The following is a 57,671-nucleotide window of genomic DNA, read 5'->3' as shown; positions in this document are numbered from 1 at the left end:
CGATTGTCATAATATCTACATTGTTTGCACGAAGATCGTCCATCGTTTCTATAATTTCTTCTTTTGTTTCTCCTAGACCAATCATAATGCTTGATTTTGTTGGAATAGTAGCATTCATTACTTTTGCTCGTCTCAAAAACTCAAGGGAACGTTCGTAAGTTGCCCGTGAACGAATTCTAGGTGATAAACGTTTCACTGTCTCAATATTGTGATTTAAAATGGCTGGCCTGGCATCCATTAATGTTTTTAAGTTGTCATATTCACCTTTCATATCGGATGGGAGGACTTCAATGCTACAGAATGGATTGCGGCGTCTCACTGCCCGTACCGTTTCAGCAAATACCCCGGCTCCTCCATCTTTTAAATCATCACGAGCAACCGCTGTAATCACGACATGCTTTAAGCCCATCTGCTCCACTGATCCAGCCACACGTTCTGGCTCTTCCCAATCAAGCTCTGTCGGCAGCCCTGTTTGAACCGCACAGAATCGGCAGGCACGCGTGCATACACTTCCTAAAATCATAAAGGTTGCAGTTTTACGTTCAGCCCAGCATTCATGAATGTTTGGGCATTTCGCTTCTTCACAGACCGTATGTAGCTTTTTTTCACGCATCATTTTTTTTAGGCCAGTATATTGTTCATTCGTATTTAATTTTATTTTTAGCCATTCCGGTTTGCGAACATAATCAATAGACATATCTTCCACTCCTATGAACAGTCATGAAGTTTTTGGTTTATATTAAACCACCGAGAATGACATCGTGAGAAAATTTATTTTCTCTTTATCTTCATTCTCAGTGGTTCATGTTTACCCATTCGTTTAAGACATTACGGTTTCTCTTTTTACTGCTTCTTCTTTTGTATAACGCAAGATTGGTGTTCTAGCTGCCTGTACTTCATCCAATCGGCCAATAACCGTAGTATGTGGTGCGTCTAATACGACACCTGGATTTTCTTCCACTTCTTTTGCAATTTGAATCATGACATCCGCAAAAGCATCTAGTGTTTCTTTTGTCTCTGTTTCTGTCGGTTCAATCATCAAACATTCCTCCACATTTAGCGGGAAGTAGATGGTAGGTGGATGGTAGCCAAAATCAAGCAGACGTTTGGCCATATCAAGTGTTCTTACACCAAGTTTTTTCTGTCTTGATCCAGATAACACAAATTCATGCTTACAAATTTGTGAATACGGTGCCTCAAAATACGGCTCGAGTTTTTTGCGCAGATAATTCGCATGTAGTACTGCACTTTCCGACACTTGACGTAACCCCTCAGGTCCCATTGTGCGAATATAGGTGTACGCACGTAATAGAATACCGAAGTTTCCATAATATCCTTTAACTCGACCGATCGATAGCGGTTGGTTAGAATCTAGCACATATACCTCATTCACTTTCTCAACTCGCGGTACTGGTAAAAACGGAATCAGTTTCTCTTTTACACCGACTGGACCTGCACCTGGGCCACCGCCCCCATGTGGTGTAGTAAATGTTTTATGAAGATTTAAGTGCACGATGTCAAAGCCCATTTGACCCGGAGTAGATTTCCCTAAGATGGCATTCGCATTAGCTCCATCATAGTATAATAAGCCGCCTGCTTCGTGAACAACCTTAGCGATTTCTACGATTTCTTTTTCAAACAGGCCGAGAGTATTTGGATTTGTTAGCATCAGTGCTGCTGTATTATCATTTACATGCTTCTTTAATTCTTCTAAGTCGACTAACCCATGCTCATTGGATGGAATCGTTATGGTTTCAAAACCGGCAACCGATGCACTTGCAGGGTTTGTTCCGTGTGCGGAGTCTGGAACAAGGACTTTCGTTCTCACCTCTCCTTTTTGCTTATGGTAGGCTTTGACCATCATTAACCCTGTCCATTCACCTTGAGCTCCTGCTGAAGGCTGTAAAGTCACTGCATCCATTCCTGTGATGACAGCTAACTCTTCCTGTAATTCATATAAGACCTCTAGTGCGCCTTGTACTGTTTCAGTTGGCTGGTATGGATGAATGCGGCTAAACCCTTCCAAACGTGCTACATCTTCATTAATTTTCGGATTGTACTTCATTGTACAAGAACCAAGTGGATAGAAGCCATTATCGATCCCATGGTTTTTATTCGAAAGCGCTGTGTAATGGCGAACAAGCTGCAACTCTGATACTTCCGGGAGTTCGGCTGGTAGGTCACGAATCAAATGCTTGGGAAGTTTATCATTTAGATCAACAGAATCAACGTCACTTTCCGGAAGGCTTGATCCAACACGTCCTTGACGACTGATTTCAAAAATTAGGTCATTATATTCAACCATTTACAACTTCCTCCAATACCTCGATAAATTGGTCAATCTCTTCTTTTGTTCTCTGCTCTGTTACTGCTAGTAGCATTTGATTTTCTAAACCGTAATCCGTTCCTAAATCAAACCCACCGATGATACCTGCCTCAAGAAGTTTGGCATTGACTTCCTTTACCGGACGAGGAAGCTTGACAACAAATTCATTAAAGAATGGCGCTTTATTCATAATGGTAAAGCCTTTTTTATTTAGAGATTTTGCCATGTAATCGGCTTTTTCAAAGTTTAATTGGGCCATTTGACGAATTCCTTGCTTTCCAAGTGCACTCATACAAACTGCAGAAGCAAGTGCATTTAATGCTTGGTTTGAACAAATATTGGATGATGCTTTATCACGGCGAATATGTTGTTCGCGTGCTTGCAGGGTTAATACAAATCCGCGTTGTCCTTTTTCATCTTTCGTTTGCCCGACAATTCGTCCTGGGATTTTTCGCATGAATTTCTTACTTACCGTAAAATAACCGCAGTGTGGGCCGCCGAAGGACATCGGGATTCCTAATGGCTGCATATCCCCAATCACAATGTCTGCTCCAAGTTTACCAGGAGCCTGCAAGAGTGCCAGTGCCAATGGATTGGCGCTTACAATGAAAAGCGCTCCTTTTGTATCCGCAATATTCTTAATTTCTGCTAGATCCTCAATGGAACCGAAAAAGTTTGGGTATTGAACAATAACAGCAGCAGTGTTTTTATCAATTTGTCCTTGCAGCTTCACTAAGCTTGTCTCATCATCAGTAAGATTGACGTCTTCAACTATATAACCTTGGCCAGCTGCTACCGTATTTAAGATGGCACGTGATTCAGGATGAACTGCCTTTGACACAAGTACTTTGGAACGTCGTGTTGATGCAACAGCAAGTGATGCAGCTTCCGCAAGAGATGTAAAGCCATCGTACATCGAAGAATTGGCCACATCCATTCCTGTCAGCTCACAAACCATGGTTTGGAATTCAAAAATCGCCTGTAATTCACCTTGGCTGATTTCCGGTTGGTATGGTGTATAGGCTGTGTAAAATTCGGACCGTGAAATCATATGATTAACCACACTTGGAATATAGTGATCATAGGTTCCTGCACCAAGAAAGGTTGGGTAATGATTAGCATTTTTATTTTTGGAAGCAAGTTGATTCATTTTTTTCAAAAGGAGCGGCTCAGGCACTGCCTCTGGAATAGGCAGCTCACCCTTTAGTTGAATTTCAGCTGGAATATCTTCAAATAACTCATCTATCGAAGAAATATTTAAAAAAGCAAGCATTTCCTCTTGATCTTGTTTCGTATCAGGGAGGTATCGATAAGTGGAAGTCATTTTATTCCTCTCCTTCATTAATAAATGCTTGGTACGCATCTTCATTTAAAAGTGATTCCAATTCTTCAGGATTGGACATTTCCACTTCTACTAACCAACCTGCTTCAAATGGATGTTCGTTAATCGTCTCAGGAGCATCTCCTAACTCTTCGTTTACAGTAACAACCTTACCTGATACAGGAGCGTATAGGTCAGAAACTGCTTTTACTGATTCGATGGTACCCATTGATTCATTCGCTGTTACTTCATCATCCACTTCTAAGGTTTCTACAAAGACAATATCTCCTAATTGCTTTTGTGCAAAATCAGAGATTCCAATACGTACTCGATTTCCGTCTAATGGTAATACCCACTCATGTTCTTTGCTATATAGTAAAGTTGCTGTTGCTTTTGTCATGGTTTCTCTTCCTTCCGATTGTAAATTCAAGTTTGATCATTCAGTTCTTAATTTCATGTAAGTTTACGTAACAGTCGGCCTGCCTATCATCTTTGTGCAAGTTAACCAGAGAACTCTATCACTCTATTAACCCTTTTTATAGAACGGTGTTTTTACAACAACTGCATCAATCTGTTTATTACGGATTACCACTTTTAATAGTGTCCCCACTTCTGCATGGTCTGCGGATATTAGTGCAAGGCCTATGCTTTTCTTTAAAGATGGTGATTGGGTTCCTGAAGTAACAACACCAATTGCCTCTCCACCTTCTGAAACTACTTGATAACCGTGGCGTGGAATCCCCCGGCCTGTTACCTCAATTCCTACTAATTTTCGTTTTAATCCGGCTTCTTTTTGTGCTGAAAGTACGGATTTACCGATAAAATCACTTTCTTTTTTCGTTTTTACGGCAAAGCCGATTCCAGCTTCAAGGGGACTAATATCACTTAATAGCTCTTGACCATATAGTGCAAGACGTGCTTCTAAACGAAGCGTGTCACGTGCACCGAGGCCACATGGTTTTAAGCCATCCTCACTTCCTACTTCTAAAAGCTTTACCCAAAGTGCTTCGACTTGTGCAGCATCTAAATAAAGCTCAAAACCATCTTCTCCTGTATAACCTGTACGAGATACGAGCACATCTGTAATCCCGTCCAGATTGACATGTTGAGCAAATTTAAATGGACCAATTTCTGATAGATCTGTTTCCGTTAACTTTTGTAAAATACCTTCTGCCTTTGGACCTTGGATGGCAAGCTGTGCAGTGTCATTCGAAATATTTTGGAGCGTCACATCACCTTTTACATGCTGCTTCATCCATTCATAATCTTTCTCAATGTTTGCGGCATTAATGACGAGTAAATATTTTTCATCTGCTAATTTGTACACTAATAAATCATCGACTGTTCCGCCGTCTGGATAGCACATTGCTGTATATTGTGCTTGATCGATACTAAGCTTTGTTACATCGTTAGTGACAAGGTAGTTAATGTAACTCTCTGCATCTTGGCCCTCAACAAGCACTTCACCCATATGTGAGACATCAAAAAGACCTGCTTTTGTTCGAACCGCCTCATGCTCATCTAAAATGCTGGAAAACTGTACTGGCAATGCCCAGCCTCCAAAATCAATGACCTTCGCACCTGATTTTCCATAAATATCAAAAAGTGGTGTTTGCTTTAATACTGTTGCTGTCCCCATTGATAGACCCCCTACTTATGATTTCCGACAAAATAGTCGTTCCTTCACCTGTTTACCTGTTTCTGTCGTTGCTAGACCTCCAAGCGCAGTTTCTCGAAGTGTCCGAGGCATATCTTTTCCGACCCTATACATCGCTTCAATCACTTCATCACACGGAATGCGGCTTTCAATCCCAGCAAGAGACATATCAGCCGCTGAAAATGCGATGGAGGTTCCAATCACATTTCGCTTTATGCAAGGCACTTCAACAAGACCTGCTACTGGATCACAAACTAAACCCAAGAGTGACTTCATGGCAATGGCGGTCGCATTCACTGCTTGCTGTGGCGTGCCCCCTTTTAACTCAACGATTGTTCCTGCGGCCATGGCTGTTGCGGATCCTACCTCTGCCTGGCAGCCTCCAGCCGCCCCTGAAATGAACGAACGGTTTGCAATGACAAACCCAAGCATACTTGCCGTAAACAACCCCATGACTAAATCTTTATAGGGTGTGCCATCATTTTTATGAAGCGAAAACAATACACCAGGCAAAATACCGGCTGCCCCAGCAGTTGGAGTGGCTACAATAACCCCCATCCGTGCATTGCTTTCAGAAGTTGCCAATGAAAAGCTCATTGCATTGCTTACATAACTACCTGACAGAGATTTACCTTGATGTACGTAATCATACATTTTCACGGCATCCCCGCCAGAAATTCCACTCGGTGCGGTTGAGGCATCTTTTATACCGCTATCAACGGCTTCTTTCATTTTGATCAATCGCTCTTCCATCATGCTAATAATGGTTTCTTGGTCTCTTCCTGATTTTTCTGTTTCCATCATCAACATGATTTCACCAATGGTTTTTTGTTCTCTTTCACAAGCTTCAATCAGCTCTTTCATGGACTGTATCTTCATTAAATTGCCTCCATAAGTACTTTCCCTCTTGGTTGATAAGAACTAGCAAGGACTGTAAAGTCATCGCCTGCACTTAAACGAATATCTACCATCTTCTCGTTAATCATAAAGATTTTTGATAAGCCTCCACCAAGTGATGCACCGCCAACCTTTACAACACGATCTTCGTGTTTCACTGTCACGATTGTTGTATTTGGGTGGTCATAGTAGTCACAGATATCTTCAAATTCGAAATTGTACTGCATGCCAACTTCTTTTGCCCACTCCAATGAATGTTTAATGCGTGTATCATCGGTATCCATCCCAAGCAATCCGCCAAGAAGTGCTTTATCTGTTCCATGTCCTTGATAAGTTTCAGCAAAGGAATCATAAAATACAATCTTGACCTCTTGTGGACATTCTCCTAACAGTTCATAAATAAATTTCCCGATAGATACGACACCTGCTGTATGAGAACTCGACGGTCCCACCATAATCGGGCCAATAATGTCAAAACAACTCTGAAATTCCATCCTCATACCCCTTTCTTATACTGTGATTGCCTGTTGAAATAACGGATAGACTCCACAAATTGCTTTGGTTGTTTCTTTTGCTTTCTCAAGTACGGCTTTGTCCCCTTTGCTCTTCAAAACATCAGCGATAACTTGCCCGATTTTCACCATATCATCCTGTTTCATACCTCGTGTCGTTAAAGCCGCTGTTCCCATGCGAATACCGCTCGTAACAAACGGCTTTTCTGGATCAAATGGAATGGTATTTTTATTTACAGTAATGCCTGCTTCTTCTAATAATTTTTCTGCTTCTTTTCCAGTTAAATTCCACGGACGTAAATCTAAAAGGACGATATGATTATCCGTTCCACCAGAAACAAGGGCTGCACCTTCATTTTTTAATGTTTTGCCTAGTGTGTCGGCATTTAGAATGATTTGTTTTGCATATTCCTTAAAGCTTGGCTGCAATGCTTCATTGAATGCAACCGCCTTAGCTGCAATAATATGCATTAACGGGCCGCCTTGAATCCCTGGGAACACCGATTTATTAATGACTTTTATCATCTCTTCATCATTTGTTAAAATAATGCCGCCGCGCGGTCCTCGCAACGTTTTATGCGTAGTGCTCGTTACTACATCTGCGTATGGAACCGGCGATGGATGAAGACCTGCTGCAACAAGTCCCGCAATATGCGCCATATCTACCATGAATTTTGCGCCAACTTGATCAGCAATTTGTCTAAACCGTGCAAAATCAATCGTTCTAGTGTAAGCACTTGTACCTGCAATGATCAATTTCGGTTTTTCTTTTTTCGCGATCGCTTCCAGTTCATCATAATCAATCAATTGAGTATCTTCTCTCACACCATAGGACACTACCTCAAACCATTTTCCTGAAACACTAACAGGACTTCCGTGCGTTAAGTGCCCGCCATGAGAGAGGTTCATCCCCATCACTTTATCACCAGGTTGAAGCAGTGCGAAAAATACAGCAAAATTTGCTTGTGCACCTGAGTGAGGCTGAACATTGGCATATTTAGCACCAAACAGCTGAGTTAGGCGGTCAATCGCTATTTGTTCTGCCACATCGACAAATTCACATCCGCCATAGTAACGCTTCCCTGGATAGCCTTCTGCATATTTGTTCGTCATCACACTTCCCATTGCTTCTAAAACATCTTGGCTTACGAAGTTTTCAGAAGCGATCAACTCCAATGTTTGATGCTGACGATGCTGCTCTTTCCTAATTGCTTCAAAAATAGTTGAATCATTTTGTTGTAAACTCAAACCGTTTCCCCCTTGATTCGTTGTATTAGCTACCTCTATCAGTGTTTAACCTCGGATTTTATCTGTTTATTCCCAAGATAAAATCTGAAGCGAAACCATACTTTTTTGCACGCAAAAAAGGACAGAAAAGGGTAGCACATGGCTTTCTTCTACCCTTCTCTGTCCTTTTACCTGAGAGTTTAAGTTCGATTAAGAACCTTCCCCTTTGGTGGCGTAAACTGTATACGCGCTCTCCAGAGTTGCGTCCAATTGTGGTTCCATCTACCTGAGAGATTTGTTCCAAGGGTCTTTTTGGAACTTGCTCCTTCGGTGGCGTGTAAACTTGCACTCTCCCACAATCATCTTCCGCTTATTTATTTTTATTATTTTCAGAATAATAGTTAATGGAATCTAAGTCAAGCTTTTTTGAAAGCGGAAACATTATTTATTAATAAAAGTCATTTTTTTGGGTTGCCACTTAATTTTCTGCTACTTGTTGTTGATTCTCCTGATCCGCATAATCCGCCTTCTTTGTCAACATCTTATAAATCGCAATCAGCATGATAAACCAAACAGGTGTTACGAACAAGGCAACACGAGTGTCTTCCGCAAGTGCAAGTACGACAAGGACGAACGCTAGGAAGACAAGGATTAAGTAATTGGAAAATGGATAAAGCGGCAATTTAAATTTGTTCACTTTTGCAAGATCTGGTCTGGTTTTGCGGTATTTCAAATGACTGACGACAGTAATACCCCAAATAAAGATGAAACATACTGTAGAAATACTTGTAATCAGCGTAAATACTCCTTCTGGCATTACATAGTTCAACACAACGGCAATTAAAATAACAACAGTGGAAAAGAACAATGCATTGGAAGGTACCTGACGAGAAGTAAGTTTTGCAAATGGTACAGGTGCATTTTTATCTCTGGCAAGTGAGTATACCATCCGGCTTGTACTGAAAATGGCGCTGTTACATGCCGAAGCTGCAGATGTTAGAACGACAAAATTGACGATACCAGCAGCTGCAGCGATACCAACCGCCACGAATACTTGAACGAATGGGCTTTTCTCTGGATTGATGGCGTTCCACGGATAAATACTCATTATGACAATAAGGGCGCCAATGTAGAAAATTAATACCCGAATAGGGATATTATTGATTGCTTTTGGGATAACTTTTTCCGGGTCTTCTGTTTCACCTGCAGTTAGTCCTACAAGTTCAATGCCAACAAACGCAAACACCACCATCTGGAATGAGAGGATAAAGCCATTTATCCCATTTGGGAACATGCCGCCGTGACTCCATAGATTCGTGAAACTGGATGCGCCTGAATTTGTGGAAAAGCCTTTAATAATCATGAAAATTCCGACAACAATTAATGCAAGAATCGCAATAACTTTAATTAAGGCGAACCAGAATTCCATTTCGCCAAAAAGCTTTACGGTTGCAAGGTTCATAACGAGCAAAACGACTAGTGCAATTAATCCTGGCATCCACTGTGGTACACTTGGAAACCAAAACTGAGTATAGAGACCAACTGCTGTTAAATCCGCCATTGCAATTGAAATCCAGCAAAACCAGTAGGTCCAGCCTGTAATAAATGCTGCCATATTACCTAAATAGTCTCTTACAAAGTCAACAAAAGAATGGTATTTCAAATTGGATAAAAGCAGTTCTCCAAGGGCGCGCATGATTAAAAAGCAAATGACCCCTGTAATCAAGTAGGCAAATAAAATCGATGGACCTGCTAAATGAATAGATTTACCTGCTCCAAGAAATAATCCTGTTCCGATAGCCCCGCCAATAGCGATAAGTTGAACGTGCCTGTTTTTTAATCCTCTTGACAATGTTTGTTCCTGCATATGAATTCCCTCTCTCTACTTTTCAAGGATGTTTGCAATTTTTTGATGGCTTTAAATAATATGTAAAATCAATAATTGCAAATGGATCCCAATGAAAGTTTAATATTTATTTAGTCAATTAGGCATAAATAAGCGCTTACATTTTTCTAAAAAATATATATTCAACAGGACAATCATGATGCGCCTCTCCAATTATTAGTTTTGTCTTTAACTCCTCCTTTTTTGTTTCTTACTATTTTTCTCCACAAAAAAAAGGACAGAGAAAAATAGGCGTTCCCCATTTTCCTCTGTCCTTTTACCTGAGAGTATAACTCCTTTGGTGGCACATGGCGCTCTCCAGAGACGCGTCCTATTGTGGTCCTTTTACCTGAGAGATTGAGCCCAATTTTTGGGACTTGCTCCTTCGGTGCTAAACGATGCGTTTAGTCTCTCCCACAATACTCATCCGCAATTATTAATATAATTAAATCCTAATCTATCGAAAGCATGATGTCAAATGAATTTTCTGAATTTAAATATTATTATAATTTTTTAGAAATATAGAGGGCATTGTTATCAGACACTTGTTGATGATTTTTTTGAAAATAGTTTCATTCTATTTCTCCCCCGATTTCCTATTTAAATACTTACAAAAAAGTGTAAAACTAGTTAAATCATAAACGTATCATTTTAGGTGAATTTGTATTTTTTAAGATTTAAAACATTCAGATATATATACCCATAGCTAAAGTCCTAGCTTTAAAACATATAAGAACGCAAAATTGATATAAATTAAGCGCAAACTTAAATCAATCAAAAAAAAAAAGCCAAAAACTAGATCTTGGCCCGTCGACCTTTATGGAGTTTTTTCCGGTACCTTTACAAGCGCTGATTTTCGAAACTCTGATGGTGAAAAGCCTGTAAGCCTCTTAAAGTTGTTACTAAAATAAGCTAAATCCGAGTATCCAACTCTCTCAGCAATTTCAGCTAATCGTAAGGTTGTTTTTAGTAACAAACGTTTGCTTTCCTCAATTCGCAGCTCGGTAATATAATCGACAAACTTTTTGTTCAGCTGTTGTTTGAATAATTGACTAAGATAACTAGGATTCATATGGACAGATTCTGCCGCATCTTTCAGTGTAATTTGGTCTAATGGTGTTTTTTCTAAATACTGCAAAACCTTTTCGATCGTTGAGGAAGGAAGATTTTCATCCTCATTTTTTGGAGTATTCCTTTTTGTCTCTTCTTTTGATTTCATTTCTAGCCACTTTTCAAGGCAATCTTTTAACTCGGTTTCCTCTACTGGTTTTAGAAGATAATCGGTTACCCCTGTTCGAATCGCATGTTGAACAAATTGAAACTCGTCATGAACACTGATCACAATGACATCCTGTTTCTTCTTCAATTGACTCAATTCTTTTACTAACGAAAGCCCGTCCATTATCGGCATTCGAATATCCGTTAACACTAGATCTGCATCATTATGCTTAATCCAGTCGAGCGCTTCTAACCCGTTTTCACATTCGTGGACCACTTGCAAAGGAAGCTTCAACTTGTTTATCGTCCACTTAAGAGCTGTTCGAACCCATCTCTCATCATCAACCAACAAGATATTTTTCTTCATACTCTCTCCTCCTCCACATGATGATCTAGTATCGGTAAATGGATCAATACCTCAGTCCCTGAACCCTGTTCACTTTGAATGGTTATTCCATACTCGGGTCCAAACAAATAATGAATTCTTTGATGAACATTTACGATTCCTATATTTTTCCCATCACTAGTGGCCGTTTTTAAGTCCATTCTTTTCTTGATTTCTTCTAAAATATGATCCTTTATTCCTTCACCAGTATCGGAAATGCGAATAACAACGGAAGATTCAGAATGACGGAAAGCTGATATCACAATTTTTAATTTTCTAGTATTAGGACCAAAACCATGAACAAAACAATTCTCAACCAACGGCTGGAGGGAAAATTTTACCATTTCCAGTTCCATTACCCATTGAGGAATATCAAACATGTACTCAAAACGGTCCTCAAAGCGAAACTTTTGAATCTGCAGATACATTTCACAAAAATTCACTTCTTCTCTAAAACTCACGGTAGATGAATGATTATTTAGATTATACCGAAGTAGTTTTCCAAGTGAGAAAGACATGGTTGCAATATTTTCCTGATTTTCTTCCAATGCCATACCCCTTATAGTTTCAAGAGAATTGTATAAAAAGTGGGGATTCATTTGTGATTGCAGCATTTTTAATTCGACTTCTTTTTGTTTAAGTGACATTTCTGCTTCCTTTAACTTAGAGACGTATACTTCTTCAAGTAGATTGGATAGTTTCTCAACTGTATTATTAAAACCAGCAGTCAGTTGTCCGATTTCATCATTAGAATCCACTCGGACTCTGCCGTCTAATTTTCCAATTTCAACTTCCTTCATAAAATGTTGCAGACGACGGATGGGCCGAATGATGCTTGTGGCGAATCCGAACCCGATCAAATAGGCAATGATCAAAGAGACAAGAATGGTTAAGGATATGGCTTTTTCAATTTGAACGATTCCCCCCGTCAAATCTCGGTATGGGACTGCCGATAGAAACCTCCAGCCGAGGTTTCGAGAGAAAGTATAGGTAACAAAATCTCTCCGTTCATTTTCTAAAATTTCCGTGCTGCTTCCTTCTGTTTTCAGGTTTGAAAGTTGTTTGAATTCAACCCTTTTCCCGAGTTTTAAGTAGTCAGGATGGTAAATATAATGCCCGTTCGCATCTAAAATGGAAAAATAGCCATTTTTACTGATTGTTACCTTGTTAGAGATTTCTTCAATTCTTCTGAAATTGATATCAATAATAAGCATGCCTACAGGTAAGAGAGTCTGGGGATTATAAAGTCTCCTTACTAGTGAAATGACAGGCTGTTCCTTATTTTCTAATTTTAACTTTCTCATAACTAACATACTCATCCCATTAAGTGGGACTGACGAATACCAATATTCCTCTTTCATTTTCGCAGCAGGATAGAAATTTCTATTTCCAAGAGTATCAATAACCTGATTGTTATTAAGTAGTATAGTGATATTTGTTATATCTGCTCTTGAGTATTCTGCTTCTTTAAGGGTGTTACGAGTTGGTTCAATAAATTGATCTCTATTTTCTGACGTTTTCAATTTCAAAAGGCTCGATAATTCAGGAGAGTTGATAATTTTTAGACTGGTAATCTCAAAATCTTGTAAATAATATTCGATATGTGTCTCTACTTGATCAATTACTTGGCTGCTCGATTGTCTAAGTACATTTTCAAGTTCAACCGATGATCGATTGTATGAAATAACTCCAACTGAAATGACTGGAAAAATAACCAGAAAACTGGAGAAAACGCAGAGCTTTATCATCAGTGATTGATTTTTTAAGAGGATGTATCGTTCAAGGAATTCTGCGATTTTTCTCCACCACTTCATCATTGTTGTTATTCATTCCTATCTATTAGTGATTTTTTAAACAGAAAAGACCTAGCTGGTAAATGGATATATTCACCAACTAGGCTTACTGCCAGCTATAGATTATGGACGTGCTTTTTCAATGGCATCCATTACCTCTTTATAATCTTTTGAATATTTATCAACCATGGATTTAACAGCGTCTTTCCAAGGTGTAATATCATCAACCTCAGTGAAGGTAACTCCTGCCTCTTTCAGTTTCTTAGTAGAACGTTCTTCCCACTTATCCCATTCTTCTCTTTGAGCTTGAACGGAATCAAGTGCTGCTTGTTTCACAATTTTTTGATCCTTTTCTGAAAGCTTATCCCATGCTGCTTTACTAATAAGCAGGACTTCAGGGATCCGTTGATGATGGTCTAAAATAAAGTTTTTCGCTTCTTGATAATGGTTAGAAGAGTCTAAGCTTGGGATGTTATTTTCTGCACCATCAATGATTCCTGTTTGCAGCGCACTGAATACCTCGCCATATGGCATTGGTGTCGCACTTGCCCCAAGAGCTGCCATGAAATCAATATTGATTTTACTCTGCTGCACACGGATTTTTTGCCCCTTTAAGTCCTTTACACCTTTTAGTGGTTTAGTAGAATAAAAACTACGTGACCCAGAATCATAATAAGCAAGCCCTTTCATTTTTGACTGCTCTAAACCATCTAACAATTTTGTACCCATTTCACCGTTAAGAAAATTCCATAAGTGTTCTTCGCTTTCGAATACATATGGGAGTCCTAGTGCAGTGAACTGATCATTGAACTCGGCAAGTGGACTGGAATTGATTCTTGTGAACTCAATTGCTCCAAGCTGAACCTGTTCCAACACGGATTTTTCATCCCCTAATTGGGCAGATGGAAATACCTCAATTTTAATTCGGCCATCTGTTCTTTCATCAACCAATTCGGCAAACTTTTTGTCTCCAACAACGGTTGGATAATCTGGCGGCTGATTATCTGCCAACCGGAACGTATATTTAGGTTCCTCAGCTTTCGAACCCCCATCTTTTGTACCCGTCGTTGCTTCTTTCCCACAGGCAGCTAGGATGCTACCCATTAAAAGCGTTGCTGCAAGAATTCCTGTAATCTTTTTTTTCTTCATTCTTGTAACCCTCCCTTAAAAAATTATATTTTTTTATTTTCACCTTTCCTTCGGTTACTTGACTAACATATTAGGAAGCCAAAGGACTACCTCAGGAATATAGGTAATAACCAACAGAACAATTAGTAAAGCATAGAAAAATGGCATCATTGCTTTTGTCCCTTGTTGTATCGAGACCTTACCTATCGCACATCCAACGAACAAAACGGTTCCTACAGGCGGCGTTAAAAGGCCAATCCCAGCATTTAAAATCAGGACGATTCCGAAATGCACCGGATCCATTCCAAAGCTGGTTACAACTGGAAGAAGAATAGGTGTCATAATTAAAATCATTGGTGCCATGTCCATTGGTGCTCCAAGGAGAAGCAACAAAATATTAATAATTAATAGAATAATAATCGGGTTATCAGAAACACTTAAAAATAAGTTCGTTACCATTGAAGGAATTTTCAGGTAAGCTAATATCCAGCCAAACGAAGCGGATGCTGCTATTAAGAAAAATACCATCGAAACAGTTCTCATCGTCCGGGTTAATATTTTCCATACATTAGAAAATTTTGCTTCCCTATAGACAACAAACGCTAGAATAAAAGAATACAAACAAGCTAATGCCCCAGATTCCGTTGCTGTAAACCAGCCACTCATAATCCCGCCCAAAATAATGACTGCTGGGCTTAAGGATAAAAGTCCATGTAGAAGGATCCCGCCAATTTCTGACTTTGGAACAGGGTCCGCTTTTTGGTAGCCTCGTTTTCTAGCAATAATGTAACCTGTGATCATTAAGGAAATTAACATAATAAATCCAGGAACAATCCCAGCCATAAATAAACTGGCGATGGAAACACCACCTGCTGCTAAGGAATATAAAACAAGATTATGACTCGGCGGAACTACCACACCTTGAATGGCCGATGCAATCGTTACTCCCACTGCATAGTCTGCTTCGTATCCCTTCTTTTTCATCATCGGAATCATAACTGAACCAACAGAAGAAACGTCGGCGACGGCAGAACCAGAGATATTTCCAAAGAACAATGCAGCTACACTGTTAACCATGGCGAGCCCACCGCGAATTCTGCCAACCATTAAACTTGCCAGATTCACAATTCGAGTCGCAAGGCCGCCCTCACTCATAATTTGTCCTGTCAAAATAAAGAACGGAATCGCAAGTAAAGAAAAGGAATTCATCCCTTGAATCATTTGCTGGCCCACTACCGGAAGAGGTATACCTAGATAGATAACCGTCAGTAATGACGAGGCAATCAGCGTTAGGGCAATGGGAAAACGAAGTAAGATTAAAATAACAAAGCTTGATAGTAAGATAATGATCCCAATTGTGTTGCTGTCCAAGTTACATACCCTCCTCTATCTCTTTGTGACGAGTGGTGTTAATGTTAAAGAATTGCAAAAGCGAATATACACAAATCATCACACCAGTGACAGGCATAACCGCATAAGTGATACTACTCGGCCATTTTGTCGCCGGCAGGGTTGAATCCATCATCAATACCGTGAAGTCCCAGCCCTGGATCACCAAGTATAATCCGAAGGCAAAAATAGAGGCACTGATAATTTTATCTAAAACTTTATTAAAACTTTTAGGAAATAGATTCGTGAAAGAATCAATGCCTAAATGGATATACTCTCGAAATCCCACCGCAATGGCCATAAAGGCAAACCAAGCTAGTAACAAAAGAGTAACTTCCTCTGACCAAAAGAAAACAAAATTAAATAATTTCCTGGTAAAAACTTGTAGGGTGACGACAAAAATTAAAGCAATTAACGATAGTAGTGTGAATTTTTCAAAAATGGCATCGATGACTAGACCTACTTTTTTGATTACATTCATTTGATTCCCCCCATTTGAAAACGTTTTCCTGTCTCTCATTTTATGAATCTTTTGAATGTTTTTGAATGTTCTTTTTTTAGGATAATTTGTGATTTTTTTAGGTGGAATTTGAAATCCTTTCTATTTGAAACTATTTACTAGTTTTTATAAGTTTAATAAACGAATTAAATATATATTAATATTAAACTTACCATGTTAACGGTATTCCATCAACTGGTTAAAAAAATAGGCTCTATCAATTCTAGTAGTGATTCCGAGACCGTAGAGGAATATTATAAATAGCATCAGTAGTGTTGCATTATATAAATTCATAGACCTTGGGGTCGGTTCTTATCGAGGACATTCGGAAGATTGCACGCAAAAAGGCACAACTAGGCTATATTTGCTAGTTGTGCCTTTTTCTATACTATGTTTCAGATCTGTCCCGCAAAATTTTTGATTACCACAGAAAATGTGCCAGTCACAAGCCAGGAAAGTTACTGATATATGCTGCCCCCAGATTGTTTAAACTCCTTAGCTTTTTCCTTCATACCTGTTTCAATAGCTTCCTTCGTATCAAGTTTGTTTTCTTTCGCATAATTACGAATATCTTGAGAGATTCTCATGCTACAAAATTTTGGTCCACACATTGAACAGAAATGTGCTGTTTTTGCACCTTCCGCAGGTAAGGTTTCATCATGATATTCTATTGCTCGTTCAGGATCTAAAGATAAATTAAACTGATCTCTCCAACGGAATTCAAAACGAGCTTTTGATAAGGCATCATCTCTTTTTTGTGCTCCTGGATGTCCTTTTGCCAAATCAGCAGCATGGGCGGCAATTTTGTAAGTAATAACCCCTACACGAACATCCTCTCTATTCGGTAAACCTAAATGTTCTTTAGGCGTTACATAACAAAGCATAGCTGTCCCATACCAACCAATCATTGCAGCCCCAATAGCAGATGTAATGTGATCATAACCAGGTGCTATATCAGTCGTAAGAGGTCCAAGTGTGTAGAATGGTGCTTCCTGACACACTTCTAGTTGTTTATCCATATTTTCTTTAATTAGGTGCATAGGTACATGTCCAGGTCCTTCGATCATCACTTGTACATCATGTTCCCAAGCAATTTTTGTTAGCTCTCCAAGAGTCTCTAATTCTGCAAACTGTGCTTCATCATTCGCATCTGCAATAGACCCAGGACGTAAACCATCCCCTAAAGAGAATGCAACATCATATGATTTCATTATTTCGCAGATTTCTTCAAAGTGAGTATATAAAAAGCTTTCTTTATGGTGGTGTAAACACCATTGTGCCATGATTGATCCACCGCGGGATACAATACCTGTTAACCGTTTTGCCGTTAATGGAACATATCGTAAAAGAACACCAGCATGAATTGTGAAGTAATCAACACCTTGCTCCGCTTGTTCGATCAAGGTATCACGGTAAACCTCCCATGTAAGATCTTCAGCAACACCATTTACTTTTTCAAGTGCTTGATAAATGGGGACGGTGCCGACAGGAACTGCTGAGTTTCGAACAATCCATTCCCTTGTTGTATGAATGTTTTTACCTGTTGATAGATCCATAATATTATCAGCACCCCAGCGCGTCGCCCATGTCATTTTTTCAACCTCTTGTTCGATGGAGGATGAAACAGCCGAGTTACCGATATTCGCATTAATTTTAACATGAAAATTACGTCCTATTATCATAGGTTCTGACTCTGGATGATTGATATTAGAAGGAATAATCGCTCGACCTTTTGCCACTTCATCACGCACAAATTCAGGTTTCATATTTTCCCTTATGGCGATAAACTCCATTTCAGGAGTAATAATTCCCTTTTTAGCATAATGAAGCTGTGTGACATTTTTCCCTTTTTTTGCACGTACTGGTTTGCGCTTTAAACCAGGAAACACGTTATGATTGGCACGAGGATCATTTTGATCGTTATACCCATTATCTTCAGGTTTAATTTCTCTACCTTCGTATTCTTCAACATCTGCTCGTTCATGAATCCATGTGCTTCGAATGGCAGGAAGACCTTTTGTAATATCAACAGAATAATTTAGATCCGTATAAGGACCGCTTGTATCATAGACGCGAACTGGAAGGTTTTCCTCTTCTCCAAACGCACCCGTTGTCGGGCTTAACTCAATTTCACGCATTGGTACTTTAATGTCGGATCTCGAACCTGTTACATATACTTTTTTACTTCCTGGAAAACTTGACATGATGGAAATATTTTGTTCGTTTAATGAAGTCGTTGACATAATACATCTCTCCTTTTTTTGAATATAAAGGACGAGATACAGACCATAACAAGTGAATAAGCGTATAAAAGTACATCAAAAAGCCGGGCCCATAAATGGTTGGACCCGGCTAATATGTATGCAGAAGTATAGGTGCAGTAAAGATTGTCTATTCTAACTTCCCCACGCTGGTATGATCCAGATCAGGTCCCAAGAGTCAAGAAACTTCATCGTGTTTCTTTCTCAGCCCAACTTATTGGGCACCCCTAGTTATTTATATTCAATTAAGTTACATTATATATGAGTATTGGTAAAAATGAAATACATAATATTATTTAAAGTGATATAGTCGTTTTAGATAGTATGTCTAGGATAGAGAGAAAGGTTAGATATCTACTTGCTTGGATTTTAAGAAGTATAATTCTTTTTTGTACCCGAAAAAAAGAAGGCTTACTTGTGACCTGACGCTCCATAATCTTTGATTGTTATTTTTACGTTGTAGTAAATTGGAACCTCACTGAATGTTTGATCCCAATCTTTTTTGACTTTTTCCCATACTTTCGGATGCTCAATTCTTAAACGGTTTCCAAAGCCAGCAACGTCTACTCGATATTTCCTTTGCGTTTTTTTAATTGTATGTTCAACCAATCGTTTTACTTCTTTTTCGGTGGATTCTTCTGCCCGTTTTAGAAATGTATTATCAAAAGAGTTACCTGAAACCACCCAATTCTCAGATAATCGCCCTTCTGATTCGATGTTTACATCAAAAGAGATATAGTTTCCCTTAACATGAGAGGTGATTTTACTTTTCATAGAATCTAGCTCATATACGATTAGCCCACTAGTCTGTTTATCAAAACTTTTTACCAAACCGCCTTTCCCCTTGCCTGTTATCCATGTTATCCCCTCCAATTCCTCTTCATTTAAAAAACCACGCAGTTTTTTTGTCTTTCCTTTTATCACGGCAGCTCCTGCAAATTTCACTTCTCCATTTTCCGAGATCACATTTTGCAAAAGAAAACTGGATCCTGATTTTAGCTTACCGTCTAATTTAATAATCGAGATAGGAGGCAAAATTCTTGTCGTTCGATAGGCATTATCTACCATTCCAAACAGACGAAATGCTGGAACTTCTCCTGCTTTCTTTGATACTAGGGTATTGCTAGCTCTCCCTTTACTAATAAACATAAGGCAGCTTGGTCTAAAATCATTATCCCGAAGATATTGATCAAGTAATCGATCTAAACTATACGATCGTGCAAGTTTATCACCGATTACAATGACTTTCATGTGACTGGCATTAAAAGGAAGATCCGTTCTTAATGATAATTCACGAACCTCTTGAAAGATGGAGTCTCCCGTTTCAGAAATATTAACATAAGATTGTTGTTGCGATCCCCCTTCTTTACTCATTGAACTTGCTAATTGTGAGGTAATAAGTTGATAAGTTGTAGTAATCTGATCTTTTTTGGAATAGCCTTCATCTTGTTCGTTTATCTTTTTCTCTATGGTTGACTTTTTCCCTTTATCGAATGCCACCCCTACACCTAAGCTTAGCTCTTCAATTTCATGACTGCTCCAACAGCCTGTAAGAGAAAAGAGTAAAAGGACAGACAGCGAAACCAAGAGAAATCGTATATTGTTATGAGGTAACTTCATTGTTTTCTTCCTTTCCATCTCGCGATAATAAGAAGGAGAAGTGGTAGTAAACCAAATAAAAACAATGCAATATTGCCAATGATATCCCCAAGTTTAAATAGATCATTGATATTTTTTGGGGTGATGGAAATGACGTAAATTAGCGGAAGTAAACCATACATAACTGAACTAATGTTCTTTTTCGAAAGTTGAGCCAGCCCTAAAGCAGCTGCGTAGTAGCTGATGGTAAAGGTAGTAAACATTTGCATAATCCATACCACCAGCAACAAAGAATCAAACCGTTCAAAAATCAAACCGGTTATCTCAAAACTTCGTATCAAATCAAGCGTTGGCCATGTCCTCGTGACCACTTCATCGACGGATAACGCTCCAATGACCATCACAACTGTTATCACATAAAAAAATAATGGAACGGAAATTCCAACTAGAACCATTTTGATTGCTTTGTTCGGCTGTTGCATAAACGCCATGATGACCAGCAGGATTTCAGGACCTGTAAATGCGAGAGTCGTCGCCTTTACTCCTTTTAGCACAGGGATGAAACCAGTCCCTATTACCGGGCGTAAATTATCGATCTCAAATATTTTTAAGCTCATAAGGGCTACTAGCAAAAAAAGGAAAATCGTAATAGGTAATATAATTTCAAACAGACGGGCAATCGGGTTGATACCGCCTATGATCAGATAGAGACCTATCCACATAAATGGCATCATAATTGCCCAGATAGGGGTACCTTCCAGCAAAAAATACCTTATTACTTCCGCCATTGAACGGAGTTGAAACCCGGAAGTTAAAAGAAAATAACATACTATAAGTAAACTAAGTAACCCGCCCACCCATTTTCCTACAATTTCACGGCTGTATTGATAAATGGTTTTTTGGGGAAACTGTTGGCATAATTTGACCATGATCACCCCTGCGATTATCGCGATCAGCCCGCCTAAAATAACACTTATCCATACATCTGGTGTATTCACCTTCTCTGCAGCTGTTCTAGGCAGTGTGAGGATTCCTGAACCAAGTATAAAGTTGCTGATGATAACAGCTGCTTGTGCCGTGGTAATTCGATCTTTTGGACTGACAATCATCCTTTCATGTTCCTTTCACAATAGGTTATCCTTTACGTATAGGATTTTTCGTATGCATCATCTTTGGACGACGTTTCATCATCATAAGGGGCATGCGAACCATCAAATCTTTCCATTCACTTAAACGATAAGGAACGGCTGGACTCATATAAGACACGCCAAAACTTTTTAGTTTCACTAAATGGCTTGTCATGAAAAGGAAAAATAGAATGACTCCATATAATCCAAGTATGGCAGCACAAAGCATGGCTACGAAGCGAAGAATACGCAATGTAATCCCTACACTATATTGAGGATTGGCAAAAGATGAGATCGCAGTTAACGCCACTACTATCACCAAAATGGGGCTAACAATCCCTGCCTGTACAGCCGCTTCACCAATGATTAACCCACCGACAATTCCCATTGCTGGACCAATTGGCTTTGGTAACCGAAGTCCAGCTTCCCTTAAAATTTCGATCGATATTTCCATAAATAATGCTTCGATAAGTGCAGGAAATGGAACACTGGACCTCGCACCTATAATGGAAATGGCTAACTTAGTAGGAATCAATCCTGGATGAAATGAGAGGAATGCAATATACAAAGCCGGTGTAAAAAGAGCCAGGATAGCTGCTAGATAACGAAGTAAACGGATGAACGTGCCAGGAATCCACCTTTCATAATAGTCTTCTGGTGATTGTAACATCATGCTAAAGGTAACCGGAACGATCAAAGCGAAAGGCGTCCCATCTAGTAAAATGGATACCCGACCTTCCATCAAGGCAGCAATCACACGATCAGGACGCTCTGTACTTTGTACCTGTGGAAAAGGACTAAGATAATTATCTTCGATAAGCTGCTCTACATAACCTGATTCTGGCACATTATCAAGATCAATTTTCTTAATTCGCTTTTCTACCTCTTGTACTAATTCAGGATCCACAATTTCTTTTATGTAAGCGACGACTAAGTCTTTTTTTGAACGCTTTCCCACTTGAAATTTTACTAACGATAAATTATCAATTTCACCATTCCCTCTCAAAAAAGATGTATTATCACTTAAGGATTCAGTGAAACCGACCCGTGGACCTCTGACTAATGCCTCTGATACTGGCTCTTCAATCGTCCTTGTTTTTAATTTTGTTGTACCAAGGATTAGCGCATCAAATGATCCATCAATTAAAAGCGCGGTAGAACCTGTTAATACTTTTGATACTAACTCTTTAATAGAAGCAATCTCTTCTACTTCACTAATAGGCAGCACATGATTTTTTACAAATTTGTTTAAATTGCTTTCCTTCACAAAGGATAGCTCCTGTTTATATTCTGTTGTGAAATCAACCATCAATGATGTCATAATATGTTTATTAATCAGATCTTTATCTGATAATCCATCCACAAAAATAATGGATGCTCGAATGCCAGTACGCCCAAGATTAAACTCTCGAAAGTGCACATCCCAGTTATGACCGATTTCTTGTCTAACTAATTCTAAGTTTAAAGTCAAATCATCTGTAATCAGATGATTTGAGCCTTGAGGCTTAGATTCTTGTTGATCTTCAATTTTGTTAGGTTGTTTTTCTTTTTTTCTAACCTTTAATTTCCGTTCTCGCATTTTCATCACTCTTCCTTGCGAATCCAATTAAAAAATCTGAAGATCATGTACGGAATGAAAAACACGATAAAAGCTTGTATAAAAACTTTCCAGTCTGGAAGATAGGAAACAATAGAATTCCACATATTAACCACCTTTATATGCCCAAATAACAGTAGCTGAAACCACGAACCAAAGTATGTAAAATAAAGTGATTTCCTTAATGTTCCTTGGATAGCATTATCTTTGGCTTATATGTGGAAATTTAAACATTTTATATAACAACCCTTCATCACTCTGGGCTTCAACGTTTTATATGTATTTTGAACAAGTTCTACCAGCGAGTGATATAATTTCCCGATCCTGAGCAGCGGTGACTACTCTTATAGGATGTGCATAAAAGTAACTCATAAATTTAAAGCAAAATAAATTAAAAAAAGCACCATCCAAAATTTTGGATAGTACCTATTTCAATAGTTCATTAACTGTAATGAATTTATATCCCTCATTTGATAATGATTGCAATATTCCTTTAATTGTATTTAGCTCTTCGCCAGTATCATCATACATTGGGTGTATCAAGATTATAGAACCAGGTTTTACATGTTTCTTCACATAACTCACTTTGTCAGTGGCAGAAGTATAGTAAGTATCTGGTTCAAGACTCCAAGTGATGGTATCTCTATTATTCTTATATAAATAATAAGGCAAGCCTACGAGTTTTTTTCCATTCGGAGGTCGGAAATCAATTTGACCTTTATACCCTGCTTCTCGAATTAGATTATCCGTTTTTTCAATTTCCTCCTTGATGTAAGAAGGGGATTTAAAAACCATCCGCTGATGGGAATATGTATGATTTCCTATTTGATGCCCAGCACTTACAATTTTTTTAGCTTCTTCAGGATTTTTTTCAATTTCATTACCAATTAAAAAAAAGGTCGCTTTTACATGGTATTGTTGTAACAAAGGTAGAATTTTTTCTACATTTTTTGTTGGTCCATCATCAAAGGTCAATGCGACTACCTTTTGGTCGGTCTTCACCTGGTCGGTTAGTCCACCAAATAACTGGAAGGTTCTAGAATTCATTAACTTATAGGTTCCAAGTAATAAAAGGAACACTAACAAAATTCCAATTCCACTATATATTAACTTCTTTTTCATAAAACCAGCCTTTCTTTCGAATTTAATTAAAGTCTATTTTTATAGTAACATAATCTACTAACTTTCCAAGATGAGGTATTTACTGTAAAACTTTAAAACTATCTAGAGTAAATTAAAATGGTATTTCATCATCATCTGCCTTTTACTAAGTCGATAATGTGAAAAAGTGCCAGTTCTCAAAAAAGGGAACTGACATCATATAATTATTTAACAAGTCTCTCCCGAACCACTTCACTTCGATAAGAATCTGCAATCTCGGAAAGTGCCATATACTATTGGTCTAATTTTATAATCTTATTCAACAAAAAATCTACTTTCTCTTTAAGATGTTCTTTTACACTATCATCAAGGTCCATTTCATCCATGGTCTCTTTTAATTTGCCGAACCATGCTGAGGCCCTTTCTGGAGCTATTTGAAATGGGTGTCTTTCTTTAACCTGTGATACTTGCTCACCTTGTTCCTGAATAGATTCCTCGGAAACTAAGCGATTGATAAATACTCTTTGCCGATTTTTCAGCAATTCTATAGCCGTGTTTCTTTCATTAAACATATTAATATAGTATGTATCCTTTAGCAGCTTATCATAAAAGCGGTCAACCAACTCATTCACTTTTTCCTGTTCCAATGCGATAGTCATTATCAATTCCCTCTTTTTCTTGATTGGAGTAGTTTCTACTATTATTATAGTGTAAATAACAATGCGGATTTGTGACTTACATCACGAAAAAGACTTTGAGGAAGAAAAAAGACACCTCTGTTAATCTTAACAGCAGGTGTCCCTAAAGCTGATATAAAATTATTCATTCCTTGACCGCTGATTATAATCCCTTTCAATTCCTTTTTTCCAGCTTCGATCAATCTTTTTGCCACTTCGAAGGTTGACCACGGCTTCATTTACAGCTTCATAATTTAATTGCGTTCCTTTATTGTCCGCGTGGTAATCAACGGCGAAGTCCTCATCGATACCAAATCGTGCTGCCGTTGAAATGGCATCGATATTGGCTCCAAGGAACAGGAATTCCCATCCGTATTTTTCCTTTTGATGCTGAACCATTTTTTTGATTTTGTCGGCTGTGAATTCACGGCTGGCATTTTCCATCCCATCCGTTGTAATAACAAAGAGTACTTTTTCTGCACGTTCAGCCTCACTCGTTCTCTTTTGTACATTCACGAATTTTTGAATGGTAAAACCAATGGTATCTAATAATGCAGTGGTGCCGCCAACTTGATAATCTTCTTCAGTGATAGGAGAAATGCCCCTTACATTGATACGGTCGTGGAATAATTCGTACTCGTGATTAAATAATACGGTCGTAACAATGGCTTCCCCTTCAGCCTTTTGCTGTTTCTTCAGCATCGCATTATAACCACCAATTGTATCAGCCTCAAGTCCTGCCATGGAGCCGCTTTTATCTAAAATAAACACTAATTCTGTTACATTTCTTTTCATGAATATACCATCCTCCGTTCTTTGATAAACAAAGGATAACACTAATCCATTACGAAATGGTCGCTTGGGAAGCGACATTTCAGGCACCGAGTATTGGCTGGTCAAAAGCAAATAAAGCCTCATTGATTTCATGAATATTGTAATTAGCATGTTGAATAAAATACTCAATAATCACATCAAATTTATTGCTGCGTGACAAGGTATAACCGGCTGCAGCTAGCAGCTCCATCGTTTCATCCACAGTTAATTTTAACGCAACGGCAAAAGCAATCGTGGTTTTCTTTTTCGGGGTATAATCGTCTTCATTTCGGATTTTGGAGAATAATCGCCGGTCAATATTCGCCCTTTTATACGTCTCTACATCCGTCATTCCTTTTTCATCAATGGAACGAAGCAGCCGCTCGGAAAAAGATTCATCGAGTTGGTCCAACAGGTTGACTAAGGAATACTCTGCTTCTTTATACAGATCCGGCTGAACAAATTCGACTTCTTGCGGTTGTTCCAATATATATCGTTCTTCTCTATTACGATTAAACGTGATTTCTACTTCTTCTACATAATGCTCATCAATATATTGATGAATCGATGTAAATAATTTCTTGCTTAAACCGAAAGAACCTTTGTCAAAAACAACCAGATAAACAAGCATATCATGATGTAATAAAAAAGAACCGATGGTCGAAACCGCGATTTGTAATGCTTCCTCCTTTGGATAACCATATATGCCAGTCGAAATTAATGGAAATGCGATGGACTCACATTGATGATTTTTTGCCAACTTCAAAGAGTTATAGTAACTTGCCTTTAACAGTGCTGCTTCATTTTTGGAACCACCCTGCCAAATAGGTCCAGGTGTATGTATGATATATTTGGCCTCCATGTTAAAGCCATCTGTTAAAACGGCTTCTCCAACCTTGCATTCTCCCATTTTATCGCATGCTTCTTGCAACTCATTGACACCTGCCGCACGAAATATAGCACCGCATACGCCACCACCCATTTTCAGCGATGTATTCGCAGCATTCACAACCGCATCCACCTTCATCTTTGTAAGATCATGGCGAACAATTTCTAATGGCATAAGTTTTCCCCTCCCCAAACCATTTTTTATAGTGTTCATTATATCAGAAAAAAATTTGATATTCGTAACAGTTGGTGCCTGACACTCTTTTACTGGTCTTTTAATTAATAAAGCATGTACGTTCGACAAAATTCTGGTTGTGACACAGGCACGACCTTGATATATTATTTATATCTGATATACTTTTTATATCGATTGTTTCGATCTCTTTGGAGGTGATTTTTATTAAGATTTGCCCTTATTTAGAATACTCATTCCAAATACTAGGCAAAAAGTGGAACGGGTTAATCATTCACTATTTGTCCCTTTGTGAAAACAATTCAACCAGTTTTACAGAAATGGTTCAAGAAATTTCTAACATTACGCCCAGAGTCTTATCCATGAGGTTAACTGAACTAATTGAGTATGGTCTGGTTAAGAAAGACGTTATAGATTCACCAACCGTAACGATTTCATATAAATTAACCGAAAAAGGGCAAGCACTTGTTTCTGCCTTACAGCCTATCCAGAAATGGGCAATTGAAAATAAAGATAAGGTTTAATTAAAAAACAGGAGTGATCAAAATGAATAGTAAAAATAATATGATGTGCGATTTGGAAACAGGGGTTTGTGGCAGCGCAGGAGACGAGGAAATGGAAATGATTGACTTTAATCAACCCAAAAAAACGATTAATCTTTATTATGTTACCGACCCAATCTGCTCCCACTGTTGGGCACAAGAGCCAGTGCTCCGTCGTTTTGAAGAGCAATATGGCGATAACTTTACCTTCCATACGGTTATGGGAGGATTATTAGAAAAATGGGGCGATGGACCTGTCGACCCAGCAAATGGAATCGCAAAACCATCTGATGTTGCTGGACATTGGAGAGAAGTTGGTGAATATACGCGCATGCCAATTGATGGCACACTTTGGTATGACAACCCGATTCACTCATCCTATCCCCCATCTATTGTATTTAAGGTCATTCAAAAGCAAAATGAAGCGTTAGCTCGTGTGTTTTTACGCCGTGTGAGAGAAGCCGTTTTCGCATTCAATCAAAATATTGCAGAGAAGTCGATTTTAGTGAAAATCGTGAATAATCTTGGACTTAATGGAGAAGAAATTGTAAATGAAGCAGAGCTGCCAAGCGGACAGCAATTATTAAATGAAGATTTCGTGCTAGCTGCCAAATTAGGTGCCAGAGGGTTTCCTACGATTGTCATGATAAATGAGGAAAATAAAGGTGTGAAGATTGTTGGTGCTCGCCCATTAGAATACTATGTTGCAGGGCTAAAACAAGTACTAGATTCAGAGACTCTCCAACCTAAACAACAACCAGCACTTTCTAGCCTGCTTGAAAAAGAAAAGCTTTTATTTTCGAAAGAGATTGAGGTAATGTACGATCTTGAAAAAGCAGAAATTAACGCTTTTGCTGAAAAAGAACTTTCATCAAGCAGTTTTCAAGTGAGGGAAATTCTAGGTGAAACCTATTTTGTGACGAAATAATCACGAAAACAGTAACTGGTTCCGTTCCCTATCGCTATAATTAAAAATGGAACCAAAAATGACTATCAAATTGTAAACTAATTTGATAGTCATTTTTTATTGGTATATCAAGCTTTTTACAGAATAAGTGCTTAAATTTGTACAATGATAATGATTACTTATACATAAAAAACACAATTGGTACTTTTTGCATATGCCTTTTGTCTTTTTTAAAGTCTATTGTATCTGCTTTGGTTTTCCAATATAGCTAAACGAATTAGCTTCACTTTTATTTCTTTACTTAATGAAAGCCATTCAGGTTTAAGGATTTTCATTTTACATTCCCCCATTAGAGTATTGTTCAGTTTCAAGAAGTTTTTAAACAACTTATTTTGTAACAATATTCATCTGAGATGCAATTGTTTTTTCTACTAACTTTATCATTCCCGATTCCTCAAACTTTTTAACATTTTTCGTTTTCCATTTTATTTGAATTTTCTACATTTTTTTCATTTACTGTTTTGAATCGTAAGGAATCACCGTTTAATAATCGGACTCTTTTGATTCATCGGCGCTATCCTCTGCTGGAATAACAGAAGCCTCCAGCGCAGGGGAATCAATATACTCCATAACTTTTACCTTTGGCGGCTCTGGCCGACTTTGACCATACAAACGCACGTAGATTTCTTCAATTTCCTCTCCTGTCAAATCGCCCCGCTTCAGCAATTCTTCTGCAATTGAATGGACAAAGTCGGCGTTTTCATTTACTAGCTTCTTTACTTGAAGCATTTGGTCTTTTAACAACACGTTGATTTTTGGACGGAGCGCTCTAAGTCCATCGATTCGAGAACCTATCGCCAGCCAGCTGAACAGCTCATCTCCCATACCTACCATTCCAAGGTAGGCGCCAGCTAACAGCGTAGCATGCTGCAGGTCGGAAGTGACTCCGTTTAATTTCTTGAAGAGGAACTCTTCTTCCACCGCCCGTGCAGCCAGACACACCTGGATTTCTGCTAGGATTTCGCTATCGCTTCTATTATACCGCTCCTCTGTCGGCTTGGTGGCTGCAAGACCTAGCGCACTGCCCCTGCGGATAATTGTTACCTTCCAAACCCGTTCGTGCGGCTTCAATAGATACTGAGCGACTGCATGGCCGGCCTCATGGTAGGCGACATTACGCTTCTCATCTTCCATCATAGAGCTCAGAGGCTGCTTTAGTCCCCACTCATAAGTCTCCATGGCGGCCCGGAAGTCCTCGTAGCTTGCTAACTGCGCACCATGTTGGTGTGCAATTACAACAGACTCATTAACGATGTGTTTGATTTGTGCTGGGCTATAACCAATCGTATCAAGTGCAGCCTTCTCAGGTGTAAGAGTAGCGTCCCTTTTTACCTTTTCGAGGTAATAGTTGAATACGTCCACCCTTCCATCATAATCTGGGGAATCGACCCAAAGCTTCCGATCAAATCTGCCGGGGCGGAGCAGCGCCTGATCGAGTACATCGGGCAGATTGGTTGCTCCGATTGTCAGCACTGCAGGGCGTTCTGCTTTTTTGCGCCGCAACCCAAGTGAACGTAGCAATTTGGCAATCTTGGAGTTATCAATATTTGGCGGGTCCATCTGTAGAAGCAGCTCATTAAGCAGGCCCGAACCCATGCCCGCCATGCCCAGCATCCCACCCATACCACCACCGCCGCCTCCTGCCGAACGACTCATTCCGATTGCATCGATTTCGTCGATAAAGATAATACAGGCGCCGTATACTTTCGCAAGCTTCCTCGCCTTCCTATAGAGGCCCATCACCTTCAGGTTGCCGACACCGAAGAACATATTTTGAAAACTAGGAGCCGATGCGTAAGCAAAGGGAACCTGCGCTTCGTTCGCAATTACCTGTGCCAAATAGGACTTTCCAGTGCCAGGGGGCCCACATAACATCAACCCTCGTATCGCCTCACCACCCATGTCCTTAAACTCCTTGACGCCCTTTAGCAAAACGACAATCCGCTTGGCATTATCAACGATTTCGGGATTTCCTCGGTAATCATCCCAAGTCGAACCAGTCTCGCCAGGCAGAATCCAGTAAGTTCGTCCCCGTGCCAGGAACCAAAAAAGTGCAACAAACTGGATAATCATAAACAACATTGCAAAGAGCAACTGCAGCAAATAACTAACAATAGTCAACGCTACCTGCCAATAGGCCGGCCCTCCCCTTAAGAGAATCATTCCTAAGAAAAAGATGGCCGCAAGCCAGAGAAGCGATTTACGCCACTTGACCCATTGATATTTCCTCATAGCTTCACTACCTTTCGGAATATTCAGAATAATATATGAGGAATTAGCCCTAAAAGTGCCTAGAAAGGTGTCAGGCACCTAATAAAGACAATTGTCCATCATATACGGACACCTTTAATTATGTTTAAGGCGAATAACTTGAGAATCATACTGATATTTATTCGTTGTCTAATCAGGTCATACCTTATTTATGTGAACGACATTAAGATTTCTTTCTGTTGAAGTGTTGTTAATAATTTCCATATCCCTATTAAAAATGTTCTTTAAATCCAGGCACCTTTTCCCTACAAAGGCATAGATAGATTTACCTATTCCTATGGACAAAATATTGCTATTAAACAATGAAAAAGCCCTCCATGTAGGAAGGCTTCACCTTGCTTATTTAATTAATTTATTTTTAATGTCCAATAAATATTTGAGTACAGCTGCTATACCGCTTATGAAATAGAATGTTATCAGAATCCATCCTGTTGGATCTATTGGAAACATGGTTATTAGAATGTTCAACGGCAAAACAATATATACGATATCCTTTAAATAATCTAAAACAAATGAGGGATCGAACTTGCCTGCCCAAAAAGATTGGAAGAATGCAATAAGAAAATTAAGAATCATTAGTCCAAATACAGCCCACATTGTGTAGAGCATCCAGTCTGAAAGTGTAAAGCCCATTTATCATCACCACCTTACAATATACTATGCTAGTAATAATGTAAGGTGAAGACGACAACAAGTTAAATTAACAAAATTTTCAGAAATAAGAAGTTAAATAAAAAAAGGGTTTTTGGATTCTTAACCTGTATCTGCATAAATGTTAATCTACAGTCTTGCTGCATTTCCTTTCAGCTGTTCATAATGATAGTTGGTAAAAACCATACTCTAGGTCAATTAACACCCGTTTTCTCCATCTTTCTATTTGAATCTAGCAAAGGGTAATGAAAATCATTGTGAGATTGATTGTTATGGTTTATTCACTTTGTTAAATGGGTACTGTATTGTCATCCCAAATTTATAGGAGGTAATATCAAATGAACAATGAACAGTACCCGAGCAAATTACCCGCACAGGAACAAAACCAGCAACCAGGAATTGAGAAGGATATGAAGCCACTTCCAGATACGGAAAATCCGAACTACAAAGGAAGTAACAAGCTACAAGGAAAGAATGCCATAATTACCGGTGGTGACAGTGGAATTGGACGTTCTGTATCAATAGCTTTCGCAAAGGAGGGGGCAAATGTTGCGATTATTTATTTAAACGAAAGCAATGATGCCGAAGTAACCAAACAGCTGGTTGAGGAGGAAGGTGGAAGATGCCTATTAATTGCTGGAGACATCGGTGATGAATCCTTCTGTAAAAATGCCGTACAGCAAACAGTAGATGAGCTGGGTGGACTTGATATACTTGTGAATAATGCAGCTGAACAGCATCCTCAAGAAAGCATTTTGGATATAGGGACAGAACAACTGGAAAAGACATTCCGGACAAATATTTTTTCTATGTTCCATTTAACAAGATCCGCGTTGCCTCACCTTAAGCCAGGAAGTGCGATTATTAATACAACATCTATCACTGCCTATCAAGGACATCCAAAGCTGCTTGACTATTCTTCTACTAAAGGTGCAATTACAACCTTTACACGGTCTCTTGCCCATCAGCTAGCCGAAAAAGGAATCAGGGTAAATGGAGTCGCTCCAGGACCTATTTGGACACCGCTTATCCCTTCTACTTTTACCGCGGAAGAAGTAAGTAAATTTGGACAGGATACACCGATGAAGCGCCCTGGACAACCGGAAGAGGTTGCTCCTGCGTATGTCTACCTTTCATCAAATTCAGATTCATCCTATGTTTCTGGACAAATTCTGCATATAAATGGTGGAAAAGTCGTTAATGGGTAGGTAGATACAATAAAAAGGGATTCGCAATTCATCCCCTCCCAGAATTAGAACTGAAACAGAAATATAGCCCATTTCCAAGCATATATTTTAAAAGTTTAGGACGGTTCCTTTTATAAACAGTGGTTACCATCCCATCCATAAGCAAAAAAGAGAGACAAATAATTTACATTATTAATACAACTTGTCCACACCTCCCAATTTACTCCTACATTTAATGTAAAAAGGGAGGTGAAATTTATTGAGTATAGAGGACGTTATTTCAATTGGAGCAAATTGCATTGTTCAAATCAGAAATCGCTTTTTTCTTTTAGTAGAAATCGAAGTGGAAGCAGGCAATGTTGCATTTGAAGAATTCGTGTTTATTCGTATATCACGACAAGAGGCCAGGACATTGTTGGATGCAGGAGTCCATCGTTGTGAAATTACAACCCGCGTTCCGAGATCAGATGATGTAGAAGTAGAATTTATTTGTCTCTTGATTGTAGATGGAGAGGCATTTGCAGTGTTTGATGTAGAAAACGACACGGACGAAGCAGTTCTTGTCGAAATCCCATTAGCAGCAGCACGTCGATTAATCCGCAGAGGTGCAAGGGAATGTACTGTCATTGACAGATTGCGAGATTAAGATTTTTAAAAAGAATGAATAGATTACATTAGAGGGCTATTTACGCGAATAGTCCTTTTGTTTTTTATAATTAGGCTGTGTAAAACTAGTTTGTTGATTTCCGCTCCAGGCGCTTCGCTTTCCGAGGGCGGGTTCGTGGAGCCTCCCGCAGGAGTCTCGCGCCCTCCGCTCCAATCAACAGGGTCACAATATCAGCAATTACCTTTAACACTGCCTCTTATAAAAATAAAAGGATCATTATATTTTTCTATATCGTATCCACGGATAAATATTTTGGATGATGATGGGTAATTTATTATAGTCTGAAGATTATTAAGGTACATTTATAGGAGGAAATAAATGAGACTCAGAATACTTTATAAATTGTCGATGGTCGTTTTGGTTACAGCATCTATTTTAATAGGAGCCTTTTATCCTAATACGAAAGCGATGAGTGTGGAAGCAGCGAGAATCCCAGGGAATAATCAAAAGGCAGATCTTGTGATTAAAAATGGGCACATCTTAACGATTAATGCGAAAAAGGATGCCTTTGTCAAAGGGACAATTGTAATAAAGGATAAGAAAATCATTGCAATTGGCGATGAAAATTTGGAAAAACAATATAAAGCCTCTAAAGTCATTAATGCCAATGGTAATATAGTGATGCCGGGAATGATTAATACTCATAATCATGTTCCAATGGTTGCGTTTAGAAGTATTGGTGAAGAAGGAGTAGGCAATCGGTTATTTGATGTTTTTTTTCCACTAGAAGGAAAATTACTTTCAAGGGACCTAATTTATAAAGCATCCATTCATGGCGTCATAGAAATGGCAATGGGCGGAGTTACGACATATGCAGATATGTATTACCACGAAGATGAAGTAGCAAAAGCGACAGAAAAGATTGGCATTAGAGGAGTTCTTGGAGAAACGGTTATTAGCTTTCCAACAGTCGATGCTCCTGAACCATATGGCGGACTAAAATATGCAGAGGACTTCATTAAACAATATAAGAATCATGAACTAATTACCCCATCTGTGGTAGCCCATGCTCCCTACACAGTTAGCCCTGAGATGATTAAGGCATCGAAAGATTTAGCCAAAAAATATCAGGTACCATTTGCGATTCATGCGGCAGAGTTTGCTGATGAAGCACAAAGAGTAGAAACCAAGTTTGGTCAGAAGTATCCTTCCGTCATAAAATACTTGGATTCTTTAGGAATATTAGATGAAAATACAATGCTTGCACATGCCATCCATATTGATGATGAGGACATTAACATCATTAAACAAAGAGGAGCCACAATTGCCCATAATCCAATAGCGAATACAAAAGGGGCAACCGGTGTGGCACCAGCTATTAAGATTGATAAAGCAGGGATTAAGATGGGATTGGGTACAGATGGGCCAATGAGCTCGAACACCATGGATGTATTCGGGACAGCGGGATATGCGGCAAGAGTCCATAAATTGGTCAACAAAGATCAAAGTGTAATGCCGCCAAGTAAGGTTGTCGAACTTGCCACAATCGGTGGTGCAAAAGCACTTGGGTTGGATAAAAAAATCGGCTCACTAGAAGTCGGGAAATACGCGGATATTATTATTGTAGACATCCATGCGCCTAATACTTTTCCAACATATGATCCGTATGCAACGTTAACATATTCAGCAGGACCGCAAAATGTAAGAGATGTGATCGTCAATGGGAAATTGATTGTAGAAAACAAAAAACTTAAGACATATGATTACAAGAAAAATCTGAAGGATATGGAAGGAATCTATAAACAAGTAGCAGAAGTAGAGAAAACACTTCCCTATCATCAACAAAAACCAACGGGTGAATGATGTATTCAACAAAAAAGCGAAGCTTGAGGGAATTATCCTCAAGCTTTTAACCCTTTTTTTACCGGCACTCATATCAATTTATAACATGAGAACCCTCCCTGTGGAGTTTTACTGTACACTATTTTTGTGGCTTCCCCTTCATGCATGTGACCATCACACCGTTTTCTCCGCACATCACTATCCATTTTCCATCATCGAAACAAGAGTCTCTTTGAGTAGAGTAGCTCAGCCAATAGGCATGCACATCATTATTGTTACCACTCATTTTATTCACAAAGAGTTAAACCGTCCCTAGCTGTCAGAATATTATCAACAAAATCTTACATAAAACTTTTTCCTTTTAATTTCAATCAATTTTACTGTATGTTGGTTTTTTGTAATGGTCTGTCCCTCTTCTTGCATAAAGATATACAAAGGGGGGATTTTTATTTTATATCCAAATAAACTTATTAGAATTACTGTTGCTTATGTTTTTATTACCTCAGCACTTATGAAATTAATGGGTACCGAAATAGCGAATCATTTTCTTGGATTAGGACTTCCCTATCCCCACATGATGTTAAAGATTATCATTTTAATAGAAATGGTTTGCGGAATTCTACTATTGGTTAATAAAGCTGTTAAAAATGCAGTGGTACCATTAATTGGTATTATGATCGCAGCCATTCTATTAACAAAGGTTCCTTTACTGCACACGGGCTTCCTTCCATTCGCATTTGGTGCTCGTTTAGACATTGTACTGTTAGTTTTGCTAGTTTATCTATACAAGGCCAAATAAGATTTCCCTGTTTTTTGGGGTGCAGTTCAAAACGTTTGTAAGGATTTAATTTAGCTAATCGGTACTTCAGAAGTCTAGTGAACAAAAAAAGGATAGAAAAGGAATCACGTATTCCCGCTTCCTACCCCTTTAAAAATAATTCCATTTTCTACTTCATTACTTAACTAATTTTAAGAAGTTTTACTCTCTTCATACGGGATTGGTACCTGGGACGGTTCCTTCAATTTTCTTTTCATCATTACATAATAGAGTACTGATGGAACCACCAATCCTAATATCCAGGCTATATCGGCTCCCCCCATTGCTTTCGCACCAGGTCCTACATAGAACGAGGTGTTCATAAATGGAACTTCGGCGATAATTGAAACGAGGAACGATATAGCAGTAATTTTGTTTACTTTTCCGTACTTTCCATTTAAATCAAAAATATCTTTAATACTATACTCCCCGTGACGCAGGACGTAAAAATCAATGAGGTTAATGGCTGTCCATGGAATTAAAAAGTAACTAATAAATAAGATAAAGTTGATAAAATTGGACAAGAAATTTCCCTGACCCCAAATAGCCAGTAAAGTTCCAACTGTTCCTATTCCAAAGATAAAGAACATTCTTACTTTTGGAGTTACTTTTATTTTTGAAAAAGGCTCAACAGTAGATATGGTTGACATAAAGGCGCCATATAAATTAAAAACATTGATGGAAAACTGACCTAGGATGATCACAGCAATTAAAACAAACGAAAAACTTCCAAACTGATTAGCGAGATTCGTGCCGGAATTACTTAGGAAATTTGGAATGGCCGTTGTCAATAAGACTCCTAAAACCATCATCCAAACAGTGCCTAAAACAGTCCCTGCATACGTATACCAAAACGTTTTTGAGTAATTCGTATCAATTGGCAAATACCTTGAGTAGTCAGCGACATATGGTGCAAAAGAGATCTGCCAGGTTGCTACCACACTAACACTTAACATAAAGATTGGTAGATTGAACTCAGCTGGAGACCAGCTTCCAGACGGAACAGGTAATTGGAAGACAATAAACGTAGCAGCTATGAAAACAAGAAAGAAAACCCATGTCAAATACTTTTGCATCTTATGAATAAGATCATGGCCAATCATTGTCACGATAAAGGTGATGATATTCAGAACAATGATACTCAAAGTTAAGTTAAGGTCTAAGGCACTGCTCAATACTTGTGCACCTAACAAACCACTGCTTGCAAAAAAACCTAAGTACATGAAAATAACTAGAATTAAGGGAATCACGGCCCCAATCACACCAAATTGTGCACGGCTTTGAATCATTTGGGGGATCCCGAGTTTAGGTCCTTGAGCAGAATGTGAAGCCATAAAAATGGCTCCTATTAAATTACCAACGATAATAGCTACAACACTCCAAAAAAGATTTAAGCCAAAAGTGACACATAATGATCCTGTTACAAGTGTGGTAATGTGCATATTTGCAGCAAACCAAACTGCAAACAATCCTCTTGGTTTTCCATGACGTTCATTAGCTGGAATATACTCAATACTTCTTGTCTCAATTTTCATAGATCTGCCCCCTGAAATATATTATTTGGTGACTTATCTTAGGAGTGAACTTCTTCTTTATTCAACTTGCGTTCATCTATGTTTTCTTTTTCCTTTAAAACAAAGCTGAGTAAATCCAATGCCAGCCGTGCACCTACTTGACCGGTCATTCCAGCTGGGTCATATGGCGGTGCTACTTCGACCAAATCAAAGCCAATCACTTTTCCTCTTTTAGCTATTCCTTCAAGCAATTCATTTACTTCATCGTAAATAAATCCTCCTGGTGAAGGGGTACCTGTTCCGGGTGCTACTGAAGGATCCAAACCATCAATATCTAGGGTAATATAGTATTTTTCTCCTTCTGGAAGTAGTTCTATCACCCTTTCAATTCCCATTTTCCTAATTTGGCGCGGTGATAATATAACACTTCCATATTCTCGTGCTGCATCCACATCTTCTTTCAAACTGCTGGAAATTCCTCGAATTCCAAATTGGAAAATTTTCTGAACATGGTCCATTTCAGATAAACGGCGGATACAGCTTCCATGCCCATATCTTTGCCCGGAACGATGATCTGCCCAATCCAAATGTGCATCGATTTGAATAACATGAAAAGGCCCTAACTCTTCTAAAGCTTTACCAACTGGAATGGTAATGGAATGATCTCCGCCTAATACAACCGGCATGGCTCCTTTTGAAACAATCTTTCTAATGGCTTCTTCTGTGTTTTCATGGCATTGCATCATATCTCCATGAACCATGTCCACATCGCCGCAATCTACTACTTTCCATCTTGGCCCCAAATACGTAATATCTTTTTCAATATCGTAAGCTCCATTTAATCCAAAACTGTAAAGTGTAGATCCTTCACGAATCCCCCTTGGACCCATTCTTGCTCCCGATTTCCATTGAGTACCCATATCATTTGGAACTCCAATAACGGCTACATCCGCATCTAGTTGATTAATATCTGAACAAACAGGATATTTTCCAAAAGTGCAGATACCAGTAAAAGGTAAATTCAAAAATTGCTTTTCATCTTGATTTGACATAAAATAGCCTCCTTTAAGTTTCTATTCTTAAAGATTGCAATTTTCATGCCAACTAATAAAGACAGCGTTTAAGAGAACGTTATAGTCAAAAACGACTACCTTTGCTCAACATATTTTAGTATTTTCCGATTGGCAGTAGATTGGCTGATTCCCAATATTTCTGCAAGTTTAATGCTACTGGGATATTTATGATACATTCGCACAATATACTCCTTTTCAAGTGTTTCTATATAATCGTTTAAGGGAATTTCTTTCGTTGACGGGGAGAAGGAATCCTTTTTAGTTTCCTCTTCTCCCCAATCAAGGTCTATTTCGTTCCCACTAGATGTGATCATCTTCTTTTCAATATAGTTTCGTAATTCTCTGACATTTCCCGGCCAATTTTGCTGGCTTAGCCAAGCAGCCATTGTTGGGGAAAAATATGTATTCAATTGATATTTACGATTCAATTGTTCTGTAATCTCGTAAATTAATGGAATGATTTCTTCCTTTCGTTCCCTTAGCGGTGGAATCTCTACTTTTACGACATTGATTCGGTAATAGAGATCTTCTCTAAATTTCCTTTCTTTGATCATCTTTTCTAAGTTTTGATTTGTAGCACAAATAATTCTGCAATTCACCTCAATTTTTTTTGTTCCACCAATTCTCATTAGGGTTTGGTTTTGCAAAACCGACAATAATTTTACCTGAAGATTCAATGGCAGTTCACCAATTTCATCTAGAAAAAGAGTTCCCTTTCCTGCTATTTCAAAGTAACCCTTCTTACCCCCTTTTTTAGACCCGGTAAAAGCTCCCTCCTCGTACCCGAAAAGCTCTGATTCAAATAAAGATTCAGGTATTGCACCACAGTTTACATCAATGAAGGGTTCAGCCATTCTTGATGACATTTGATGAATTTTATAAGCAATATGGTTTTTACCAACCCCCGACTCACCCTCGAGTAATACAGTAACGTTTATATCTGCTACCTTTGACACAACTTCAAATACTTTTTCCATTTTTCCATTACTTATAAAGAATTGTTGAGTCGCCTGTTTTCGTAATTTTTCATTTTCTTCTTGAAATTTTAGTAATGCTTTTGCTACCTGCTCATTTTCTTTTCTTAAGGACTCAAATTCGGTTATATCCCTTGAAAAACTCGTAGCACCTATTAATATTCCTGATTGATCATAAACCGGATATCCGGAAATGATTAGTTTTCTATTATGATTTGTTTCTTGAATTAGCGTTACTTCCTTGTTAGTTCTTAACACGCTTGCAATGACAGATGGAGAAAAAAGTCCTTGTTTTTCAAGTTCGAAAATATTATGATTAACGATTTGCTCACACGGAATACCAAAGACTGTTTCAGTAGATTGACTTGCATATAAAACCATTCCCGTTGCATCCGCAATAAAGATTTCATCAAAAGAATGTTCTAAAATATGGTTTAAAAGTATCGAATCATCCCAGCTTTTATTCATTTTCATCACCTAGTCATTTTTGATTTAATCATAATCAAAAATGACTAATAATTCAAACTATTTTAAATTTTTTTTATTCCATTTATGTCATACAAAGGGGGAATTTATATTTTACATTCAGATATTTCGCTGGATAAGTGGTAAATATAAAAACAAGAGAAATACAAACTGGTGTAGTTTTGCAAAGAAAGGATTAACGAAAATGATTATAATGGAAAGAGAACAAAGCTATTTTATGGTAACTCAGAATGATCACGCCAAAATTGCAGGGGAAATCGCCCGAAACTGTAAAGATGATTATTTTTTTGATCATACACGAACCCAAGAAGTGCAACTGGCGATCCAAGAACATGACAGAGGCTGGATAGAACTGGATACGTCTCCTGTATGGAATGATAAAACGGAGATGCCTTATTCTTTTATCGACTACCCGATAGTGCTTAAAATTTCTTTTTATAAAAAGGGATTAAATGAAGTTGAAAAAATGAGCAAGTATGCTGGACTTTTATGCAGTTTACACTATTCATCATTCATCCAGGATGCTACAGAGCCCGTAGTCAGGGAATTTTGGAATGAAGAAAAGCAAAGACAGGAGCAACTTTTAAAGGGATTGCAAATGGTGGGAAACGAGAAAAAGAATGAAACTTTAATGTACCACTTAGATCTGTTAAAATTTTGTGATTATCTTTCCCTGTATATTTGTTTAAATGAACCTGGAGATAATAAAAGGATACATACCTTTTTTCGAAATGGATTTCCACAGTTATTTCCTTTTGTTACGGACAAACCCATCAATGCTCATTGGAAAAACCAAGAAACGGTTTCGCTCTCCTTCTCCCCTCTGAAAGGTGAATTAGAAGTAAAACTGCCTTATAGGGCTGTAAGAAAAGACCAAATAGAGGAACATGGCATCTTACGGGCATACAAGGATACTCCTGTTACTATAAGGAAGATAGCGTTTAATTAGGAGAAACCTGTGGAAAGCATTTTCCGAAAAAATGCAATCCACCGGTATATTGTTTTTCTAGGATCTGCGTTTAGGTTTAAAGGTTTTACAACAGGTTTCGGCTGAATATAATCAGTACATTCTATTTAACCAAGAACGTCTCTCCTACTTCATCAAATGCGTGCTTATAGTCAAACGCAAAAGGAGTGGGTCCATGCTGAATATAATAGTTGTATCTCTTGAATGCCTCCTCCCAGGATACATCCTTCACCTTCTCCGTCCACCACACCACATATGTAGGTTGTTTCTCTTGATGAGTTTCAATCCACTTGTTCCTGTCTCGTATGGCTTGCATGTGTTGACCTGAATACGTAAAACGATATAAAGATTGAAGGCTTTTCCATACAGTTAGTGTAAGAATAGGAACACCCTCTCCTTGGATAACTTCCTCAGGGAATGGCACTCCATTAGGTGAAAACTCCTCAATAAGATGCCCTGATTTAGCAGCCTGGCGAATCACTTCGTATCCCGCCTCAAAAAACTCACGAGAGGCAGGATGCTCATACGGATGTTTTAGTCTACCGACAGTATAGATCGCAACAAAAGCCATAATTATCTCTCCTTTTACACTTTTTACCTACATATATTCAAGAAACTCTAGACTAATTCCTGTTGAACAAACTTACCATCATTCGTTGTTTTCCAGGATGAGAATTAATCATTTGATTTAAAAAATAAGCAGTGGATAACTGATGAAAATAAATGGGGAATTGCTAATCCTAATAAGAAAAGAAAGGTTTCTGCAAAAATCTTCGAAACTCGAGCGGTGACCGGCACTCACTCAATAATTTTATATATACGGGCTCCAATTTCATCTCTAAGTATATTATAAAGGGTGTTAGCCTAATTACTCTCCATACAATTGAAAGGTAGTGTTTGAATGTATAATAACGCAATCCCTAATCTTATGAATTACTCTAATGCTATTCCCCAGGCTCCAATGTCTTACGGCTATGCGACTCCTTTTCATGGCCATTGTGTTAATGTTCGTGGGTGGGGAAGTTTTATCATTATCATCGTGTTGTTTATTTTATTAATCATTATCGGTGCAATTGCTTTCTGCCATTAATTAGGGCAGACCTAATTAAAAGTTCTTCAAAAAAACATAAAGATCTTGTCGAGTTAGATGACAAAAGCCAGGGACATGGTACGATCCCATGTCCCTTTTATGTAAGCAAAGCTTCTATGTTTTACCTATAAAAACGACTCATTCCTCTTGAATTGGTTATACAACTCTTGGTCGGTCCATTTCATTTTCTTCTGAAAGGCTATACAAAATGAAGCTAGAATGAAGGGGCCCTCGGAATTTGACTGAAAGTGGATACCTCTTGAATAAAGGTCGTCCAATTTGGTAGTAACTGCATCATATTCCTTTCTATAAATGCGATTCGCTTCAGTTATCAATTCCATTGATATCTCGGCCAATCTGGGGTTATTTAACAAACGACTGTCTTTCACTCCGATATCATATGCGCAGGTAAATAGAAGGGAAATATCTTTATCAGTTAAAACTTTCAATGATCCAAAAACCTCTTTGACTTCCCTTTCTAACTCCCGAATTAGCTTAAATTCTTTTTTTCTAGGAGCTAACTCTTTTACAATGCTTGCATAATACCAATGTTGTTGGAGCTTCCCATGGTTGAAACGCTCCCATACCTTTTCACCTATCATTTCGAGATCGGCCTTGATAGTTGTCAAGTTATGTAATTTATCCGCTGTGATCACTTGGATTTCTTCTTAATTTGCATCTTTTAACATATCAATTGTATGCTGTTTTCTTTGGCTCCAAGGCAAGCTTTTATCATGTTCTGATGCAACACGGACCAAATTAGCTATTTGAACCCCAAAATGTTCAGTCAATTCCTCAAATGTGGTAGATGTATCCTCAATTGTGTCATGAAGAATACCTGCAGCAACTACTGCATCTGTACACTTTGCTTCCTGCAAAAGCATTCCGACTGCAAACGGATGTGTAATATAGGGAATATCGGTCGATTTCCTATACTGATTTTTGTGTGCTTTTGCTGCAAAACTAATCGCTTTTTGAATGACGCTCATTTTTACAAAATCCCCCCATCTGATAAATAATTTCATAACCTTCAGCTATTTAATCTTTAATAAGATGATTAATCCCCCATTCATTAAAAACACTAAACTTTAATATAATCCAAGAACTCCATGACAGTCCTGCTTCTTTCCACTAGTTTATCAATCGACACCTTTAATTTTTCAACAAAGTAGGTATGATCTAATCCTGGAGTAAGTTCGATTAGACTTACTTTATGATCAGGGTATACTTTGCTCCCAGACGTTCCATAACGGTTGGGATAGATGGCCCATACTTCTTGAACAGGGCTCAATGTGCTTACTAAGGGGTGCTGCCATCCCCAAATAAATAGGGAGAATGGAGATGAACCCCGTAACTAACCAGCTGCCGCATGACCTCGTTTTGTTGGTTATTCATAAGATTGACTTTTTTACATTAAAGAATTATTTTAATGCAATTTTTTAAAAAGTGTCACTAGTATTTATCCAATTACATACTTGTATTGATGTAAAATCCAATAGTTTTAGTAAATCTAATTCTCTCAAAATATTGTTTCCAAATTCCTCACCTCCCCCTTTCATTTATGCTTAAATCATTTAATTGTATGGCCAGAAACCCCTTGTTCTTATTCTCGTATACCTGAAATCAGCGAATTTTTACTGTTATTGTTGTGAAAAGATGAAATCCTTATTAAACAAAGCCCCCGTTTTATATAAATACTCCTTTTAAATTATGTTATTTCAACTCCCTCAATCCCCAATTTCTGCATAGATTTGGGGGCTTTTCTTCCGCTTGTCTGCATAGAATGTAGACAAGCGGAAGTGATCTCTCAATGAAAATAGTTAACCTGGAGGGAATAACCTAATGCAATTTATTGAAGATGTTAAAGACGTGAAATTTAGCTTTTTGGAAAAACCGCCGGCGTCGTCTATGACTTATGCCTTTGTTTATGTTAATAATCACAACGAATACTATGCAGTTAAAAATGGAGAGCGTTTGTCACGTAGTGAATTCCGGATTGGCAAATATAAAAGGGTTTATACAGTCAATATGCAGCAGCAAACCATCACCTACAAGGAGGAAGTCCCTTCGGCAACAAGAGGTAGAAGGTTTTCTGTCAATTTATTTATCGATATTGCCGTTGAACACCCTGAACGGTTAGTTCAACAAAATGCAGGAGAAATTGGCAACATTTTTAACAATAATCTGCCCTTCTGGGTGGAGTCGGAAGCAAGATTTTTTCCTATTGAAGAGGATCTGAGTTTTGCCCGGCATATTGAAGATTTTTTTCAAACCTCGCGATTGGTCAAGGTGTTAAGAGATGTTGGTATTGTTGTTCGAAATGTTCGTGTTTTGATCCGGCAAGGTATTCGGGACCAGCGCCATGATGAGGAGATTGCCGATTTAGACCGAAACGCAGAACTATCCGCCTATCAAGAGGCTCTGGACTTGGAGGAGGCGCGCCGGATTTCGGCAACGATTAAAGAAGCCCTTCAAGCAGGAGATTTTATCGCTGCAGGGAAGCTTGGAGAAAAGAATGAAATGGCAAAGCGGTTAGTGGAATCGGAGTTTAGCCAAAACCAAGCCTTCAAATTTGAGGTAAACAAACAACTTTTAAACTTGATCCACGATCACTCTATTGACCAGTTTGAGGCAGAACAAAGATTGGCCAAGCTAAAAATACTATTCCCGTATCTCCCGGTCCATCTGGAAAACATCAATAGAAAAAAACAGATTGCTGGTCCAAGGAGAGAACTTTCATCCTATTTAAATAAAGGAGATTAGCGATTGTGGAATCCATTTTAAATCAGCTGTTTTGGTTCTGGTCACTTATTTCAGTCCTTCCGGAATGGTTGCGTATTTTTTTGGCTCTCTTTGTGTTCCTGCAGCTCGCAAGGCTGATATTGTTGTACATTGTTCCTCCCATCTTAAACTTTTTGTGCCGTTTGTTGAAAAAAATGCTTTATCTCATTTCTTACCCAATCATGGCACTTTTTTGCAAGATGCAAAGGAGCCGGAGAGAAGCAGGAAAAGCGGGCATATCTGTTTGGATTGATATCATTGAAGAAATGTTTGCCTTGTTCGAAAGTTTTTTCAACAAAATCATTCAGCTTTTCATGAAACGGAAAAGGAATAAGACCAGGATTAAAAGAGGGACCTTCTATTCTGCCACAGCTTTAGTGATTTTGCTAACTGCAGCAATCATGAACAATCCAAATGAGTGGTATACAGAAAAATGGAAGAAAGCTGAGGTATGGTTAAAACAAGAACATGTGCACATACAAGCATCCGAGGCTTCCCCTGATCAAAAAGAATTAATTTTAAATAAGAAATATGAAGAAGGCGGAAATATTCGTGAAGCTCCCACACTAACCGCGCCCCGTCTATACACTATTACAAATGGAGAAATAATGCAGTTTTTAAATGAAGAACGAGAAGATTCCAAAGGAATTAAGTGGCTAAAAGTTCAAACCGCAAACGGGATCGAAGGCTGGATTTCAGCCTTGATTGTCAGGGAAAAATATTAAATTGAGAGGGATATTTACCATCTTAGTGTCGCAATGAATGCAACAAATTCCGTGATTTTAGGATCCTTTTTCCAGTTCATAGTACAACCTAAATAAGGAGAGTGGACTCCAATGGGTATAGTCCCCTCTCCTTATTTAAAGGTCCCTATGTCCTAATTGGTGTCAATTCATATAGCGATATTCTCTCAGACTATTCAAAATGATAATGAAGGTGCCTGTCACCACCCGAAAGATGTCGAGGAAAATACAACAAATTGCGGGTAGTGACAGGCACAAGTATCTATTGCTATTATAAATATTGTCATGTGGATTATTTATATTGGGATAAGTGTAAAAACTATTTTAGAAATTTCTCGGACAAAATCATATCGAAATGTCCATGGAATTCTTCTTCTTACTACTGTTAGCACACAATCGATAGTCCTTTTACTTAACACTGTTTTCAAAGAATTTCCGGACATCTTTAACCTATCCTTACTAATCATAGGGTTTTGTTCTTATCTTGTTTGTGTTTTCTTTATTTTATATAGATACATAAAAAATTCTTGGTCAATTGAAATGGATTGGAACAATACGAACTGCATTTTACATGGCGCTTTATCTATTTCCGGGATTGCCTGTTTAGTCACAGGCATCATTAGTATTGATACCATAAGATTGATATGGAGAGCAGCCCTTATTATTTTCATTACGGTTGAGTCTATTGAAATCTACAGGCTTTTTAAATGGATTAAACACTACGGCATTAAAAAAGCTATCTTTATTTATGATGTCACGCAGTGGAGTAGAGTTTTTACTTTTGCAATGTTTTATACTTTAACAACCCTTATCCATACCCATTTATTTATTGGATCCATTGTGATTGACACGATCTTAAACGTAGGCGTATGGATAGTCATAATTCTTCTAATGTTTGAACTAATGCTTTGTTTTAGTGATCTCATAAAAGATATTAAACAATCAACCAGTCAAATTGGTAAAGAAAACGAAGTAAGCTCTCCAATTTGATTGGGGAGCTTTTTTATTTTTGAATATTTATTTTTGGCTGCCAATAAAGCATGTGTCTGCCAGCCAAGTTTCGAAACTTGGTTTTAATATTACTAATTTCACTTAATTCGTCTATAGTAAGTCTTGTAAGCGCATCTTTTAATGTAAAAGAAATAAAAATATCACTCCAGATTTTTAATTCCTGTCTCTGCATGTTTTCTGAGCCATTTCTTTCATACCTTCTAAAGCACCTTGTAATTGATGAGAAGTTTTATATCCATTTTGCTATTACTCAAGATGATCACTCAAAAATCTTTGAGAGAATCATGCCTGAATATATTCTTTTCAATATTGAATCTTCGTAGGGTTGGCCGTATCGGTAATAATATAATACCCTTTCCCTTGCTGTTTCAATTGTTCAAATATAGCTAGACTTTTTATAGAGTTCATTTTTTACCTCAGAATTTTAAAGAATCGATATCAACTTCCCATAAATCTCCTTCCAGGAATCATCCAAATTTACTGTCATTACTTCCATAGTAATTCGATCATTTTCCATGAAAAGGTTTCATCAAAATTCACACCCTTAAAAGGGTAAATAAATATTCCTCTCAAACTCATTTCTTGTGGCTGATGCATTAAATAGGTAAATAATTGATATAAATTATGACTATGAAGGGATGCCTTCCCAAAGATTTCTTGAAAGATATTCTTATAAAACATAGCGTCGATTATAACCAAGTATCATTTAGTTCGGCTTCGAATACTGTTTCTACTTTAACAAAACGATGTAAACTGATTGATTTTAATATGCTATTCATATCCTGATTTAACAAGATATTGGTTGAATATTGATCATTCTAGCACACTACGACTGGCTTTCTAGCCACGAGGTAAGGCATCGAATCATTCATCAAATTCAGCCGCCAAGCTGACTGGTGGTTTCGGTTAAGGTAATATAATCTTCCATTCCTTTTAGTGTTAAGGCTTTTACTTCTTTTAAAAACTTGTTGTGCATGTACTCTTGGTAATGATCATGTTTATTATGACCGCTCTAATGGCTAGTTCGTCCTTCCTGTTATTCTACTAAATTTGACAAAATGATGCCGAAAAAAAATGCCAGAACATCCCTAAAAGGAGTATGTTCTGACATTTCAACTGAAAAAATATTTAGCTTTATAGATTTGTAACAACTTATAAATAAATTTAAGAACCAAAGTGGTCCTCTACCCTGTCAAGGTTTGCATAACTTCTCAGAACTGCACGCAGGTCTCAAGCAGTTTTGAAGACTGTGCTCCCTAATTGCAAATTTATTACTGTCTACTAAAACAGTGAAATTCCCCGCCAAATCAGCTTCAGGTGAGTTTTGAAAAGAATAAATCATTAGTATTTTTCTAATTTAATCACTAGTATAAATGTCTAATCCACTAGTTTTAGTATACCGCATATTTTCTTAGTTTGCCTTCCGTAACTACTATAGAAATCTAAAAATTTCTCTTAATTCAAGTTTGTCAAAAATGCCTTAAGGAAAATAGGGATTCCCGGGAACCGGACACATCTACAATGAGTCTCCCGACCAAAAAGCAACAATATTCATATTTATTTTGGATGAGAGGTAAAATCCGTACAGGACAACAAAAGATGAATTCCTCATTCCGAAGAAGTGATAATTTCACACGAACTCAGAAAGAAATATCGGACTCAATTTCCCTTAACACAAGATTTTTTCCACTCCAGTGTTTAGCTTTATTCTCCGCTTCACCATATCTTTTCGTGGATTATTATAGCGTTCCTCAATGTCTTCAAATATTTTGATGCCGTGATAGAAAGCGTTGATTCCCGTCTTCGATGGCTGGACGACCCCGGCATTTAATTTCGCAAATTCAATCGATTCTCCGCTTGTTAAATCTAACTCCCGTAAAATTCGCTGATGTAATAAGGATGCCCAGCATTCGTTTTACTAAGGCGGTTATAATAAATCAAGCTAACCTCTAGTTTGTTTTGCAAAAATTTGGGCTCGTCTTGTAATAGGGATGGATAGCAATCATTCATTTCTTTGGTAACAACACGGTTAAGACTGAATTATAAATCAATATATGTAGGAATCGGCCAAAAAGCTTAGATTAAAAGCCGATAGAGCAATATTATTCGCTTGAATTTTATTAAAGATTCCGCTTATTTGTGCATATCAAATGTAAAAAACCCTATTTGAAATAATAAAGACCGAATTTTAAATAAATTTATGTCTGAATCGGTCGAAAGGAGTGAATAAAAAGGAGCTTGAGCAATAATATTGGTTTGAATTTTATTTAGAATTCCCCCTTTATTAGACAGATTACGTGTTCAAAGTTACTTTTTTAAAAAAATATTTAGTTGTCAATTTATTAGTCATAATTTAGTATTTGAATTGTGAAAATTGGAAAAAATCTAATAAATTTTTAATGATGAAAAATTCACATCCAATGAAAATAACGTCAATTTTTCATAGAATCTCTTTGTCACTAAACAAGGTCAGTGTGAAAGATGAAATCACATGAAGAAATCTAGTATTAGTAGATTGATATTACCAGTCTGTACTTACAGGTTGATTAATATAAAAAAAATAGGAGGTTGACAAATGAGAAAAAAGGTAACAAAACAAATTACAGCATTAACTCTCATCTTTACCGTAATCCTGTCTCTATTTAGTAGTTTGGCTTCTGCCTCACCTGTAAGGTCAGTAAAGGAAACAAAGGAACCGCCCTCAAAGGAGATCGTAAAACTTACTCCAAGTGAATCGACAGTCTCGTTCTCTCTTTCTAAAGGCACACATGAATTAAAGGCTGAAGCAGCGTATAAGGATGGATCCAAAGCGGATGTTACAACAGAAGGAAAATGGAATTCATTAGATGAGAAAGTTGTAACAGTTGCTAGTGGAGTACTAACAGCTGCGAAAGCAGGCACTACACATGTACAATTCAGTCTTGGTAATGCAGTGTTAAACGTTGAAGTAAATGTTACTCAAGATGCGCGTGTTTCAAGTCAAAAGCTAAATCCTTCAGAAGGGAAAAAAATTGTATCGCTCGTTTTAGCGGCGAATCAAATTACCTACATAAATGAAGGGGAAAAGCGTCCTATCGCATTGAAAGCGCTTTATAGCGATGGCTCGATGGAAGACGTAACTAAATTAGCTACATGGGAATCAAGAGATCCGTCGATTGCAAAGGTTGAAGGTGGCGTATTAAAAGGGATATCTCCAGGTGATGTTTCATTGAAAGTAACCTACTCAACTTTTCCACAAATAAATTTCTTTGCTTCGATAAGAGATATTCCTGAAAATGTAACGGGGCTGTACCTGTCGGCTGACATGTTGAGGTTAGAAACCTCTGATAAGTCGGTTCAAGTAAGTGCCATTACAAAGAACCCCATGTTGGGGAATAAAGAGGTTACTTCTTTAGGAAGTTGGACAACGACAGATCGAAATGTAGCTACGGTAAGTAAAGATGGTCAAATAACCCCAGTTGGAATCGGCCAAGCATATATTTATTTTAAATATGATAAGTTGGTTGGTGCTGTACTTGTTAATGTTGTTAAGCCTACAAAGCTTATAACTGATGAACCTACAGTTGAACTAATGCCAGGACAAAATTGGCCTGTTAATTTAACCGAAGTATTCACTAATGGAATATCAGAAGGTGGTATGACTTTAGTTGAAAATGTAAATCCTAATGATGTCAAATGGACAGTCGAAGATAACAGCATTGCAACGGTTACTGATTCAGGATATATCATTGGAGGTAAGACAGGTAAAACGTTTGTGACAGCTTCCTATCGTTCAGATGTTCTTCCTCCAGTTAAAATTGAGGTTACTGTCACCAATAAGCTTACAACTCCTAGAGTTATTGGTTTGACAGCTTCTCAACCAAACCTCTCTTTAGGAATAGGTGAAGAAACGCCTATTACAATAAATGCGATTTATAGTGATGGGAGCACGGAGGATGTAACAGGTTCCGTTGAATTGTACTCCGACAATTTCCACGTAGCTTCAGTTTCACGAAAATATGGTGGTGAATCAAAAGTTATTGGTCAATTAAGTGGCACAACTGTCTTGCATGCTATCTATAATGATTTTCGTTACTTTGTAGATATCCCGGTGGCAGTCACGGATAAAGACGGTCAGAAGCAGGCTCCAAACCCTGAATCAATTTCTGTTACACCAGATATGAAAAATATGGTAGTAAATCAACAGCAGCAATTAGAGGTAAAAACGACCTATTCAGACAGATCAAATTCGACTTCATATGCGGTATATAAATCATCTAATCCGGATGTTGTTAAAGTAAATAAAGATGGCCTACTTACAGCTGTAGGCACTGGTACAACAATTATTACCGTAGATAGCTCTGGATACTCAAAGCAGATTTCAATTGTCGTTTCAAATGAACCTTCTAAAGATTTTGCAAATAAAATTGTTGATCTGATTCCTAGTGAAAATGATATCACCTTTAGTTTATCTGAGCACACGCATTCGTTCTCTGTTAAAGCAAAATATAAGGATGGTTCAACTGCTGACGTTACATCAGACTCAAGATTCACAACATTAGACCCGGACAAAGTTACAGTTAAGAATGGGGTCCTTACAGCAGTAGCAGCAGGAACAACGCAGGTACTTATCGATTACGGAACAAGCACAAAAATCTTGAATGTTTCAATTCTTTCTGGGAATGATGCGTTAATAAAAGATTTAAAAATTGAGTCCTTGCTTGCTTCCTCATTGGATGTTGTTGTTCAAAAAGATAAGCTTTATCCAGTACATGTTTTTGCTCAATACAATGATGGAACTCAAAGAGAAATAACGAATTCAATTCAATGGACAACAGATGAACCTACAGTTGTGAGTGTTAAAGACGGGAAATTTATTGGAATGAATACTGGAAAAACGACGGTTAGTGCAACAATTGCAGGTTTCTCTTCTATTAAAATTCCAGTAAAAGTACAAGATCAAGCTGGACCATTAAATTTAGTAGGAATTGTTAGCGCGGGGATGATAATACAGCCTGAAGCAGGAAATATAGTAGAAGCGATAACTAATAATAGCAATGGGATGATATTACACCCTGAAGAAGGAACTATTGATGCGAACGCGTTTGCTGAATATACAGATCATAATATCGTTCAGGTTGATACAGAAGGGAAATGGGAATCTTCCGACGAAAGTGTAGCAACTGTTGACCAGAACGGAGTCATTACATGGGTCGGCCCTGGTGAAGCATACATCTGGTTCAATTATTATGGTTTGAGAGATGCTATTTGGGTAAGAAACACTAAACCTGTAGATTTATATTGGGCTGAAAACAATAAATGGACAACTAGAAATGTAATGTTAGAACCTAATAAGTCCACTGACATCTCAATTAATGGCTTCTTTGGTCATCATGGCAGAGATGGAAATTGTGATTGTTATAATCTTACTAGCAAAGCAAAATTGACGGTGGCGGACGAATCGGTTGCAACGATTTCTGCTGATGGACATATCATCGCTCACTCTGTAGGAAAAACGACAATAACTGCTACTGTTTTTGGAATGTCAAAGACAATTGATGTTGAAGTTGTAGCAAAGTATCCTACATTTATTAGGGGGATAAGTTCTTCGCCGGGTTATATCGTAAATTCAGCAGGCTCAACAAATGAAGTAGTCATAAATGCTATGTCCAGCGATGGAACGATAAAAGACGTTACAGCTGATGTCAAATGGAATAGTTCTAATTCGGAAGTAGCTGAAGTGACCGCTGATCATAAGATCCTAACGAAGTCTGAAGGAGCCGCTGTTATCATTGCGGAATATGGTGGATTTAAAATCATTATTCCTGTTATCGTTAAACCTAATTAAATAATGTCCATTTAGAATGATTGATGATGGGATGAATTCGCCGCAATATTCAATATGAAAAGCCAGTACTTTGTGGCCATTCCCCCCAAAAAGTTGAGAAGTAAAAAAAACGGGAGCCGTTTCTATCGAAATGGCTCCCGTTTTTTTAGTTTCATACTTTATATTGTTCACTAATACCCTATCACACTATTAAAAAAGACAGACCCGACAGTCTATCTCTTCGACTTTATAAAACTAGAAAGTATGAGCAAGGTCTTTAGCACGGGCAATAGCATTTTCTTTTATTTCCTGTTCTTTATCTGGCATTGCATTATGTCCTTCTACAAATAGCCCTTCGAAAGCCGGAATTCCAAAGAAACTCATCATGATACTTAAATAACGATGTCCCATTTCCAATTGAGCTGCAGGACCTTCAGAATAAACTCCACCGCGTGCTTGAATGTGCAATGCTTTTTTATCTGTTAGTAGTCCAATAGGTCCTTTTTCAGTATATTTGAATGTTTTCCCGGCCACTGAAACCGAATCAAGATAAGCCTTCATAACAGGAGGGAATGAAAAGTTCCAAAATGGTGTAACAAAAATATATTTATCTGCGGCCACAAATTGGTCACTTAACTCGCCTAAACGGCTAACTTTTGCTTTTTCTTCATCATTAAGTGTTTCAAATGCTTGTCCAGATTGGAGCTTTCCCCATCCGCTAAATACATCGGTATCGATATGCGGGATGTTTTCTTTAAACAAGTCAATATGAACGATTTCATCATTTGGATTAACTTCCTGATAGGTATCAATAAATGCTTTCCCAACCGCCATACTATACGATTGTGTTTCATTGAGTGGATGTGCTGTAATGTACAATACTTTTGCCATATCTTTTTACCATTCCTTTGTGTAATTTGAACATTTTATTTTGAATTAAAAATGAAAGAAATATCAATGAATTTTATAAGTCTCGATTTCTACTATTTTTAATTCGAGACAATTGTATAAAATAATTTGATGATTGTCAAAAAAATAGTATGCTTTAATTTTTTCCTCCTTTGGGTAACATAAACAGCCATTACTATTCAACAGTCAAGGGCTAGTCCAAAGTGCAAATCAGAGTATTATGCTTTATAGAACTATAGAATTCATTTAAGATTTTTATTTAATCGGTATCATTCAATCCGATTCATCTGCTTGGTTTTCGGGAATCACTATAAACAGGAAATTTGGTGGTAAACTGTTTCTAATTGCTTGAATAAAAAATTCAATTGCTCTTTCAGATTCAAATTTGATATCACCTATGACTTTATTTTCAATTTCAAGTTCTTTTCCTTTATGATCAAATATTTTCACTCTAAATTTCATAAATTGAACATCCTTATTATTTAACCATTTTATTTGATCCATATTATTTTTGCGTCTATCGTTTTATTTCATGACGTTGTTCAATACGTTTTTCAATTCTTTCTAATTCCTCGTTATTGTTAAGAAGTTCTTTTTTGATTTCCTGTACTAATTTTTGAAATGACTTTTTATGCATGTGATTCGTTTTACGCATGATAGTTCCTCCAGATGTATGTGTTTTGTTTTATTAAATGATCCGAAAACAATAGTCTCAATTTGTATTTTTGTTGGAATTCATTTTATATTGATACAGTGATTGCAGGGAGTGAATTCCACCGGTATTTAACAGCACATTAAACCTAATTTTGTGGGGAAACCGGCGCCCTAAATACTGTTGCGATACCCTGTCCACCAGCCATGCAAAGGGTAGCAAGCCCCCACTTCGCCTTTCTTTTCAACATGGAGTGTATTAGTGTCACACTAATTCTAGCCCCACTGTTTCCAATCGGGTGTCCTAATGCAATGGCTCCGCCATTTACATTAGTTTTATTCATTGCTAAACCCAGTTCTTTTATGACAGCTAACGATTGAGCAGCAAATGCTTCATTAAGTTCAATTAAATCTAAATCCTCAATTTGTATATTTGCCATGCTTAACGCTTTATTTGTTGCCTCAACAGGCCCAATTCCCATCCGATCTGGCTTTACCCCTGAAACTCCAAGTCCTACAACTTCTACTAAAGGCTCTAATTGATATCGATCCACCATTTCACCGGAAACCAGTAATAACATAGAGGCACCGTCGTTTAATCCAGATGAGTTCCCCGCTGTGACTGTTCCGTCCTTCTTAAACACAGGTTTTAAAGCCGCTAATTTTTCTAAATCTGTTTTCCTTGGATGTTCATCATTAGAAAAAATAATTGATTCTCCCTTTTTTTGTGGAACTTTTACAGGAACAATCTCGTTCTGGAAATCGCCATTTTCAATGGCATTAAGTGCCTTTTGCTGACTTTCATATGCAAATAAATCTTGCTCCTCACGGGAGATCGAATAATCTTCAGCCAGATTTTCTGCTGTCATTCCCATTACAAGCTTTCCGTACTTCTCTACAGGCTGGGAACCCGGTTGACTTTCCTTATTCGGATCGAGAATTTCACTGTTTCCTGAAAGAAAGCCATAACGTCCATTTCGAATATAATAAGGGGCATTGCTCATGCTTTCTACCCCCCCTACAATATAGGCATGACCTAGACCAGCTCGAATTGCCAAGAAAGCATTATGAATAGACTGCATACCCGATCCACATTGGCGATTTACGGTGTACCCTGGAATTGACTCCGGCAGGTCTGCCTTTAAAAGAGCCACTCTAGCAATATTGGCTTGGTCTTGGCTCTGTTTTGCCTGACCAATAATCACTTCATCGATCACTTCTTCAGGCAGCAGATTCTTGTCTTTTAAATTATGAAATAAAGGAAGTAATAAATCATCCGGCTGTATACCCTTTAGTGCTCCACCTAATTTTCCTACTGCTGTTCGTTGTGCACTTACTACATAAACTCTATTATTCATGTTGTCCTCCATGATTTACTGACATAACTTTAAAGTCTGCATCCGTCTTTTCTTGTACTTCTTCCAAACTGACACCAGGCATTAATTCTTTTAGTACTAACTGATCATGTTGAAATTCAAAAACAGCTAATTCGGTAATAATCATATCAACTTTGCGAATGGAGGTAATCGGGTATGTGCATTTTTTAACTATTTTGGATTCTCCATTTTTGGAAGTATGATTCGTCGTAACAATAATCTTTTTCGCTCCGCTTAAAAGATCCATTGCCCCTCCAACTCCCATGATATTTTTCCCCGGTATAGCCCAGTTAGCGATATACCCCTGTTCATCAACCTGCAGTGCTCCCAATATGGCAACATCAACATGTCCCCCGCGGATCATGGCAAAAGAGTCTGCACTATTAAAATATGAAGCACCCATTCCCTCACTAATTGGCAGCTTTCCCGCATTGACTAGGTTTGGATCAAAATCTTCTTCACTATTCAACTCTTGAACCCCAAGCATTCCATTTTCTGTATGGAAATAAACGAACTCTGAATCCACATATTTTGCAATGAGTGTGGGAATTCCGATTCCTAAATTAATGACTGAATGAGGTTCCAGTTCAGCTGCAGCACGTTTTGCTATTAACTCTTGAATTTCATTATTTGAAAGCATATTTTGGTACAACTCCTTCCTTAGTTAAAATCAGATGGCTTTCTACAATGGCGTCTACAAATAAATGTGGGGTGACAATTTCCTCGGGTGAAACCTCTCCTTCCTCAACAATCTCATCTACCTCTGCAATGACGAAGTCAGCTGCGGTGGCCATTAACGGATTAAAATTGCGAGCCGTTTTGTAATACACTAAATTCCCGAGAGTATCTGCCTTTGCTGCTTTAATCAGTGAAACATTTGCTCGCAGCGGCTCTTCGAATACATACAATTCTCCCTTAATTTCGCGTACTTCCTTACCTTCTGCCAATTGAGTCCCAACACTTGTTTTTGTATAATAGCCGCCAATACCGGCTCCTCCAGCTCTTATCGATTCAGACATCGTTCCCTGAGGCATAAGCTGAATTTCAAGTTTACCTTGATTAAACTGATCTCCCACTTCCCTGTTACTAGTAAAATACGAACCAATAGCTTTTCTAATTTTTCCTTGTCGTAATAAAATGCCTAAGCCCTTTCCCGGTTCACCTAGATTGTTACTAATGACGGTCAATTGATTCACATCATGCCGTGTCAACTCGTAAATTAAACTTAATGGAGCACCAACTAAACCAAATCCTCCCACCATAATGGTGTCACCTGATTTAACCTTTGCAATAATTTCTTCCGCTCTTTTTACTTTTTGCATTAATATCACTCCCAGTTTATTTATACAAAGCAAAAAGCCCAGCCAATCCAAAGGAAATAAGCATTTAGCTTTTTCCTTTGGAAAGACTGGGCTATCTTAAATATAATGAAAACGGTGAGTTTTCAACATTAAGACTTCATCTTTCCATCATCTTAATCAGCAATTGATTAAGAATTTTGATTTATAAAATATATCGTTGGTCTAATTATACTACTTTAATAATAACTTTCAAGAAGAAAAAGTATTTTTAAATATCTTTCCTTGATAATTGCTTGATGATGGTGTTCATAACAATCACCAGAGCACGTGCAGTTGTTGGATGGTTTAAAATTGTTCCCGTACGTATCCATGCATCGTTCGAACTTCTACCCCACCTGTAAATTTTAGAGAAATTAACAGGATTGCGCCACATGCTACTAGCTTGATCGGCATGTGACGAGACCCCTTTTTTTAACTTTACTCTTTGTTGTTTAAATCTCATACGAACTGTGGGTATAGAGCCGAGACTCCACCAGCCAGACCTTTCTGAACCTTTCGGCTCAACTCGTCGGCAAGAATTTCATAGCTGTCAGCCTGGATTCCGTCGATAGCGATCTTTGCTACGTCAGCAGTATTCAACTTAGGGGCGGTGATGTGGGCAATCAAGTCCGTGTCCATGTACCCGACATGAAGTCCCGCTACACGTACCTTCTGGTCAGCCAGTTCTAAACGAAGTGCGTTGGTGAGAGCCCACTCGGCCGCCTTCGCGGCAGAATATGCTGTTGAATTCACACTACTGATCCAGGACAACACCGAAAGAATGTTTAGAATAGTACCGCCCCCGTTCGAGGCGATCTTCGGCGCGAAGGCGCGAACCATCGAAAGAGTTCCGAAAAAGTGCGTATCAAATTCGCTGTGGATGTCATCCAAACTACCATTGATAAGGGAGGCGCCTGTCAACACTCCAGCATTGTTTATCAGCAGAGTCATGTCTCCCGCTACCTCTGCTGCCGCTGCCACAGAGTTAGGATCGGTGATATCGATTTGCAATGGTTTAGCTCCCGGTAGTTGGATGCTATCAGGGTTGCGCGCCCCCGCATAAACAGTAGCACCGCGAGAGATGAGTTCAAGAGCAAGTTGTCGACCGAGTCCTCGGTTTGCGCCAGTGACGAGCGCGGTTTGTTGTGAAATATCCATAATAAGCATTCTCCTTTGTTATCCTTGATATTGTGGTATTGTTGACTTAAACCAGCTTTTTTAATGCATCTTCAGTAAAGGGGACAAGTTCGTCTGTTCGTCCGTCGCGTATATTGGTCACCCAAGCAGGATCAGCCAGTAATGCTCGGCCAATTGCTTCAAGAACAATCATTCTCAAAATATCAAAAAAAGAAAGCTTAATCCGAGACAGACAGAGTCATGTCGATAATGTTTTCCAGTTTTTGTTTGTCATCGGTAGTTTTCGCTAATACGCGTAATCCCACTAACGAATTATCGATTGACTAGCCAAATTGTGTAAACAAAATGCAAAGATAACGATTTAAGACTCCCAATTTGATCAAGCTTGCTTTTGTGCCGTAAAATCTCGGTTGACTACCTTTTTATTATTTAAGAA

Annotated in this window: 50 protein-coding genes, 2 pseudogenes and 3 riboswitches (1 of these 55 running past the window's edge); of the genes and pseudogenes, 12 read left to right on the top strand and 40 right to left on the bottom strand. The window is 38.1% G+C overall.

The window, feature by feature from the left end:
• From lipA to COE25_RS21545, 22 genes are all read right to left on the bottom strand, one after another.
• Positions 1–697 carry the 5' portion of a lipoyl synthase gene (gene lipA / locus COE25_RS21655; RefSeq protein WP_098934097.1) on the bottom strand. The gene continues 182 nt to the left of window position 1, outside the view, so only the first 697 of its 879 coding nucleotides appear in the window; its start codon is at positions 695–697; its stop codon lies off the left edge, out of view.
• A gap of 123 nt (positions 698–820) precedes the next feature.
• Entirely contained in the window at positions 821–2,305 is a 1,485-nt protein-coding gene (gene gcvPB, locus COE25_RS21650; RefSeq protein WP_098934096.1) for an aminomethyl-transferring glycine dehydrogenase subunit GcvPB, read from the bottom strand.
• On the bottom strand, positions 2,298–3,650 hold the full coding sequence (gene gcvPA, locus COE25_RS21645; RefSeq protein WP_098934095.1) for an aminomethyl-transferring glycine dehydrogenase subunit GcvPA: 1,353 nt from the start codon (positions 3,648–3,650) through the stop codon (positions 2,298–2,300). The genes gcvPB and gcvPA overlap by 8 nt, the downstream gene beginning before the upstream one ends.
• A 1-nt stretch (position 3,651) precedes the next feature.
• Positions 3,652–4,047 carry a glycine cleavage system protein GcvH gene (gene gcvH / locus COE25_RS21640; RefSeq protein WP_098934094.1) on the bottom strand — a complete coding sequence of 132 codons (396 nt, stop codon included), beginning with the start codon at positions 4,045–4,047 and terminating at the stop codon, positions 3,652–3,654.
• Between the two features lie 126 nt (positions 4,048–4,173).
• A complete protein-coding gene (gcvT, locus tag COE25_RS21635; protein WP_098934093.1) occupies positions 4,174–5,286 on the bottom strand; it encodes a glycine cleavage system aminomethyltransferase GcvT in 1,113 nt (370 codons plus the stop codon).
• A gap of 15 nt (positions 5,287–5,301) precedes the next feature.
• On the bottom strand, positions 5,302–6,183 hold the full coding sequence (gene sdaAA / locus COE25_RS21630; RefSeq protein ID WP_098934092.1) for an L-serine ammonia-lyase, iron-sulfur-dependent, subunit alpha: 882 nt from the start codon (positions 6,181–6,183) through the stop codon (positions 5,302–5,304).
• Complete coding sequence (locus COE25_RS21625) at positions 6,183–6,695, bottom strand: serine dehydratase beta chain (RefSeq protein ID WP_098934091.1); 513 nt, start codon at positions 6,693–6,695, stop codon at positions 6,183–6,185. Before COE25_RS21625 ends, sdaAA begins: the two co-directional genes overlap by 1 nt.
• Before the next feature lie 15 nt (positions 6,696–6,710).
• Positions 6,711–7,961, bottom strand: coding sequence for a serine hydroxymethyltransferase (gene glyA, locus COE25_RS21620; RefSeq protein ID WP_098934090.1), 1,251 nt, complete (start codon positions 7,959–7,961; stop codon positions 6,711–6,713).
• Between the two features lie 242 nt (positions 7,962–8,203).
• A riboswitch (glycine riboswitch) is annotated at positions 8,204–8,306 on the bottom strand.
• A gap of 112 nt (positions 8,307–8,418) precedes the next feature.
• The gene (locus tag COE25_RS21615; RefSeq protein WP_088088218.1) at positions 8,419–9,807 is read right to left on the bottom strand and encodes an amino acid permease; all 1,389 of its coding nucleotides are present in this window, start codon (positions 9,805–9,807) and stop codon (positions 8,419–8,421) included.
• Positions 9,808–10,152: 345 nt separating this feature from the next.
• Positions 10,153–10,252: riboswitch (glycine riboswitch) on the bottom strand.
• A 390-nt stretch (positions 10,253–10,642) separates the two neighbouring features.
• Positions 10,643–11,410 (bottom strand): response regulator transcription factor, encoded by a 768-nt coding sequence (locus COE25_RS21610; protein WP_098934089.1) that lies wholly within the window; start codon positions 11,408–11,410, stop codon positions 10,643–10,645.
• Positions 11,407–13,245, bottom strand: coding sequence for a sensor histidine kinase (locus tag COE25_RS21605; protein WP_218964336.1), 1,839 nt, complete (start codon positions 13,243–13,245; stop codon positions 11,407–11,409). The genes COE25_RS21610 and COE25_RS21605 overlap by 4 nt, the downstream gene beginning before the upstream one ends.
• Before the next feature lie 99 nt (positions 13,246–13,344).
• Positions 13,345–14,370 (bottom strand): TRAP transporter substrate-binding protein, encoded by a 1,026-nt coding sequence (locus COE25_RS21600; protein ID WP_098934088.1) that lies wholly within the window; start codon positions 14,368–14,370, stop codon positions 13,345–13,347.
• A gap of 54 nt (positions 14,371–14,424) precedes the next feature.
• On the bottom strand, positions 14,425–15,720 hold the full coding sequence (locus COE25_RS21595) for a TRAP transporter large permease (protein WP_098934087.1): 1,296 nt from the start codon (positions 15,718–15,720) through the stop codon (positions 14,425–14,427).
• 1 nt (position 15,721) lies between these two features.
• Positions 15,722–16,219: a TRAP transporter small permease gene (locus tag COE25_RS21590; RefSeq protein ID WP_098934086.1), complete on the bottom strand. Its 498-nt coding sequence runs from the start codon at positions 16,217–16,219 to the stop codon at positions 15,722–15,724.
• 476 nt (positions 16,220–16,695) lie between these two features.
• Positions 16,696–18,480, bottom strand: a complete 1,785-nt coding sequence (gene thiC / locus COE25_RS21585) for a phosphomethylpyrimidine synthase ThiC (protein WP_098934085.1) — start codon at positions 18,478–18,480, stop codon at positions 16,696–16,698.
• A 142-nt stretch (positions 18,481–18,622) separates the two neighbouring features.
• Positions 18,623–18,737, bottom strand: a riboswitch (TPP riboswitch).
• 172 nt (positions 18,738–18,909) lie between these two features.
• A complete protein-coding gene (locus COE25_RS21580; protein WP_098934084.1) occupies positions 18,910–20,118 on the bottom strand; it encodes a Ger(x)C family spore germination protein in 1,209 nt (402 codons plus the stop codon).
• Positions 20,115–21,206, bottom strand: a complete 1,092-nt coding sequence (locus tag COE25_RS21575; RefSeq protein ID WP_098934083.1) for a spore germination protein — start codon at positions 21,204–21,206, stop codon at positions 20,115–20,117. The genes COE25_RS21580 and COE25_RS21575 overlap by 4 nt, the downstream gene beginning before the upstream one ends.
• A gap of 25 nt (positions 21,207–21,231) precedes the next feature.
• Positions 21,232–22,803: a spore germination protein gene (locus COE25_RS21570; protein WP_373408542.1), complete on the bottom strand. Its 1,572-nt coding sequence runs from the start codon at positions 22,801–22,803 to the stop codon at positions 21,232–21,234.
• Between the two features lie 444 nt (positions 22,804–23,247).
• Entirely contained in the window at positions 23,248–23,943 is a 696-nt protein-coding gene (locus tag COE25_RS21560) for a polysaccharide deacetylase family protein (RefSeq protein WP_098934081.1), read from the bottom strand.
• Positions 23,944–24,215: 272 nt separating this feature from the next.
• Positions 24,216–24,581, bottom strand: coding sequence for a protoglobin domain-containing protein (locus COE25_RS21555; RefSeq protein WP_098934080.1), 366 nt, complete (start codon positions 24,579–24,581; stop codon positions 24,216–24,218).
• A gap of 159 nt (positions 24,582–24,740) precedes the next feature.
• Positions 24,741–25,394: a vWA domain-containing protein gene (locus COE25_RS21550; RefSeq protein ID WP_098934079.1), complete on the bottom strand. Its 654-nt coding sequence runs from the start codon at positions 25,392–25,394 to the stop codon at positions 24,741–24,743.
• Positions 25,395–25,473: 79 nt separating this feature from the next.
• Positions 25,474–26,475 (bottom strand): macro domain-containing protein, encoded by a 1,002-nt coding sequence (locus COE25_RS21545; RefSeq protein ID WP_098934078.1) that lies wholly within the window; start codon positions 26,473–26,475, stop codon positions 25,474–25,476.
• A 215-nt stretch (positions 26,476–26,690) separates the two neighbouring features.
• On the opposite strand from COE25_RS21545, the gene COE25_RS21540 reads away from it, so the two are divergent.
• Both COE25_RS21540 and COE25_RS21535 read left to right on the top strand, forming a co-directional pair.
• Entirely contained in the window at positions 26,691–27,017 is a 327-nt protein-coding gene (locus tag COE25_RS21540) for a winged helix-turn-helix transcriptional regulator (RefSeq protein ID WP_306572806.1), read from the top strand.
• A 22-nt stretch (positions 27,018–27,039) separates the two neighbouring features.
• Positions 27,040–27,963, top strand: coding sequence for a DsbA family protein (locus COE25_RS21535; protein WP_098934077.1), 924 nt, complete (start codon positions 27,040–27,042; stop codon positions 27,961–27,963).
• Between the two features lie 522 nt (positions 27,964–28,485).
• Here the strand turns inward: COE25_RS21535 and COE25_RS21530 are convergent.
• Both COE25_RS21530 and COE25_RS21525 read right to left on the bottom strand, forming a co-directional pair.
• Complete coding sequence (locus tag COE25_RS21530; RefSeq protein ID WP_098934076.1) at positions 28,486–30,234, bottom strand: AAA family ATPase; 1,749 nt, start codon at positions 30,232–30,234, stop codon at positions 28,486–28,488.
• Between the two features lie 378 nt (positions 30,235–30,612).
• Positions 30,613–30,906 carry a hypothetical protein gene (locus COE25_RS21525; RefSeq protein ID WP_098934075.1) on the bottom strand — a complete coding sequence of 98 codons (294 nt, stop codon included), beginning with the start codon at positions 30,904–30,906 and terminating at the stop codon, positions 30,613–30,615.
• A 356-nt stretch (positions 30,907–31,262) separates the two neighbouring features.
• On the opposite strand from COE25_RS21525, the gene COE25_RS21520 reads away from it, so the two are divergent.
• The 4 genes from COE25_RS21520 to COE25_RS21505 all read left to right on the top strand — a co-directional run bounded on the left by COE25_RS21520 (position 31,263) and on the right by COE25_RS21505 (position 35,359).
• Positions 31,263–32,132 carry an SDR family oxidoreductase gene (locus COE25_RS21520; RefSeq protein ID WP_098934074.1) on the top strand — a complete coding sequence of 290 codons (870 nt, stop codon included), beginning with the start codon at positions 31,263–31,265 and terminating at the stop codon, positions 32,130–32,132.
• A 238-nt stretch (positions 32,133–32,370) separates the two neighbouring features.
• Entirely contained in the window at positions 32,371–32,757 is a 387-nt protein-coding gene (locus COE25_RS21515) for a hypothetical protein (protein ID WP_098934073.1), read from the top strand.
• Positions 32,758–33,096: 339 nt separating this feature from the next.
• Positions 33,097–34,581, top strand: a complete 1,485-nt coding sequence (locus tag COE25_RS21510) for an amidohydrolase (protein ID WP_218964335.1) — start codon at positions 33,097–33,099, stop codon at positions 34,579–34,581.
• A 400-nt stretch (positions 34,582–34,981) separates the two neighbouring features.
• Complete coding sequence (locus COE25_RS21505; RefSeq protein WP_306572861.1) at positions 34,982–35,359, top strand: DoxX family protein; 378 nt, start codon at positions 34,982–34,984, stop codon at positions 35,357–35,359.
• A 170-nt stretch (positions 35,360–35,529) separates the two neighbouring features.
• Here COE25_RS21505 and COE25_RS21500 read toward each other — a convergent pair whose 3' ends face one another.
• The 3 genes from COE25_RS21500 to COE25_RS21490 all read right to left on the bottom strand — a co-directional run bounded on the left by COE25_RS21500 (position 35,530) and on the right by COE25_RS21490 (position 39,406).
• Positions 35,530–36,912, bottom strand: coding sequence for a purine-cytosine permease family protein (locus COE25_RS21500; protein ID WP_098934071.1), 1,383 nt, complete (start codon positions 36,910–36,912; stop codon positions 35,530–35,532).
• Between the two features lie 38 nt (positions 36,913–36,950).
• Positions 36,951–37,943 carry an agmatinase gene (speB, locus tag COE25_RS21495; protein WP_098934070.1) on the bottom strand — a complete coding sequence of 331 codons (993 nt, stop codon included), beginning with the start codon at positions 37,941–37,943 and terminating at the stop codon, positions 36,951–36,953.
• Between the two features lie 95 nt (positions 37,944–38,038).
• The gene (locus COE25_RS21490) at positions 38,039–39,406 is read right to left on the bottom strand and encodes a sigma-54 interaction domain-containing protein (RefSeq protein ID WP_098934069.1); all 1,368 of its coding nucleotides are present in this window, start codon (positions 39,404–39,406) and stop codon (positions 38,039–38,041) included.
• Between the two features lie 202 nt (positions 39,407–39,608).
• Here COE25_RS21490 and COE25_RS21485 point away from each other — a divergent pair, with 202 nt between their 5' ends.
• Entirely contained in the window at positions 39,609–40,373 is a 765-nt protein-coding gene (locus tag COE25_RS21485; RefSeq protein ID WP_180247564.1) for a DUF3891 family protein, read from the top strand.
• 121 nt (positions 40,374–40,494) lie between these two features.
• Here the strand turns inward: COE25_RS21485 and COE25_RS21480 are convergent, their stop codons facing one another.
• Positions 40,495–40,962, bottom strand: coding sequence for a DUF3291 domain-containing protein (locus tag COE25_RS21480; protein ID WP_098934067.1), 468 nt, complete (start codon positions 40,960–40,962; stop codon positions 40,495–40,497).
• Between the two features lie 390 nt (positions 40,963–41,352).
• Between COE25_RS21480 and COE25_RS21475 the strand changes: the two genes are divergently transcribed.
• Positions 41,353–41,481, top strand: a complete 129-nt coding sequence (locus COE25_RS21475; RefSeq protein ID WP_142354497.1) for a YjcZ family sporulation protein — start codon at positions 41,353–41,355, stop codon at positions 41,479–41,481.
• A gap of 125 nt (positions 41,482–41,606) precedes the next feature.
• Here the strand turns inward: COE25_RS21475 and COE25_RS31770 are convergent, their stop codons facing one another.
• The 3 genes from COE25_RS31770 to COE25_RS21465 form a co-directional block, all read right to left on the bottom strand.
• Positions 41,607–42,137, bottom strand: coding sequence for a hypothetical protein (locus COE25_RS31770; RefSeq protein WP_257208919.1), 531 nt, complete (start codon positions 42,135–42,137; stop codon positions 41,607–41,609).
• A gap of 12 nt (positions 42,138–42,149) precedes the next feature.
• Complete coding sequence (locus COE25_RS31765; protein ID WP_257208918.1) at positions 42,150–42,470, bottom strand: HD domain-containing protein; 321 nt, start codon at positions 42,468–42,470, stop codon at positions 42,150–42,152.
• Between the two features lie 92 nt (positions 42,471–42,562).
• Entirely contained in the window at positions 42,563–42,772 is a 210-nt protein-coding gene (locus tag COE25_RS21465; protein ID WP_098934065.1) for a hypothetical protein, read from the bottom strand.
• Between the two features lie 551 nt (positions 42,773–43,323).
• On the opposite strand from COE25_RS21465, the gene COE25_RS21460 reads away from it, so the two are divergent.
• From COE25_RS21460 to COE25_RS21450, 3 genes are all read left to right on the top strand, one after another.
• Complete coding sequence (locus COE25_RS21460) at positions 43,324–44,244, top strand: hypothetical protein (RefSeq protein ID WP_098934064.1); 921 nt, start codon at positions 43,324–43,326, stop codon at positions 44,242–44,244.
• A gap of 5 nt (positions 44,245–44,249) precedes the next feature.
• Positions 44,250–44,987: an SH3 domain-containing protein gene (locus tag COE25_RS21455; protein ID WP_098934063.1), complete on the top strand. Its 738-nt coding sequence runs from the start codon at positions 44,250–44,252 to the stop codon at positions 44,985–44,987.
• A 558-nt stretch (positions 44,988–45,545) separates the two neighbouring features.
• Positions 45,546–45,995: a hypothetical protein gene (locus COE25_RS21450; RefSeq protein ID WP_098934062.1), complete on the top strand. Its 450-nt coding sequence runs from the start codon at positions 45,546–45,548 to the stop codon at positions 45,993–45,995.
• Between the two features lie 1,664 nt (positions 45,996–47,659).
• Here COE25_RS21450 and COE25_RS21435 read toward each other — a convergent pair.
• A pseudogene (locus COE25_RS21435) lies at positions 47,660–47,931 on the bottom strand (SpoVR family protein); the annotation flags it as partial.
• 660 nt (positions 47,932–48,591) lie between these two features.
• Between COE25_RS21435 and COE25_RS21430 the strand changes: the two are divergent.
• Entirely contained in the window at positions 48,592–51,843 is a 3,252-nt protein-coding gene (locus COE25_RS21430; RefSeq protein ID WP_098934059.1) for an Ig-like domain-containing protein, read from the top strand.
• A 234-nt stretch (positions 51,844–52,077) separates the two neighbouring features.
• Here the strand turns inward: COE25_RS21430 and COE25_RS21425 are convergent, their stop codons facing one another.
• From COE25_RS21425 to COE25_RS31760, 8 genes and pseudogenes are all read right to left on the bottom strand, one after another.
• On the bottom strand, positions 52,078–52,713 hold the full coding sequence (locus tag COE25_RS21425) for an FMN-dependent NADH-azoreductase (protein WP_098934058.1): 636 nt from the start codon (positions 52,711–52,713) through the stop codon (positions 52,078–52,080).
• 291 nt (positions 52,714–53,004) lie between these two features.
• Positions 53,005–53,193, bottom strand: a complete 189-nt coding sequence (locus tag COE25_RS21420) for a hypothetical protein (RefSeq protein WP_026565324.1) — start codon at positions 53,191–53,193, stop codon at positions 53,005–53,007.
• 55 nt (positions 53,194–53,248) lie between these two features.
• A complete protein-coding gene (locus COE25_RS21415) occupies positions 53,249–53,386 on the bottom strand; it encodes an FbpB family small basic protein (protein WP_081825434.1) in 138 nt (45 codons plus the stop codon).
• A 145-nt stretch (positions 53,387–53,531) separates the two neighbouring features.
• A complete protein-coding gene (locus COE25_RS21410) occupies positions 53,532–54,740 on the bottom strand; it encodes a thiolase family protein (protein ID WP_098934057.1) in 1,209 nt (402 codons plus the stop codon).
• Positions 54,733–55,398 (bottom strand): 3-oxoacid CoA-transferase subunit B, encoded by a 666-nt coding sequence (locus COE25_RS21405; protein WP_098934056.1) that lies wholly within the window; start codon positions 55,396–55,398, stop codon positions 54,733–54,735. The genes COE25_RS21410 and COE25_RS21405 overlap by 8 nt, the downstream gene beginning before the upstream one ends.
• Complete coding sequence (locus COE25_RS21400) at positions 55,385–56,080, bottom strand: CoA transferase subunit A (protein ID WP_098934055.1); 696 nt, start codon at positions 56,078–56,080, stop codon at positions 55,385–55,387. The genes COE25_RS21405 and COE25_RS21400 overlap by 14 nt, the downstream gene beginning before the upstream one ends.
• Positions 56,081–56,557: 477 nt before the next feature.
• Positions 56,558–57,256, bottom strand: a complete 699-nt coding sequence (locus COE25_RS21390) for an SDR family oxidoreductase (RefSeq protein ID WP_098934053.1) — start codon at positions 57,254–57,256, stop codon at positions 56,558–56,560.
• Between the two features lie 46 nt (positions 57,257–57,302).
• Positions 57,303–57,413: pseudogene (locus COE25_RS31760) on the bottom strand (12-oxophytodienoate reductase); the annotation flags it as partial.
• Positions 57,414–57,671 lie beyond the last annotated feature (258 nt).

Origin of the sequence: Bacillus sp. AFS031507, assembly GCF_002584635.1 — a bacterium.
Taxonomy (GTDB): domain Bacteria; phylum Bacillota; class Bacilli; order Bacillales; family Cytobacillaceae; genus Neobacillus.
Note: the sequence above shows the minus strand (reverse complement) of the source record. Positions and strands in the feature narration are given on the sequence as shown.

What these genes read in the sequence shown, in the direction of transcription:
- COE25_RS21555 (WP_098934080.1), bottom strand. Translation starts at nt 24,581, where the DNA reads ATGACTATCGCATTGGAACAGGAAAAAGTGAATGAGTTGGTTGACCGC.
- COE25_RS21610 (WP_098934089.1), bottom strand. Translation starts at nt 11,410, where the DNA reads ATGAAGAAAAATATCTTGTTGGTTGATGATGAGAGATGGGTTCGAACA.
- COE25_RS21400 (WP_098934055.1), bottom strand. Translation starts at nt 56,080, where the DNA reads ATGCAAAAAGTAAAAAGAGCGGAAGAAATTATTGCAAAGGTTAAATCA.
- COE25_RS21535 (WP_098934077.1), top strand. Translation starts at nt 27,040, where the DNA reads ATGAATAGTAAAAATAATATGATGTGCGATTTGGAAACAGGGGTTTGT.
- COE25_RS21625 (WP_098934091.1), bottom strand. Translation starts at nt 6,695, where the DNA reads ATGGAATTTCAGAGTTGTTTTGACATTATTGGCCCGATTATGGTGGGA.
- COE25_RS21460 (WP_098934064.1), top strand. Translation starts at nt 43,324, where the DNA reads ATGCAATTTATTGAAGATGTTAAAGACGTGAAATTTAGCTTTTTGGAA.
- COE25_RS21450 (WP_098934062.1), top strand. Translation starts at nt 45,546, where the DNA reads ATGGATTGGAACAATACGAACTGCATTTTACATGGCGCTTTATCTATT.
- COE25_RS21575 (WP_098934083.1), bottom strand. Translation starts at nt 21,206, where the DNA reads ATGATTGTCAGTCCAAAAGATCGAATTACCACGGCACAAGCAGCTGTT.
- thiC (WP_098934085.1), bottom strand. Translation starts at nt 18,480, where the DNA reads ATGTCAACGACTTCATTAAACGAACAAAATATTTCCATCATGTCAAGT.
- COE25_RS21530 (WP_098934076.1), bottom strand. Translation starts at nt 30,234, where the DNA reads ATGAGGAAATATCAATGGGTCAAGTGGCGTAAATCGCTTCTCTGGCTT.
- COE25_RS21480 (WP_098934067.1), bottom strand. Translation starts at nt 40,962, where the DNA reads ATGGCTTTTGTTGCGATCTATACTGTCGGTAGACTAAAACATCCGTAT.
- COE25_RS21510 (WP_218964335.1), top strand. Translation starts at nt 33,097, where the DNA reads ATGAGACTCAGAATACTTTATAAATTGTCGATGGTCGTTTTGGTTACA.
- COE25_RS21615 (WP_088088218.1), bottom strand. Translation starts at nt 9,807, where the DNA reads ATGCAGGAACAAACATTGTCAAGAGGATTAAAAAACAGGCACGTTCAA.
- gcvT (WP_098934093.1), bottom strand. Translation starts at nt 5,286, where the DNA reads ATGGGGACAGCAACAGTATTAAAGCAAACACCACTTTTTGATATTTAT.
- COE25_RS21405 (WP_098934056.1), bottom strand. Translation starts at nt 55,398, where the DNA reads ATGCTTTCAAATAATGAAATTCAAGAGTTAATAGCAAAACGTGCTGCA.
- COE25_RS21545 (WP_098934078.1), bottom strand. Translation starts at nt 26,475, where the DNA reads ATGCCATTAGAAATTGTTCGCCATGATCTTACAAAGATGAAGGTGGAT.
- COE25_RS21415 (WP_081825434.1), bottom strand. Translation starts at nt 53,386, where the DNA reads ATGCGTAAAACGAATCACATGCATAAAAAGTCATTTCAAAAATTAGTA.
- COE25_RS21500 (WP_098934071.1), bottom strand. Translation starts at nt 36,912, where the DNA reads ATGAAAATTGAGACAAGAAGTATTGAGTATATTCCAGCTAATGAACGT.
- sdaAA (WP_098934092.1), bottom strand. Translation starts at nt 6,183, where the DNA reads ATGAAGATACAGTCCATGAAAGAGCTGATTGAAGCTTGTGAAAGAGAA.
- gcvH (WP_098934094.1), bottom strand. Translation starts at nt 4,047, where the DNA reads ATGACAAAAGCAACAGCAACTTTACTATATAGCAAAGAACATGAGTGG.
- COE25_RS21580 (WP_098934084.1), bottom strand. Translation starts at nt 20,118, where the DNA reads ATGAAGTTACCTCATAACAATATACGATTTCTCTTGGTTTCGCTGTCT.
- COE25_RS21475 (WP_142354497.1), top strand. Translation starts at nt 41,353, where the DNA reads ATGTCTTACGGCTATGCGACTCCTTTTCATGGCCATTGTGTTAATGTT.
- COE25_RS21410 (WP_098934057.1), bottom strand. Translation starts at nt 54,740, where the DNA reads ATGAATAATAGAGTTTATGTAGTAAGTGCACAACGAACAGCAGTAGGA.
- COE25_RS21430 (WP_098934059.1), top strand. Translation starts at nt 48,592, where the DNA reads ATGAGAAAAAAGGTAACAAAACAAATTACAGCATTAACTCTCATCTTT.
- COE25_RS21485 (WP_180247564.1), top strand. Translation starts at nt 39,609, where the DNA reads ATGATTATAATGGAAAGAGAACAAAGCTATTTTATGGTAACTCAGAAT.
- COE25_RS21570 (WP_373408542.1), bottom strand. Translation starts at nt 22,803, where the DNA reads ATGCGAGAACGGAAATTAAAGGTTAGAAAAAAAGAAAAACAACCTAAC.
- COE25_RS31765 (WP_257208918.1), bottom strand. Translation starts at nt 42,470, where the DNA reads ATGAGCGTCATTCAAAAAGCGATTAGTTTTGCAGCAAAAGCACACAAA.
- COE25_RS21600 (WP_098934088.1), bottom strand. Translation starts at nt 14,370, where the DNA reads ATGAAGAAAAAAAAGATTACAGGAATTCTTGCAGCAACGCTTTTAATG.
- COE25_RS21590 (WP_098934086.1), bottom strand. Translation starts at nt 16,219, where the DNA reads ATGAATGTAATCAAAAAAGTAGGTCTAGTCATCGATGCCATTTTTGAA.
- gcvPA (WP_098934095.1), bottom strand. Translation starts at nt 3,650, where the DNA reads ATGACTTCCACTTATCGATACCTCCCTGATACGAAACAAGATCAAGAG.
- COE25_RS21425 (WP_098934058.1), bottom strand. Translation starts at nt 52,713, where the DNA reads ATGGCAAAAGTATTGTACATTACAGCACATCCACTCAATGAAACACAA.
- COE25_RS21605 (WP_218964336.1), bottom strand. Translation starts at nt 13,245, where the DNA reads ATGATGAAGTGGTGGAGAAAAATCGCAGAATTCCTTGAACGATACATC.
- COE25_RS21520 (WP_098934074.1), top strand. Translation starts at nt 31,263, where the DNA reads ATGAACAATGAACAGTACCCGAGCAAATTACCCGCACAGGAACAAAAC.
- speB (WP_098934070.1), bottom strand. Translation starts at nt 37,943, where the DNA reads ATGTCAAATCAAGATGAAAAGCAATTTTTGAATTTACCTTTTACTGGT.
- COE25_RS21525 (WP_098934075.1), bottom strand. Translation starts at nt 30,906, where the DNA reads ATGGGCTTTACACTTTCAGACTGGATGCTCTACACAATGTGGGCTGTA.
- COE25_RS21560 (WP_098934081.1), bottom strand. Translation starts at nt 23,943, where the DNA reads ATGAAAAAGAAGTTAATATATAGTGGAATTGGAATTTTGTTAGTGTTC.
- COE25_RS21550 (WP_098934079.1), bottom strand. Translation starts at nt 25,394, where the DNA reads ATGAAAAGAAATGTAACAGAATTAGTGTTTATTTTAGATAAAAGCGGC.
- COE25_RS21420 (WP_026565324.1), bottom strand. Translation starts at nt 53,193, where the DNA reads ATGAAATTTAGAGTGAAAATATTTGATCATAAAGGAAAAGAACTTGAA.
- gcvPB (WP_098934096.1), bottom strand. Translation starts at nt 2,305, where the DNA reads ATGGTTGAATATAATGACCTAATTTTTGAAATCAGTCGTCAAGGACGT.
- COE25_RS21390 (WP_098934053.1), bottom strand. Translation starts at nt 57,256, where the DNA reads ATGGATATTTCACAACAAACCGCGCTCGTCACTGGCGCAAACCGAGGA.
- COE25_RS21490 (WP_098934069.1), bottom strand. Translation starts at nt 39,406, where the DNA reads ATGAATAAAAGCTGGGATGATTCGATACTTTTAAACCATATTTTAGAA.